We start from the raw sequence: 45,924 nt of genomic DNA, 5'->3' as shown, positions 1-45,924 counted from the left end.
CGTCGGCGACCCGGTTCAGCTCCGGCGAGGCGCCGAGCAGGTACACATCCTGCGGCGCGTCCGGGTGGGCGCGCAGGTTCGCCATCAATGCGGCCGTCGCATCCCCGCCCGCGGCGCCCGCCAGCGGCTGGGTGGCCAGCACCGTCGGCGGCGCCTCCGGATCGCCGTCGGCCGCACCCACCAGCGACAACGTCGCGGTCGCGTCGTCCATCACCAGTGCCGCCCCGGGGCGGCCGGCCGCGCGCATCAGGGCGGCCACCGCCTGCGATTCCGAGAGCACCGCGACGTTGTGCACGCCGGAATCTTCCAGCGCCCGCCGCAGTTGGTCGGCGGCGGGATGGTCGGTCCAGCACAGCCGGGTGCCGACCAGCCGGTGGTTCTCGTCGGCCAACAGCCGATTGGTGCCGACCACGGTCTCGGTCAGTGTCCCGATCGGATTGTCGGCGAGGTCGACGACGGATTGGTCGATCACGTCGGTCCCCTGCGCGCCCGACCCGACAAGCGCCAAGCGGGCGACGGGGCCGGTGACCGCAACCCCCAAAACGACGTCCATCCCGGTCTCCTTCGGCTGGCTACCCCACCACCAGCTATGTCCCGGCATCACTACACTTGCGATACCGTTGGCACTATCAGTCATTCAGGCGAAGGCTTCGCCTACTAGCGCAGCGTAACCAGCTTTTCGAACGACAGGACGCCTCACCGCGGAATCATCTCCACCCGAGCAGCCGGTCTCAGCCACTGCCACGGCATCCGAACGGAGAATATGTTCGCAAGCGAGCAGTGCATTCGGCTCGGCAGGGTATGTCCCGGCCGACCGCCCGAAACTGCGCCAAGAATGTCGGTCCTTGAATCCTGGGGGGCATGGTGAGCCAGATCAGCGACGACACACCTACCGGTCCGATCCGCGGTGAGGCGCAGCAAGCGTCGGCGCCCCGGATCATCCGCGCGCGCGCCGGTGGCGGCACCGCGCCGGCGGCAGGCGCGACGAAGCGGTTCCGGCCGGTGGTCAGCGACCTGACCGCGGTGGCGCTGCTGGTCCTCGCGGTGTTCATGCCGTGGAATCTCTACTTCGGTATCGGAATCCCACACAGCGACCCGACCCTGTTCGCTGTGCTGGTCGCGGTGACGGTGCTGGCCGTCGTCGCGGTCGCCGTCGCCGGGTCCTGGCGGTCCACCGGTCTGCGATTCAACCCCGCGCGCGCCGCCCGGCTGCGCCTCGCGCTCAATGTTCCCTACCTGCTGCTGGTGCTCGCCTTCGTGGTGTTCGACGCGTACGAGACCGTCCGTTTCGGTGGCACGGTCAACGTGCCGGGCGGGGTGGGGCCGGGGGCCTGGGCCGGAATCGCCGGCTCGCTGTTGAGCGCCCAGGCAGTACCGACCGGCGCCCTGGCCGGACCGGTTCCGGCCGGCGACGAGTCCACCGGCTGGCACCGGTCGGCACGGGTGATCGGCTCCCTGTCGATGCTGGCGGCGGTGCTCAGCTTTGGTTTCAACCTGTACTGGCGGGTGCGGTACGCGCTGCAAACCACCGGCGGCACCGCGGAATTCGGCAAGCAGAACATCGCTGTGATCGCGACCGCGGTGGTGTACGGCGTGGTGGCGCTGGTCGCGGTGCTGGTCGCGTCCCGATGGCTGCTGCGCAGCGCCCGGGCCAGCCGGCTGACCACCGTCGCGCTGGGCGCCTCGACGCTGGTCGCCGGAACCCTGGTGTGGTTCCTGCCCGCCGGTCGTGACATCGACGCGTTCCACGGCATCGCGCAGAACACCTCCACCGCCGGTGTCGGGTTCGAGGGATACCTGGCGTGGGCGGCCGGCGCGGCGCTGTTCGCGCCGCGGGCGCTGTTCGGGCACCGCAACGCTTCGCCGACGGAAGAGTCCGCGTGGCGGGCCATGATTCGAAATGGCTTGCTGCTCATCGCCATTTGGTGCATCGGGTCGATGGCGATGAGGATCACCGACCTCGTGGTGGGCGTGATCTTGAACTACCCGTTCTCCCGGTACGACAGCATCGTGCTGGCCGCGTTCGATCTGGTCACCGCGGTCCTGACGATCTGGCTGCGCCGTAGGCTGGCCACCCTGTCGGCGAGAACGGTCACGTCGCTGTGCGGACTTGTCGCCACACTCAGCGTTGCCCGCGTCATCGTCGGCGTCGCGCTGGCGCCGCGGTTCGCGGACTCACCCAATTCGCCTGCGCTGCACCCGGTCTACGGCAACAACCTGGCCCAGCAGATCACCAGCACCTTCGACGTGACGCTGTGTGGCCTGGCGTTGGGCATTTTGGTGGCCGCCGTGGTCACCGGGCAGTTGAGCGGTCGGCGCCTGGCGCGCCGCGCCGCCCGCAGGCGCGCCGCCGCCGCGAATGCGGCGGCTCCGACCACCCGGGTGCCAGTGGGCCAGGGCGCTGGGCCGTCGGCTTCGGCGACCACCCGCATCCCCGCCGGCGCCCCCGGCGACGACCACGACCCGCCGACCACCGAGATCCCTCCGCAGGCCCACGGCCCCAGGATCTTCCGCGGCGACGACTCCGGAACGCGGCAGATAGCAGTGCAGAAGCCGCAAATCTACCGTCCCCCGCAGGAGTAGCGCTCACCGCAGCGGCGCGAACGCGAACTCGCGCAACCCGTCACCCGGTGCGACGGCCGCCCGGAAACCCAGCAGCTGCGCGGCCCGGGACGGGTCGGCGACGATGTGGCGCACGTCGCCGCTGCGGTACCGCCCGGTAATCACCGGGGCCAGCGAACCACCCCGCGCGTCGCACAGCGCGTCGGCCACCTGCAGAATCGAAATGGGTTGTCCCGAGCAGACATTGACCGCGACGAAACCCTCGCCCCGCTGCGTCGCCGCGACGTTGGCGGCCGCCACGTCGTCGACATGGACGAAGTCGCGCATCTGCCCGCCGTCCTCGAAAACCTCTGGCGGATCACCCTTTTCCAGCGCCGACCGGAAGATCGCCGCCACCCCGGAGTAGGGGGTATCGCGCGGCATGCCGGGGCCGTAGACATTGTGGTAGCGCAGCGCCACCACCGAGCCGCCGGTGGCCTCCGACCACGCCAGCGCGTAATGCTCCTGCGCGGTCTTGCTGGCGGCGTACAGGCTGCGCGGCCGTAGACAGGCGTCCTCGTCGACCAGACGCCAGCGCAATTCCTCCCCGCCGACCGGACAACGGTGCTCGAAGATTCCGACGTCCAGGTCCGCGCGCCGCCGCGGCAGCGGATCCACGTATCCGTGTTCTCGGCAGTGATAGCTGCCCTGCCCGTACACCACCATCGAGGACGCCAGCACCAGGCGCTGCACCCCGGCGGCGAACATCTGCGCCAACAAGACCGTGGTGGCCAGATCGTTGTGCCCGCCATAGGCGGGTGCATCGGCGGCGTCCACACCCGCACCCACCATCGCCGCCTGATGACACACCACGTCCACGCCGGCCATCAGCGGCGCCAGCGCGTCGGCGTCGCGCACATCGACGCGCTGACATCCCTGCGGCAGCACCGGATTCGGGCCGTGCGCGGCGGGCAGCAACGCGTCGACGGCGACGACCTCGTGTCCCGCAGCGCGCAGCGCAGCGCCCACCCGCGAACCGATGAAACCGGCGGCCCCGGTCAGTAGCACCCTCACGGCAACTCGATGGGCAAGGTGACTCCGGTGTGCGGCAGGCAGTGCGTACAGGTGCGGTCGGCGTCGACCAGGCCGATGGCTTGACGTACCAGTCTCTTGAACACCTCGATGTTCTTCTCGAATTCGGCGAACACGTCGACGGCCTTCACGCCCTCGCCGGCGCTCACACCGGCATCCAGATCGGTCACCAAAGCGATTGCCGCATAGCACATTTCAAGTTCTCGGGCGAGCACCGCCTCCGGGTAGCCGGTCATGTTCACCAGCGAGAACCCGGCGGAGGCGAACCACTGACTTTCCGCGCGAGTGGAAAAGCGCGGTCCCTGGATCACCACCATGGTGCCGCCGTCGACCACGTCGGGCAGGGCGGTCACCGCCTCGCGCAGCGTCGGGCAGTACGGGTCGGCGAAGTCGACGTGGATGCCGCCGGAGTCGAAATAGGTGTCGGCGCGGCCCCTGGTGCGGTCGACCAACTGATCGGGCACCACGACGGCGCCCGGACCGAGTTCGGGTTGGAGGCTGCCCACCGCGCACGGCGCGAGCACCCGCCGCACGCCGAGCTTGCGCAACGCCCACATGTTGGCCCGGTAGGGCACGGTGTGCGCGGAGAATTCGTGCTTGGCGCCGTGGCGCGGCAGAAAGGCCACCGCGTGGTCGCCGACGGTGCCGACGGTGACCGGGGCGCTGGGCGGCCCGTACGGGGTGTCGACGGTGATGTCGTCGGCGTCGGATCCGAAGAAGGTGTAGAAGCCGCTGCCGCCGATGACTCCGAGCATCCGACCATTGTGGTGCATGACCATGGGCTGATCGCGGGGCACGGGGATCGCGGGCCCGCATCCTGGCAGGATGTTCGTGTGGCCAACTTCGGGCAGTGGGTTTCGGGTGCGCGGCCGCGGACGTTGCCCAACGCGGTGGCGCCGGTTGTCGCGGGCACCGGCGCGGCGGCATGGCTGCACTCCGCAGTGTGGTGGAAGGCGCTGCTGGCCCTGGCCGTCGCGCTCGCGCTGACCATCGGCGTCAACTACGCCAACGACTACTCCGACGGCATCCGCGGCACCGACGACGACCGGGCCGGTCCGGTGCGGCTGGTCGGTTCGCGGCTGGCGGCGCCGCGCGCGGTGCTGGCCGCCGCGGTCACCAGTTTGACGATCGGCGCGCTTGCCGGGTTCGCGCTGGCGTTGTCCAGCGCGCCGTGGCTGATTGCGGTGGGCGCGGTCTGCATCGCCGGGGCGTGGCTGTACACCGGCGGGTCGAAACCCTACGGATACGCCGGTTTTGGCGAAATCGCGGTGTTTTTGTTCTTCGGGCTGGTCGCCGTGCTGGGCACCCAGTTCACCCAGGCACTGCGGGTGGACTGGGTAGGCCTGGTGCTCGCGGTGTCGATCGGGGCGCTGTCCTCGTCGGTACTGGTGGCCAACAACCTGCGGGACATCCCGACCGACGCACGGTCCGGAAAGATCACCCTGGCCGTGCGGCTGGGCGATGCCCGGACCCGGATCCTGTACCAGGCGCTGCTGGGCACTGCTGGAGTGCTGACCCTGGTGCTCATGCTGGCGACACCGTGGTGCGCCGTGGGATTGGTGGCGACGCCGTTGGCGTTGCGCGCCATGGCTCCGGTGCGATCGGGTGGTGGCGGCCGACAGTTGATCCCAGTTCTGCGCGACACCGGGCTGGCGATGGTGGTGTGGGCGATCGCGGTGGCGGCAGCGTTGTCCGTGGCTACCTAAGGGTGGCGTCCGCACTACCTAGAGTGAGGCAAAGGCTCCCGAGGGCCGATCGTTTTGGGATACTTTTGCGTCTCTCGGGCGACAGCGAAGGACCGCAATGAACCAGATTGCCGCGACCAGCGGGCCCACCAACATCGGGCTTCTCAGTGTCGGGTCATACCGGCCCGACCGGGTGGTGACCAACGACGAGCTCTGCCAGAACATCGACTCCTCCGACGAGTGGATCTTCTCGCGCACCGGAATCAAGACCCGCCGGTTCGCCAGGCGCGACGAATCCGTCACCTCCATGGCGACCGCGGCCGGGCTGGAGGCGATCGCCAAGGCCTCCCTCGAGCCATCCGACATCGATTGCGTCATCGTCGCCACCAGCACCCATTTCACCCAGACCCCGCCGTGCGCGCCGGCGGTCGCTACCGCGGTGGGCGCGGGCGGCGTGCCCGCGTTCGACGTCGGGGCCGGGTGCGCGGGCTTCGGCCACGCGCTGGGCGTGGCAGCCGACATGGTTCGCGGCGGGACGGCCGCCAAGGTGCTGGTGCTCGGCTCGGAGAAGCTGTCTTGCACCGTGGACATGCAGGACCGGAGCAACTGCTTCATCTTCGCCGACGGCGCGGCCGGGGTGGTGGTGGGCGAGACACCCGAGCAGGGCATCGGACCCACCGTCTGGGGGAGCGACGGCGCACACGCCAACGCCATTCGCCAGGACATCGAGTGGATCGACTTCCTGGAGAACCTCGCTGGTGAGCGCCCGTACCTGCGCCTCGAAGGCAGCGCGGTGTTCCGCTGGGCGGCATTCGAGATGGGCAAAGTCGGTCGCCAAGCCATGGACGCGGCCGGAGTTCGGCCCGACGAGATCGACGTGTTCCTGCCCCACCAGGCCAACAGCCGGATCAACGAGGTACTGGCCAGGAGCCTCGAGCTGCGGTCGGATGCGGTCCTGGCCAATGACATCGAACACACCGGTAACACGTCGGCCGCGTCTATCCCGCTGGCGATGGCCGAGCTGCTGAGCACCGGCGCGGCCAAGGCCGGCGACTTGGCTCTGCTGCTCGGCTACGGCGCCGGCCTGAGCTATGCCGCGCAGGTCGTGCGGCTACCGAACGGCTAGCCGCGTCCTGATTCTTGGCCGCCGCCCTGGTCGGGTGCGGCGTCGCCGTGCAGCCGGGCTTGCAGCAGTTCGCGTTCCCGGCGCCGTCTTTCCCCGGCAATCGCGAGCGCGGCGGTCGCGCGCCGGCGCAGCGGCGCGAACACCCAGATGCCCAGCGGCATCGCGATGATCAGCGCGAACAGCACGGCCACCACGATCGGGAACTGCGTAATGCCCGCCAGGCGAGCGATGCCGTAGATCACCCCGGTGAGCACCGCCGTCAGCATCAGCCGCGCCGCCACGTACACCGACACGTGGAGGGCGACGTGGTTACTGACGTGTTGCGGCGTGCTCTGGTCTGCGGCGTGGTTTCCCGCGCCCCCGATGCTGTCGTCGCTAGCTTCTTGTGACACAGGGTGAGCCTACGGCGCGGGTATATTCGCCCCAAGGAGGTGTTGAGTGCTCTACCTGCTGCTCGTCGTGATTTTGGGGACGCTGATCTATGTCGGCTGGCGTGCTGCGCGATCGCAGGCCCACCGGCCGAAGACACGCGTCATCGGGCCCGACGACGATCCAGATTTCCTGCGGCGGTTGGGACATGGCGACAACAACCCGCGCTAGCTCGATGGCGGCGGCCCGCTAGCTTGTAAGCCTCGTTAGCCGAGCACTCCCGGGTTGTGTTGGTCACCCGGGAACCCATCCGCCACGATGGCGGCCAGCTCGGTGAGAGCTTCGCGAGTCCCACGCCGCAGCCGGTCCAGATCGATTTCGGCACCCTCTTCGAGGTGCGGGTCGAACGGCACCAGCTGAACCGCGCGGCAGCGCCGGGAGAAGTGGTCGATCACCTTGCTCATGTCGACCTTGCCCGGGCGTGGCTTCACCCCGTTGATGACCGCGATCGAGTTGCGAACCAGGTCCTCGCGGCCGTGCGCGTCCAGCCAGTCCAGCGTCGCCGAGGCGCTGCGCGCGCCGTCGATGGATGCCGAGCTGACCACGATCAAAGCGTCGGCCTTGTCCAGCACCGACTTCATCACCGAATGCAGCAGGCCGGGCCCGCAATCGGTCAGCACCAGACCGTAGAACCGTTCGAGGATGTCCATGACCCGCTGGTAGTCCTCGGCGCTGAAGGCTTCCGAGATGGCCGGATCGGTTTCGGACGCCAGCACCTCCAGACCGCTGTGCCCCTTGGAGGTGTAGCGGCGCACATCGCTGTAGCGCTCGATGGTCCCGGCGTCGTGCAACAGCTGACGCACAGTCGCCGCCGTCTCCAGCGGGATCTTCTGGCTCAGCGTGCCGCGATCCGGGTTGGCGTCCACGGCCACCACCCGGTCCCCGCGGATCGAGGCGAAAGTGGCGCCCAGCGTCGCGGCGATCGTGGTCTTGCCCACACCACCCTTCAACGACAGGAACGCCACCCGGTAGGAGCCGCGCAGCGGCCGGTTCACCTGGGCGACCAGATTGTTGTAGCGGGCGGCCCGCGGGCTCTCGCCCAGGTTGATTAGCCCGCCGGACAGCTTGAACAGCAGCTTCCGCCATCCATCGGACGGCGGTGGCGCGACCGGCCGCAGCAACATGCCGGTGGACAGCTCCGGATACGGCGTGTGCGGCAGGTGCTCGGGACGCTGCGGGGCGCCGTGGGTCTCGGTGGGCGGCGCGTCGGGGCCGGCGTAGTAAGCGCCGTAGGCCGTGGGGTCGACGCGCGGGATGCCGGTGACCGGGGTGGAGTCCCACGGCGGCATCCCACCCGGGCGAGGAGCGGTGGGTGGTGCGGCCTGCTGGCGCTCAGGACCCGGGACGCGGCGCTCGGTGCGGAATCCGGCGAAGGCGCGAGTGGGGGCGTCATCACCCGACTCGCTCTGCGATTGGGCCGTCTTCTTCTGCTGGTCGGGCTCCGACGGGGTCTGTGGGGGTATCTGCGTGGTCGGTTGTTCGGGCGCCCCCACGCCCGACGTTGGATGCTCGCTCACGGCACTCCCCCTTGTTGTGCGTTATTCGGCGTGTTGTGCGTTATGCGGGCCGGTTCTTCACCGTCACCCGACGCCCGCATAAGAATGCAGGCCGACAGTGACCAGATTAACGAAGAACAAATTGAAGACCATGGCCACGAAGCCCGCGACATTGATCCAGGCGGCTTTGCGATCCCGCCATCCGGCCGTCGACCTGGCGTGTAGATAGGCGGCATAAATCACCCAGGCGACAAATGAGACGGTCTCTTTGGGATCCCAGCCCCAATATCTGCCCCATGCTTCTTCGGCCCAGATCGCCCCGAAAATCACCCCGAAACCGAACACCGGAAAAGCGAAGATCGTCGTCCGGTAGGCGATGCGGTCCAGGGTCTGCGCGTCGGGGAATCGCTGCACCAGCCGGCTCAGCGCGCTGTGCGAGCTTTGTTCGGGGTCTCCCAGCGGCGAAGTCCGCAGCAGGAACAGGATGCTGGCGATGCCGGCAACCAGGAACACCCCCGACCCCAGGCTGACCACCGACACATGGATGGGCAGCCAGTAGGACTGCAGTGCAGGCATCACCGGCGCGGCATTGGTGTAGAGCCAGCGGCCGGAAACCGTGAGCAGGATCAGCACCGGCAACAGTAGAAATACCCACAGCGGGCGGTACTGCGGGCGGCGCAGCACGACCGCGCCGGCAATCAACCCGCACAGGCAGGTCAGGTTGATGAACTCGTACATGTTGCCCCACGGCACCCGCAGGGTGGCCAGGCCCCGCAGCACCAGGCAGGCCAGCAGCAGTCCGATGCCCAGGTAGACCACGGCCAGCCCGGCCCGGCCGGCGCGCTCGTCGATGGGCCGTTGGGCCGACTCTTCCACCACGCCGGGGGTGGCGGAGTCGGCGCTGACCGAACCGGCCAGCACCCGGGCGCGCTGATCCGCGCGGCGTCCGCCGGCGTAGGCCAGCTCGAAGGCCAGCAACAGCAGGGCGATGACCAGCGCCACTACGGCCGAGGTGAACGCCCAGTCGGAGTAGCGCGCCAACTCGATATTGACGTGCACCGTATTCATTTGACGTCCACCTCAGAACTCCTTTTGGACGCTGCGGCTATGGCGTCGCCGTCCGACGCGGTGGGCGCCTCGGCGCGAGCGCCGCCGGAGTCGCCGAGCCCGGTCAACAGCCGCTCGGACAGTCGCTCGAACTCGTCGCCCCAACCGGAGTTGTCGGTGCGCGCCAGGCCACCCAGTTCGACGTTCACCGTACCGGGCGACGCGCCGGCGTCGGGCGTCAGACGGACCCACACCCGGCGGCGACGCACCAGCAGCGACACCACCAGACCGCCCATCATCGTGATGGCGAAGACGAGCACCCAGGTCTGGCCCGGGTCGTGCGAGACCTGCAGGTTGACGAACGGCACGGCGCCGTCGAAGCGGATCACGGTGCCGGCCGCCGGGCCCTGGTCGATCCGGACCGATTGCCCTGCGCGCAGGTTGACCCGCTTCTCCTTGGTCAATCGGTGCTGCTCGATCAGGCGGGGATCCAGGGTGAACAGCGATTGCGGCCGGCCGGTGTCCAGCCCGGTGTCGCCGCGGTAGATGTCGACGGCCACCGCCGGGGCGTCCAACGCCGGGAACCGCGACGACAGCAGGCTGCCCTCCAGCTGCTCGGTGGGCGCCAGCAGGCCCTGGATAGCGATCTGGTGGTTGCGGCGCTCCGCGGCGCTGGGATAGCTGCCGGCGGGCGGATCGATGCGCACCACGCCCGACGAGAGCAGGGTCTGCGGATTGTCGGGTCTCCACTGCACGGTGGCGCTGCGGATCTGCCCGTCCGGGAAGGTGACGCTGAAGGTGGGTGCGTAGCCGTGCCCCTGCAGGTACACCCGGTCACCGCCGAGCCGCAGCGGGTGGTTGACCTCAAGCTGGTAACGCCGCCAGTTGTTGGTGCTCAGGTCCGCTCCGGACTGGTAGTCGATGCTCGCGGCGAACGAGGTGGCCTGCCCCGAGGGCAGGTAGTGCGCCGTGAAGTCGTCGACCCGGATGCAGAGCGGGTGTAACGAGGTGCCGTCGACGGTATTGCCGGCCCGGAACGAGTCGAACGCAGCCGGCGAGGCCGAGCAGAAGCCGGGGCCGCCGTCGGCGATGACGATGACATTGCCCTCGTAACCGAAGAGCTTGCCGACGGCCACCGCGACCAGCAGGCCCAGCAATGAGAAGTGAAAGACGATGTTGCCGAACTCGCGCAGGTAGCCCCGCTCGGCGGACACCTCGACGGTCTCGGTGGCTTCGTCGTGGCGGATGGCGGTGCGCCAGCCGCGCAGCCGCCCGGCCAGCCTGTTGGCCAGGGTGTTCAGCTCTTCGGCGGCGGCCGGGATCCGGCGGCTGGTGTACTTGGGCAGCCGGGCCAGGTTGCGCGGGGCGGCCACCGGGGTGGACCGCAGGCTGCGGAAGTGCTCGATCATCCGCGGGGTAAGGCAGCCGACCAGCGACACGAACAGCAGCACGTAGATGGCGGTGAACCAGAAGCTGGAGAACACGTTGAAGGCCTGCAGCCGGTCCAGCCACGGACCGATTACCGGGTGGGCTTTCAGATAGTCGTCGACCTTGCCGGCGTTGAGGCTGCGCTGCGGCACCAGCGCCCCCGGGATGGCACCGAGTGCGAGCAGGAACAACAGCACCAGCGCGGTGCCCATCGAGGTCAGCGCGCGCCAGGTGTTGCGGCCCTTTTGAACGAGCCCTACGAGAAACCGCCTCAAATCGGCAACCTCACGTCGGACACGAACGCGTCGCGCAGCCAGGAGATGAACTCGTTCCACATCCCGGTGACCAGCAGCACCCCGACCGTGATCAGCAGCACGCCGCCGAGGATCTGGATGGCCCGGGTGTGCCGGCGCAGCCAGCCCAGCCCGCCGACCGCACCGGCCGAGCCGAAGGCCAGCAGTACGAACGGGATACCCAGGCCCAGGCAGTAGCCGATCACCAACACGATGCCGCGAGCCACGCTGGCGCCATCGGTGGCTGAGGCGACGGTGATCACGCCGGCCAGGGTGGGCCCCAGGCAGGGTGTCCAGCCCAAGGCGAACACCGCGCCCAGCACCGGCGCTCCAGCGACCGTCGTCAGCTGACGCGGACTGAACCGGGCCTGGCGCTGCAAGGCCGGGATGAGGCCTACGAACACCAGTCCCATCACGATGGTCAGCACTCCCCCGGCCCGTTGCAGCAGCAGTTGGTTGGTGATCAGGGCGGTCGTCATGCCGAGGACGGCGACGGTGCCCAGCACGAACACCGTGGTGAATCCGGCGACAAACAGCGCCGCCGACCCTGCCACCCGCCACCGGGCACCCGGCGGGGCTTTGACCGCGCCTTCGGGCGGCTGCTCGTCGACCCCGACGACCGCGGCCAGATATGAGAGGTAACCGGGCACCAGCGGCACCACGCACGGCGAGGCGAACGACACCAGGCCGGCCAGCAAGCAGGCACCGAGGGCCACCAGAAGCGGTCCGGCGGCGGCGATCTGGGTGAATCCGGTCATCGCTGTCCCGACGTTGGCGCAGCCTCAGCGGCCAGTCGCTGCACCACCGGCTGCAGGTCGGCCGCCAGTAGCTCCCGCAGGAAGACGGCCGCGACGCGGTGCTGACGGTCCAGAACCAGCGTGGACGGGATCACGGTGGTGGGGTATTTGCCGCCGAATGCGATCAGGGTCCGCATCGCCGGGTCGTAGATCGACGGGTACGTCACCTGCCGGTCGTTGACGAAGTCCAGCGCGGCCTGCCGGTTGGTGTCCCGGACGTCGATGCCGAGGAACGACGCTCCGGAACCGCGGGTCGCGTCATACACCTGCTGCAGCTGGGTGACCTCGGCCCGGCACGGCCCACACCACTGCCCCCAGATGTTGATCACCACGACCCGGCCGGCGAAGATCGGATCGTCCAGCGAAAGCGTGTGTGCGGGGTCGGCCAGGTCGGGGCCGGCCAGCGGTCCGGGGCGGCCACGGCTGGACGGCGGGTTGTAGTAGATGTCGGTCTTGCCGCCGGGTGAGACGAATTCGAAGGTGCCGCCCTGGGCGACGGCGTCGCGACCGGAGCAGCCGACGAGCAGGCCGGGAAGCAGAGCCGCCAGCACCGCCGCGGCCATCGCCTGTCGCCAGATGGTCATGATGGTCAAACGCCCGCCGGTTCGCAGTACTCGACGTCGACCAGCCGCTCGCCGTCGTAAACCAGGGTGGTCACCGACGCGAGCCCGCACTCCCGCCGCCGCGGGTCGTGCCACAGCCGCTTGCCGGTCAGGTGCAGCCGCAGCGTCCATACCGGCAGCTGGTGGCTGACGCACACCACCTCGTGGCCGGCGCCGCGGGCGCGGGCCTTCTGCACCGCCGTCTCCATTCGGGCCGCGATCTCGGTGTACGGCTCACCCCAGGACGGCCGCAACGGGTTGCGTAGTTGCCACCACACCCTCGGGTCCCGCCAGGCGCCGTCGCCGGGGCTGACCCGTTTGCCCTCGAAGAAGTTGGCCGACTCGATCAGGTCCGGGTCGGTGTCCACGACCAGGCCGTGCTTGGCGGCGATGGGCGCCGCGGTCTCCTGCGCGCGCTGCAGCGGTGAGGCGATCACCGCGACGATGTCGCGGTCGGCCAGCGCATCGGCCACCGCAGCGGCCTGCGCCCGGCCATTGTCGGAAAGGTGAAATCCGGGCAGCCGGCCGTAGAGGATGCCGCTCGGGTTGTACACCTCGCCGTGGCGGACGACGTGTACCCGGGTGTGCTCGGCCATCAGGGCTTCCCCTCCTCGGCGTGGGCGGCGGCCCTGGCCGCCGCGGGCAGGGCATCGGCGATCCGGTCGAACGCGCCGTCGTCCAGCGCGGTCGAGACGAACCACGCCTCGAAGGCACTGCACGGCGGGTACACACCGGCGTCCAGCAGCGCGTGGAAGAACGGCGGATAACGCCAGGTCTGGGTGGCGCGCGCGGACGCGAAGTCCGTCACCGGCGTCTCGGAGAAGAACACGCTCAGCATGTTGCCGGCGCGTGGAATCTGGTGTGCTACACCAGCATTCGTGAGCGCCTCGGAGAACAGTCCGGCCAGCCGATCGGCGTTCGCGTCCAGCGCGGAATAGGCCGCTGCATCGGCGTTGCGCAGGGTGGCCAGTCCGGCGGCCATCGCCACCGGGTTACCCGACAGCGTGCCGGCCTGATACACCGGCCCCAGCGGCGCCAGCCGTTCCATCACCTCGGCCCGGCCGCCGAACGCGGCGGCCGGCAGGCCGCCGCTCATCACCTTGCCGAAAGTGAACAGGTCGGCATCCACCGGATCGATTCCGTACCAACCACTTTGGCTGACCCGGAAGCCGGTCATCACCTCGTCGATGATCAGCAGCGCACCGTGCTCGGCGGTGATCGCGCGCAGCGCGGCGTTGTAGCCGGGAGCGGGTGGGACAACGCCCATGTTGCCGGGGCTGGCCTCGGTGATCACCGCCGCGATCTGGTCGCCGAACCGGGCGAAGGCCTGGCGGACAGCGTCGATGTCGTTGTAGGGCAACACGATTGTGTCGGCTGCCGTCGCACCGGTGACCCCGGGCGAGGACGGCAGGCCCAGCGTCGCCACCCCGGAGCCCGCGTCGGCGAGCAAGGCGTCGACGTGACCGTGGTAGCAGCCGGAGAACTTGATGACCTTGGCCCGGCCGGTGAAGCCGCGGGCCAGCCGCACCGCGCTCATGGTGGCCTCGGTTCCGGAGTTGACCAGCCGTATCCGTTCGACGGGTGCCACCCGCCCGATCATCTCGGCGGCCAATTCGGTCTCGGCCGGCGTGGGCGCCCCGAACGACAGGCCGGAGGCGGCGGCCTTGGCGACGGCCTCGACGACGGCCGGGTGCGCGTGGCCCAGGATCATCGGACCCCACGAGCAGACCAGGTCCACGTACTGGTTGCCGTCCGCGTCGGTCAGCCGGCACCCGCGTGCCTCGGTGATGAACGGCGGCGTCCCGCCCACCGCGGTGAACGCCCGGACCGGAGAGTTCACCCCGCCGGGAATGACGGCGCAGGCATCCTCGAACAGCCGGGCCGACGTCGCCGTAGCCCGGGAGGCGTGCGCGGTCGCCTGATCACTGCTTCCCATGAGGACTAGTGTCCCAGCCCCCGCGGGTCATTCCACTACAGGGTGTAGCAGCCGCGCCGGTCGGCGGGTCAGGCCTGTTGCCGATCGGCCTCCTGTGCCCCCTGGTAGTCACGGCGGGCGGCCTCACGTTCCTTTGCCGCGGCGCGCCGGTGAGCGGCGACATCACCGAGGCCCTCTTCCACCGCGCGTTCGTGGACTTCGGCGGCACGCTCGTGAGCGGCGGCAGCTTGATATTGGCGCCGCAACTCCCGGTCGCGGGCGTCCTGGTCGCGCACGTGGGCCTGCTCGGCGCGCTCGCCGGCACGCTGTGCGTCTGCCGCGGTGACCGGCTTGCGGGCGGCAAGTTCCTGCCCACGGTGCAGCAACTCCTCGGCACGCCTGGCCGCGTCCTTACCCGCTGTGTCGGCCATTACAAAACAGTAGACCCCCCGGCGACGAATCGACGGGTTGTTCTCGACCGGTGCCTGCGAGTTGGATAGCGGTATGCAACTCCCACAAGGACTTGCCCGGTTCAACCGTCACGTCACCAACCCGATTCAGCGACTGTGGGCCGGTTGGCTCCCGGCGTTCGGGATCGTCGAGCATGTGGGGCGGCGCTCGGGCAAGACGTACCGCACACCAGTGAACGTTTTCAACACCGATGCCGATGGCGACCCAGGGGTGGCGATCCTGCTTTCCTATGGTCCCGACCGGGATTGGTTGAAGAATCTCAAGGCGGCCGGCGGTGGCCGGCTGCGCACCAAGGGCAAGAGTTTCGGCATCGCCGACCCGCGCGTGGTCACCAAGGCCGAGGCCGCGGCGCACGTAACACCACGGGCACGACGGGTTTTCGCGAGGCTGCCGTTCGAGCAAGCGGTGTTGCTTACCCGAACGTCCTGACCGCCGGGTGATGCGGATCACGGCGATCGTCGAGCACGCGGACGGTCTGACGGCGGTCGGCGCGCCGCGATGTGCCGCGGAGCCGACTGGGCGCAGTCAGGGCGGGTATACCGCACCGGCATACGCCGCGACGAGAGGAAGCGAACGATGACCGAGACCGTCACCGACGCCGGCCGCGAACAGCGACTGGCCGAGCGCGTCGACCAGCTGTACGCCACCGATCCACAGTTTCGGGCCGCCGCGTCCTCACCGGAAGTCACCGACGCCGCGCATCGGTCCGGTTTGCGGCTGTCCGAGGTCGTCGACACCTATCTGCGCGGCTATGCCGACCGGCCCGCCCTGGGGCAGCGCGCCTGCGAGGTGGTGCGCGATCCGGCGACCGGCAGCGCTTCCACGACACTGCTCTCGGGATTCGACACCATCACCTACCGCGAGCTCGATGACCGGGTCGCGGCGCTGGCCGCCGCGTGGCAAGCCGGTCTGCCCGGCGGATTCAGCGCGGGCGATTTCGTCGGCGTCTTGGGTTTCACCAGCATCGATTACGTTGTGCATTACCTGGCGTGCATCAGGCTGGGTGCGGTATTCGTGCCGCTGCAGACCAGCTCCACGGTGGCCCAGCTCGCCCCGATCGTCGCCGAGACCGAACCGCGCGTCCTGGCTGTCAGCGTTGAATCCCTGGGCACCGCAGTCGACGTCGTCGTCAACGCACCCTCTGTCCAGCGCCTGGTGGTGTTCGACTACACCAGCGCCGACGACAATCAACGGGAGCGCTACGAACACGCCCGCGCGCGGCTCGGTGACGCCGGGCACCGGGCAGAGGTGGTGTCGCTTGCCACCGAGCTGGAGTCCGGCCGCCGACTTCCCGCACCTGCGGCGTACGTCCCGGCCGATGGTGAAACACCGCTCGCCACACTGATTTACACCTCGGGCAGCACCGGCGCGCCGAAGGGTGCCATGTACACCGCCGACATGATGACCCGCATCTGGCAGCGACCGCACAGCCCATCGGTGGACATCGGCCGGCTGATTCCGGCGATCCACCTGCAGTACATGCCGCTGTCCCACGTGTACGGCCTGGAGTGGCTGATCGCCACGCTGTCCTCCGGCGGGATCGGCTACTTCGCCGCCAAGAGTGACATGTCCACCCTGTTCGACGACATCGCCCTGGTCCGGCCCACTGCCCTGAACCTCGTTCCCCGGGTGTGCGACATGTTCTACCGGCGCTACCGCAAGGAACTCGACCAACGATCCGGCGGCGAGCTCTCCGCAGAACAACTCGACGAGGCGGTGAAAGCCGAACTGCGGCAAGACTTCATCGGCGGCCGGGTGATTTCGGCAATGTGCGGCAGCGCGCCGTTGTCCAAGCAGATGCACGACTTCATGGAGTCGCTGCTGGACATCCCGGTAGCCGACGGCTATGGAGCCACCGAGACCGGCGGCGGCATCATGCGCAGCGGCAGGATCAGGCGCCCACCGGTGACCGACTACAAACTCGTCGATGTCCCCGAACTGGGCTACTTCACCACCGACAAGCCGTACCCGCGCGGCGAGCTACACCTCAAAGCCAGCAACGTGATTCCCGGGTATTTCAAGCACCCCGAACTGTCGGCGAAGATCTTCGACGACGAGGGGTTCTACAAGACCGGCGACATCATGGCCGAGCTGGGACCCGACCACCTGATGTATCTAGACCGCAGCAACAACGTGATCAAACTCTCGCAAGGGGAATTCGTCGCGGTCTCACAGTTGGAGGCGACGTTCTCCACCAGCCCCTACATCCGGCAGATCTTTCTCTACGGCAGCAGCGAGCAGCCGTTCCTGCTCGCGGTGGTCGTGCCGAACGACGACGCGGTCGGCGACGGGGATGCCCATGCCCTGATCGCCGACTCCCTGCAACGGATCGCCACTGACGCGGGGCTACACCCGTATGAGATCCCTCGCGACTTCCTGCTGGAGAGACAACGTTTCACCCGGGACAACGGGTTGCTCTCCGGGGTCGGCAAGCTACTGCGTCCGGCCCTCAAGGCGCGCTACGGCGAACAACTGGACGCCATGTACGACGACATCGAGGCCAGCCAGGGCAACCAACTCGCGGACTTGCGCGCCGCCAGCCGCGAGCTGCCCACCATCGACACCGTCCGGCGAGCGGCCGCGGCCACCCTGGGCCTGCCGGCGGACACCGCGCTGCGTGCCGACGCGAAGTTCATTGAGCTGGGCGGTGATTCGCTGTCCGCGTTTTCCTTCGCCACGCTGCTGTCGGAGATCTTCAACATCGATGTGCCGGTGCAGACCATCGTCAGCCCCACCGCCAACCTGGACACCGTCGCCAATTTCGTTGACGGCGAACGCACCTCGGAATCGACACGGCCGACGTTCGCCTCGGTGCACGGACGCGGTGCCACGGTGGCACGCGCCGCGGACTTGACCCTGGACAATTTCATCGACGCCGATACGTTGGCCGCGGCGCCCCGACTCCCCGGCCCGTCCGGCACGGTCCGCACCGTGCTCCTGACCGGAGCCAACGGCTACCTCGGGCGCTTCTTGTGCCTGGATTGGCTGGAACGTCTGGCTCCGCACGGGGGCACGGTGATCTGCCTGGCCCGCGGCGCCGATCCGACCGCCGGACGTCAGCGCATCGAGGCCGCGATCGACAGCGGCGACGCCGAATTATCCGAGCGTTTCCGCCAATTGGCCGACAAGCAACTGAAGGTGCTCGTCGGCGATGTGGGGGCACCCAATCTCGGCCTGGACACCCCGACCTACCAGCGGCTCGCCGAGTCGGTCGACCTCATCGTGCATTCGGCCGCCCTGGTCAATCACGTGCTGCCCTACAGTCAGCTGTTCGGACCCAACGTGGTGGGCACCGCCGAGATCGTCAAGCTGGCAATCACCCAACGGCTCAAGCCGATCAACTACATCTCCACCGTGGCGGTGACCACGCTGCCGGACGGCAGCTTCATCGGCGAGGATGTCGATGTGCGCTCGGCCAGCCCGTCGCGGTCCCTCGACGAGTCGTATGCCAGCGGCTACGCCACCAGTAAGTGGGCGGGCGAGGTGCTGCTGCGCGAGGCCCACGACCTGTGCGGGGTGCCGGTGGCGGTGTTCCGGTCCGACATGATCTTGGCGCACAGCCACTTTGCCGGTCAGCTGAACGTGCCCGACATGTTCACGCGTCTGATCTTGAGTCTGGTGGCCACCGGTATCGCGCCGCGGTCGTTCTATCAGCTCGACGCTTCAGGCAACCCGCAGCGGGCCCATTACGACGGGTTGCCGGCCGACTTCACGGCGGAGGCCATCACCACGCTCGGCGCGCGCGCCCAGCACGGTTACCACACCTACAACGTGCTCAATACCCACGACGACGGCGTCTCTTTGGACACCTTCGTCGACTGGCTCATCGCCGACGGGCACAAGATCAGGCGCATCGACGACTACCAGCAGTGGCTGGCCGAATTCACCGCAGCGATGCAGGCGCTGCCCGATAACCAGCGGAAGAGCTCGCTGCTGCCGCTGATGAACGCATACGCTAAGCCCGGCCAGCCAACTCAGGGTACCGGCATGCCTGCTGAAAAGTTCCGCGCCGCAGTACAATCCGCCGGAATCGGCAGCGAAAAGGACGTACCGCACGTGACCGAGGCGCTGATCGACAAGTACGTCGCCGATTTGCAGCGGCTCGGCCTGCTCAGAACCAGCGCCGGTGCGCATGCGGGGTAAGCGAATCCGACCACCAGGTGAGTCGAAGATTCGCTAGCGCTGTTGCGAGGGCCGTAACCCCCCGACACGTCCGCGGGATCGGGCAACAACGTAGAGCGCTATCACCACGGCCCAGGACAACAGGCTGAGCCACAACTGACTGCGGGCGCTGCGATCGAACGCCATCTGCACCAGCACCGCGGTGATTCCGGTCAGCGTGAGAATCGACAACACCGGATACCACCACATCTTCACCGTCAGCCGCTCGGCGGATGTGCGGCGGCGCAGGATGATTTGCGACAGGGCGATGAGCCAGTAGACGAACAAGATGATGGCACCCGAGGAGTTCAGCAAGAAGAGGAACACGGTGTTGGGCGCCACCCGCGCCATGATGACGCACAGGAACCCGACCGTCGACGAACACAGGATCGCGATGTGCGGGACGCCGCGTCCGCTCAGTTTGACCAATTGCATTGGCGCCTCGCCCCGTTCGGCCAGCACGAACAGCATCCTCGACGCGGTGTAGAGCCCCGAGTTCAGGCAGGACAACACCGCGGTCAGCACTACCGCGTTCATCACCTGGTCCGCACCCGAAAGCCCCATGTGTTTGAGCGCGGCCACATACGGCGAGGCACCGAGTTCCACAGAGTCCCAGGGCAACAGCGCCACCAGCAGAAAGATCGAGCCTACGAAGAAGATCCCGATGCGGGCCACCACCGATCGGGTCGCCTTCTGGACGGCGCGCTCGGGGTCGCGACTCTCCGCGGCGCCGACGGTGACGATCTCGGCACCCACCATGGAGAAGATCACCACCACGATCGCGGCGAACACCGCACCCACGCCATGCGGAAAGAATCCGCCGTGCGATCCCAAATTGGCCAGACCTCCGTGATGCCCCGGAACCAACCCCAAGACATACGCCGTGCCCACGACGAGAAAGATCACGATGGTTGCGACTTTGATTCCGGCGAACCAGAATTCGAATTCACCGAAAGAGGACACCGAGAACAGATTGGTCGCCGTCATCAACACCATCAAGCCCAGCGACAGTAGCCATAGCGGCGCGTGGAACCAGTAGTTGAGCACCTTTCCGCCGGCGACCGCCTCGAAGCCCACCACAATCACCCAGAAGTACCAATACAGCCAGGCGACCGAGAATCCCGCCCAGCCACCCAGCGCCTTGGCCGCATAGTCGGCGAACGATCCAGTCGAGGGGTTCGCGGCCGCCATCTCACCCAGCATCCGCATCACCAGGACGATGAGCAGACCGCACAGCGCGTAGGTGAGGAAGGCGGCGGGGCCGGTGTTCTTGATCACCACACCGGACCCGACGAACAATCCGGCGCCGATCACGCCGCCGAGGGCGATCATGCTGAGCTGGCGCTGCGACAGTCCTTGGCGCAGTTGCGGACCGCCAGCCATGGCTAGCCACCTCCTGTGCCCTTCGCCGCGATGCCCCGCCACCCGGTATTGGTCACTAACCACAACACATCGGTGGTCGGGACACCAGCCCAGGGTCGGCGAGCCGCGATCGGTCCAGGTTTTCGGCGGGCCTAGAGATACAAGTCGCGATCGCGGATCAGCGCGGTGGCCACCACGCTAATCACCGCTGTCACAACCAGATACCCGCACGCCAGCCACGGCGCACCGCCCAGTGCCGCGATCAGCGCCGTCAAGATCATCGGGGTGATCCCGGAGGCGTAGACGCCGGAGAACTGGTAGACGAACGAGAGTCCGGTATAGCGCGTGTTCGTGGGATACAGCGCGGAGTACAGCGTGCCCTGCGCGCCGTAGAACAGCGCGTGCACGACGCCGAACACGATGATCATCGCCAGCCCGAACCACACCAGATTCTTGCTGCCGAACAAGGCGAACGCGGGAAACGCCGCCAGGCCGTAGCAGGCGATGCCGACCAGGTACACCCGTCGCGCACCGAAGCGGTCGGTCAACCGTCCCGAAATCGGCAGCAGCACAGCCATCACCAGAGCGGCGATGGTCACCACCACCAGCACCGACACCCGGTTCAGTCCCAGCGCGCCAGTGGCATAGCTGATGGCGAAAACGCCCCAGGTGTTGAACGCCGAGCCTTCCGCCCACCGTGACAGCAGCCCGAGCACAGTGTTGCGCCGCGAACGCGGCTCGCGGACGATGTCGCGGATCGGCACGGTCGATCCGGCCTGCAGGTCTTGCAATTCCCGGAACGCCGGTGTCTCGTCGACCCGCAACCGGACCACGATGCCGACCCCGACCAGCAGCAGGCTCAGCAGGAATCCGATGCGCCAGCCGTAGGAGAGACACCGCGCCGGTCCCAAGGCGATTTGCAGGAACGCGAATATGCCGGTGCCCAAGGCCAGTCCGAGCGCCAACCCGATTTGCGGAATCGCCCCGTAGCGGCCGCGCCGGTCGCCGGGGCTGTGTTCGACGGCCAGCAGCACCGCCCCGCCCCACTCGCCCCCGAGCGCGAAACCCTGCAGCACCCGCAGCACCAACAGCAGTACCGGCGCCCAGGCCCCGATTTGTGCGGCCGTCGGCAATACTCCGATCAGTGCCGTCGCTGCGCCCATGACGAGCATCGTCAACGCCAGGCTGCGCTTGCGGCCGATCCGGTCGCCGATGTGGCCGAACACCAGGCCGCCGATGGGCCGCATGACAAACCCGACGGCGAACGTCGCGAACGCCAAAAGTGTCCCCACCAAGGAACTTTCATTGGGAAAGAACACCTTGTTGAACACCAGCCCTGCCGCGGTGGCGTACAGGAAGAAGTCGTACCACTCGACCGTGGTACCCAACAGGCTGGCGGCGACGACAATGCGTAACCGCCGCCGCTGCTGCTCGGCGGATTCGTCGACCGCGACGGGCGCCGGGACGGCGAGTTCGGCGCCGGGTCCGGACGCGGGCAGGGTGGACGCCATGGCCCCTTAGTGCGCCGAGGCGACCGCGAACGGCGTCGCCGCCGCCGGGTGCGTTTGGCGGTTGGGGTGGCGCCACAGACCCATCCGCTCCAGAATCGGCAGCACGCCTTCGCCGAACCAGTAGGCCTCTTCCAGATGCGGATATCCCGACAAGATGAAGTGGCTGATGCCCAACTTGGCGTACTCGGCCAGCCGCTCGGCAACCTCGGCGTGCGAACCGACCAGCGCGGTGCCCGCTCCGCCACGAACCAGCCCCACCCCGGCCCACAGATTCGGCGCCACCAGCAATTTGCTGCTGTCGCCGCCGTGCAGGTCCAGCATGCGGCGCTGGCCCTCGGACTCACTGCGCGCCAGGCTGCCCTGCACCCGCTCGATGTCGGCCGGGTCGATCGCGGACAACAACCGGTCGGCCTCGGCCCATGCCTCGGCGGCCGTATCGCGGCTGATCACGTGGATCCGCAAGCCGTACTGCAGGATCCGGCCGGCATCCACGGCAAGTCCGCGGATCCAGTCCAGCTTCTTGGCCACCGCGGCCAGCGGTTCGCCCCAGGTGAGATAGACGTCGGAGTGGTTGGCCGCCACCGGGCCGGCGGAGGCCGAGGAGCCGCCGAAGAACACCGCCGGTATCGGGTCGGGCGGGTTGTTCAGTTGCGCGCCCTCGACCTGGATGTGTTCTCCCGCGAAAGTCACCGGCTCGTTCGAGGTCCACAGCTGCCGCACCACCTGCAAGAACTCGGCTGTGCGGGCATACCGCGCCTCCTTGTCCAGGAAGTCGCCGTAGGCGCGTTGCTCGTGCGGTTCACCGCCGGTGACGACATTGAGCAGCAGCCGCCCCTGGGAATGGCGCTGGAAGGTCCCGGCCATCTGGGCGGCCAGCGTGGGGCTCAACAGGCCGGGACGAAACGCAACCAGAAATTTCAGCGTCTCGGTCGATTCGACCAGCATCGCCGTCGTCAACCATGCGTCTTCACACCACAACCCCGTCGGGGTGAGGACGGCTTCGAAACCGTTGTCTTCGGCCGCCGTACAGATCTGATGCAGATACCGCAGTGTGGCGGGCCGGTCGCCGGACATCGGCGTGCCGTGCCCGCCCGCGACCAGGTTTCGCGAATCGCCGTAGGTCGGCAGAAACCAATGAAACGCGAGACTCAATTCACAATCCTCTTCCGCTTTCGTCCCTGTGCACAGAGGGTCCATCCTGCTCAAGTCGCCGCCCGCGGGCGAGGGTTGAAACCTGCGAGATTGCATCCCGGACCCACCGTCCGATCGGCGCGCTGACCACGGCGCGCCCGCCGTGAACGGCAACGTCGACACGCCGGATACGCGTCCAGCGCTGACCGCGTCTCCGCCTGTGCCAGAAGGCAATACGATCGCAATGATTCGGGTGGCGGCAACCGGCCGTATCGGCGCTACGATGACCACGGTCTGGCGCGATGTCGCAACTCGACGGCACAACCGGCGGCACAATTCGCCGCACCGGCGGCGTCTTCGCGCCTGCCAAGATCACCGCTTCGTGACCGAAGGGTCACGCCACATCACACAATGCTTCCAATACGGCGTGGCTCGGCGGGTAATACCCGGTCAGCGCGGCATCATTGCGATCATGTCTGACCTCACACGCCGAGCGGTGCTCCGGATGGGCGCCGGTGCCACCCTCGGAGCCGCCGGCGTGCTGACCTTCAGCTCCCTGCTGGCGTCGGCCCAGTCGCGCGCCGCAACGTTGTCGCAGGCCCCCGCGCCGTTCGAGCCGCCGACGGCCGGCAAGAGCCTGCCGACCAGGCTCACCGGGTCGTTCGTGTCGGCGGCGCGCGGGGGCATCAAGACCAACTACGTGATCGCCCTGCCCCCCGGCCAGACCGGGGCGCTGCGTCCGGTGATCGCCCTGCACGGCGTGGACGGTGACGCCAACCAGATGCTGGACATGGGGGTCCCGGACGGGCTGGCCCAGCTGGCCAAGGAGGGCAAACCGCCGTTCGCGGTGGTCGGCGTCGACGGCGGCAACACCTACTGGCACAAAAGGGCTTCCGGCGAGGACTCCGGTGCCATGGTGCTCGACGAACTGCTGCCGATGCTGTCCACGATGGGGTTCGACACCTCCCGGGTCGGTTTCATGGGATGGTCGATGGGCGGATACGGGGCGCTTCACCTGGGTGCCAAGCTGGGGCCGTCGCGAACCGCCGGCATTTGCGCGATCAGCCCGGCCCTGTACACCTCGTATGCGCTGAGCGCCCCCGGCGCGTTCGACAGCAACGACGATTTTGTGCAGAACAGCGTGCTGGGCCTGCCGGCGCTGAATTCGATTCCGCTGCGGGTGGACTGCGGCAACTTCGACCGGTTCTATTTCGCCACGAAGCAATTCACCTACCAGTTGAAGACTCCACCAGCGGGCAGCTTCTCCCTCGGTGGGCACGACATGGCCTACTGGCGCAGCCAGCTGCCCGCCGAACTGGCTTGGATGGCTACTTAGCCCACGCAGATGAGAGTTCGGGAGGAATCAGCCGCCAGCAGCCCACGCCAAGTGGAGCGGCAGACCTTCCGACAAGGATTCCGGCCCGACATCGAGGGACTGCGCGCCGTCGCGGTCATCGCCGTCGTGCTCTACCACGCCGGCATTCCCGCGGTGACCGGCGGCTATATCGGTGTGGACGTCTTCTTCGTCATCTCGGGCTTCCTGATCACCGGGCTGCTCTTCGGTGAGGCGAGCACCACGAACACCATTCGCTTGGGCCGGTTTTACGGTGCACGTGCCCGGCGGCTACTGCCGGCCGCGGCCATCGTCGGCGTCATCACCGCGGTCGGCGCGGCCCTGGTGCTGCCGCCACTGCAGGCGCGCAGCGTGTTCCTCGACGGCATCGCCAGCGCCCTGTACGTCGGCAATTACCGATTCGCCCTGCAGGGCACCGACTACCTGATCTCCGACGCGCCGTCGCCGTTCCAGCACTACTGGTCGCTGGGCGTGGAAGAGCAGTTCTACCTGGTGTGGCCGGTGCTGATCATCCTCATCGCGTGGTCGGCCCGACGTATTCCACTGCTGCGCGGCTCCGCGACCCGCGCGACCCCGTATGCGGTGGTCCTCGCCGTCGTCGCCATCGCGTCGTTGACGGCGGGTGCGTTGTCGACCCGCACCTCGCCGTCCTGGGCGTTCTTCTCGCTGCCCACCCGGGCCTGGGAACTCGCCGCCGGTGGTCTGGTCGCCCTGACGATCCAGCACTGGCGCCGGCTGACGCCCCGGACCGCGTCGATCGCCGGGTGGGGTGGTCTGGCGCTGATCCTGTTGACCTGCACCCAACTCAACGCCCACACCCCTTACCCCGGCACCGAGGCGCTGCTGCCCGTGCTGGGCACCGCGCTGATCATCGGTGGCGGCGCCGTCACCGGCGGATTGGGGCCCGGTCGCCTGCTGTGCCGCCCGGTGATGCGGGCGATCGGCCGGATCTCCTACTCGTGGTACCTGTGGCACTGGCCGGCCCTGCTGCTGATGCCGGCGCTGCTCGGCATGCCCGCTGGGCTGGCGGTCAGGCTGACCGCGACGGCCGTCTCCGCGGGACTCGCGGTCATCACCTTGCATCTGGTGGAGAACCCCGGCCGTTTCGCCGCGGCGCTGCGCCGGTCGGCCAAGGCCAGTCTGCTCGTCGCTGGCGGCGCCAGCGCCGCCACCGCCTGCGCATGCATGGTGCTGCTCAACGTGATACCGGCGCCGGCGGGCCATGGCCTGGCGGCGCGACGCGCCAACATCATTGCGTTGCCGCCCGCCAACGTCCCCGCCGTCAGTCCCCAGGAAACAGCGGTTCGTCAGGCGTTCGAGCAGGCGCAGGCGGCGCTCGCGGCGGCCGCCGAACTGCGAGCCGTTCCGTCGAACCTGGACCCGCCGCTGGCCAAGGCGCCCGCCGACAAGGCCGCCGTGTTCGTCAACGGCTGCGTGCGGTCCTGGCGCGACGTCGGACAAAGCGAATGCGCGACGGGCGACACCGCCTCGCCGACCACCGTCGCCCTGATCGGCGACTCGCACGCCGCCATGTGGAACCCGGCCTTCGAGCAGCTCGCCGACAATCGGCATTGGCGGTTGGAGACGCTGGCCAAGGTGACCTGCCCGCTGCAGGACCTGCACATCCTCAGCCCGTACCTGGGGCGCGATTACACCGAATGCGAACAATGGCGCGCCCAGATCATGGCCCGGATGAACGCCGAGCACCCGCGTCTGGTCGTGCTGGATATGAGCCGGCGCTATGGCGGGGACTTCGGCTTCACCTCCTACGACCCGGCATGGATCGACACCTTGGGACGCACCGTGGCACAGTTGCGCAGCGCGGGCGCGACCGTCCTGGTGCTGGGTCCCGCCCCCGATCCGCATGCCTCCGCGCCCGACTGCCTGTCCGCGCACCTCGACGACGCGAACGCTTGTGCGCCAACAAAATCCGTCGCATTGGACAGGGGCGGGATCACCGCCGAGCAGGCCGCGACGACCGGCAACGGCGGCCAGTACGCCGACCTGACCGACATGTTCTGCACCGCCGAGCGCTGCCCGATCATCGTCGGCAACACCCTGGTGTTCCGCGACGACAACCACGTAACAACCGAATACGCGCAATTGGTGGCTCCGCTGATCGGCGCGCTGGCCGAGCGTGCCCTGGCGAACGGGTGAACGCAATGAACTTCTCATGGCTGACCGACGTCAGATCAGTGAAGGGTTTTTGGAGGTTTTAAGACATGTCTCCGCTGTTGCTGGCCTGCATCGCAGTAGCCGCGCCCTTCGCCGGAATCGGTTTTCTCCACGTGCAAGATCGCTTGGAGCGGTGGGACTACGAGCGGCACGTGGACGACTGAGACCGCGCTTAGCAAAGGGACCGCGTAGGTAATTCCGCCTGACCGCGTCCTGGTTGTACGCGATTGTGCCGATGTTTTCGCCTCGGGGCACGCCCCATGCTGGCTAACATGATCGGAATTGATCCACCAGCGGACATGCCGCTGCTGACTTGGAGCGAGCAGATCGTGAGCGAGCTGCCCACCGGGACCGTGACGTTGCTGCTCGCCGACGTCGAAGGCTCCACGCGGTTGTGGGAAACCCAGTCCGACACCATGGCAGTCGCGCTGGAGCGGCTCAATCACAGCGTGAACGATCTGGTCGCGGACTACGGTGGCGTGCGGCCCGTCGAGCAGGGCGAGGGCGACAGCTTCGTGGCGGCGTTCGCCCGCGCCAGCGACGCCGTTGCCTGTGCGCTCCAGATCCAGCTAACCGTGCAGTCGCCGATCCGGATTCGCATCGGCGTGCACACCGGTGAAATCCAGTTGCGCGATGCCGGCAACTACGCCGGACCCACCATCAATCGGACCGCACGGCTGCGCGACCTCGCGCACGGCGGGCAGACCGTGCTTTCCGGAGCGACCGAACCATTGGTGATCGACCGGCTACCGGCCGATGCCTGGCTGACCGACCTGGGCGAGCATTCCCTGCGGGATCTACCGCGCCCGGAACGCGTCGTGCAGCTCAACCATCCGGACCTGCCCAATGACTTTCCGCCGTTGCGCACCGCGAATGACGTTGTGAATTCGCGTCTTCCGAGCCAACTGACCCGCTTCGTGGGACGGGCCGCCCAGATCAGTGACGTGGTAGCGATTTTGAAGGACAACAGGTTGGTCACCCTGACCGGTGCGGGGGGTGTCGGTAAGACACGTTTGGCGGTTCAGATCGCCGAGCAGGTTGCGGGCGAGTTCGCCGCCGGAGCATGGTTCGTCGACCTTGCTCCGCTCACCCACCCCCTGATGGTCCCGGTCTCCGTGGCGCGAACGTTGGGCCTACCCGATCAGCCGGGCCGGTCCATCATGGAGACGCTGTCCAGATTCGTGCACAACCGAAAGATGTTGCTGTTGCTCGACAATTGCGAGCACCTGCTGGACGCCAGCGCTGACCTGGTGATGGCTCTGCTGGAGGCCGGGCCGGATGTGACCGTGCTGGCGACCAGCCGGGAACCGATCGGCATCGCCGGAGAGCTCACCTGGCGGGTGCCCTCGCTGTCGGCCGACGGTGAAGCCGTCGAATTGTTCGGCGACCGTGCCCGCCGCACCAGACCGGATTTCCGCGTCACCGAAGAGAATTCGCCGGTGATCGCGGAGATCTGCCGGCGACTGGACGGCATGCCGCTGGCCATCGAGTTGGCAGCCGCACGGACCCGCACACTGTCGTTGACCCAGATCCTCGACGGGCTGCATCACAACTTTCGGCTACTCGCCGGGGGTGCGCGTACCGCGGTCCGCCGTCAGCAGACGCTGCGCGCGTCCATCGACTGGTCCCACGCCATGCTCACCGAGCCGGAGCGGATTCTGTTTCGCCGGTTGGCGGTGTTCATGGGCGGTTTCGACCTGGACGCCGCGCACGCCGTAGGCGCCGGCACCGAGGTGGAGCATTTTCAGCTCATCGATCTGCTGGGGCTGCTTGTCGACAAGTCGCTGGTGGTCACCGAGGAAATCAACGGCCTGATGCGCTATCGCCTGCTGGAGACCGTCCGCCAGTACGGTCTGGAAAAGCTGGCCGAGTCGGGCGAAGCCGAGGCGGTGCGGACCCGGCACCGCGACCACTACACCGCGGCCGCGGTGACCCTGAAATCGCAGATGCGCGGTGATGGCACACCGTTGGTCCCGTGGGCCGAGCTCGAGATGGACAACCTGCGGGCGGCGCACGCGTGGAGTTGTGACGCAGGCGAATTCGGACCGGCGTTGCAGGTCGTCTCGTCGCTACAGCGACTTTGGGTGACGCGCGGGCGATTTCGCGAAGGTGTGGCCGGGTTCGACGCGGTCTTCACCGACGAGCGATACCGCGACACCGACGTCGCACCCGAGGTCTGGATACGTGCGGTTGCCGACGCTGGTGTGCTGGCGGTGTGGTTCTCCGCCCCAACCAACCTGCAACGGGCGGAAGAAGCCCTCGCGGCGGCACGCGGATTGAACGACCAGGCACTGGTCGCGCACTGCCTGATGACCTGCGGCATCCTGACGATAAACACCCCCGAGCGGCCAGGTCCGTATTTCACCGAGGCGGCCGACCTGGCCCGCGCCGCGAGCGACGGCGTCACGCTGTACCACGTGCGGGCCTACCAATGCTTCATCGGCAATGTCGCCGGTGATCTCGTCGCCTCCCAGGCGGCCGGCGAGGAAGGGCGCGCCCTGGCCGACGGGCTGGGCGACAGCTTCATGTCGCGGTACAGCCGGGTGTTCCTCAGCGGCACGCTGGCGATGCAGGGCAAGTTCGCCGAGGCATTGCGGGTGTCGCGTGCCCTGGTCGACGAAGCGCGCGCCGCACAGGATCTCGCGATGGAAACGTTTGGTTTGATGACCCTGTCGCAGTCGCTGACTTTCACCGGCGATGCGCCTGCGGGCCGCACCGCGGCGCACACCGCCCTGGAGAACGGTGCTGCCATAGGTGGCTTCCACGAGGACACCGCCTACGTGGCGCTGGCCAACGCCGAATTGGCCCTCGGTAACGTCACCGCGGCCAAGGAAGCCTGTGACGCGGCCTGGCAATCAACCTCTTCGCTGAAGGAATTATTCATACGAAGCCTGGCGCCGATGGCCGAGGCGACCAGGTGCTGTGGTGACCTGGTGGCCGCCCGGAAATGGGCGGACGTCGCCGCTGCCGTGGTTCCTGGATGTCATCAAGTGATGGCGCTGACGGCACGGGCCGGAGTCGCCAATGCGCAAGGCGAGCCGCAGCAGGCCGAACGCGACCTGCACGACGCCATCGAAGTCGCCGGGCGCACCGGCGGATACATGTTCCTTCCCGACACACTCGAACGCCTCGCCGCACTGACTGCCGACACCAACCCCGAATACGCCGCGCGGCTGTTCGGTGCGGCCGAGGGCATGCGGCACCGCCACAGCGCGGCACGCTTCGCTGCATTTCAAGCCGGCTATGACGCTGCCGTGGAAAAGACACGAGAAGCATTGGGGCGAAATGCCTTTGAATCAGCCTGCTCGGCGGGCGCCGCACTGTCCACCGACGAGGCGATCGGTTACGCGCAGCGAGGTCGCGGTGCACGCGGACGCCCGGCCAGCGGATGGGAGTCACTCACGCCCACCGAGCTCGACGTCGTCCGGCTGGTCAGCGAAGGGTTGCCGAACAAGGACATCGCCGCGCGACTGTTCGTCTCGCCGCGCACCGTGCAGACGCACCTGACGCACATCTACGCCAAACTCGGTGTGTCATCGCGCGTTCAGCTCGTTCAGGAAGCGGCCCGGCACACCTGACTCAGGTCGACAACTGGGTACAGATGAGCGGCGCGATCTTGTCCGCCATGTATTGGTGCCCCGCGTCATTCGGGTGGACACCATCGGCACCGATCAGGTCGGGCCGGCCGACGAACCAATGCTCGGCGATCGGGTCGATGAACGTCGCCCCGGCCGCCCCGGCCGCCCCACCGAGAATGTCGCGAATCAGAAACATCGACGGCGGAACGTCGGCGGTGGGCCACGGCGGTCCGATCACCAGCAACCGCGCGGCGGGCGCCAACTGGCGCGCCAGATCCAAAGCAGCGTGCGTCTTTACGGTCAGCGTTGCCGGATCAACACCCTGATCGTTGCGGGAGCCGAAGAAGACCACCAGCGCGTCGTCGGGCTGGACCGCCCGGGCGGTCAGATCCTCGAAGATACTGCCGTGATCGCCGGGCGTGGCATAACCGGCTCTGCCCTCGGCCGCCACACTGCCCGAGATCCGCGAACCCCGCGAGCTGAGTACCTGCCAGGCGCGCGACGTCCACGATCGCGACCCCAGACCGCCTTCATTGGTGCCGGTGGTGTACGAATCTCCCACCACTGCTACGTGATTCAGCCGGAAGTCCAGCGTCAGCGTCTCGTAGGTACGCACCTGCGCCGGGTATGCGATGCCCACGCCGGCCAAAAAACTCAACCCAATGAGAAAAGTGGCCAGACGACTCACTCTCACCTCCACTGTCAAGGGCATCGTAGGGGTTCGCCCCGTCCTCATCGAGTATTCCCCGTGAGTCGCGGCAGGCCGCTGAGGCGACCATCACACCGCGCGAGCCGAAACCGCTTCCAGCGGACGGTCGATCGGATGCAGGTTAGTGTTTGATTCGCCGGGATCGCTTCGAGCGCTCACGGCTCGGACATCGACCATCTTGCGCATCCACCGGCGGGCGGGCTCTTCGACGCCGTGATACAACGCGGCCGAGGCGCCCAGGGCAATCGCGAGCAGGCCGATGACGTTCCATTTCCACGGGTTGTCCAGGGTTGGCAGCTCGAACTGCTCCACGGCCCATCCCCAGGCCGTGTGCACCAACTCGTGCACCATGTAGAGACAGAACGAAATTTTGCCGCCGTACACCATCACCCGGGTGGACAACACTGCGGGCAGGCTCCCGAGCCCGACGGCCAGCGTTATCACCAGCGGAATGAACAAGACGTCGACGACGCCACCGCTGTCGTTCTCCACCACACCCGATATCGGGTGCGCACCAAACCAATACAGCACGCCCACCATGGCGGCCAGCAAAAACAGCGAGACGTATCCCGCGACGCGACGGCCCCGGTCGGTCAGCCGCAGCCTGCGTATCGCGGCACAGGCCAGTGCGCCGGCGGTGAACTGCGTGACGATCCGCGGTAGCCAGCTCCACGGTGTGTAGAAATGGCCGCTGGCAAGCAACATCACCACCGGCGGCAACGATGCCGCGAATGCCAGCATCATCAGGCTGCGCGCCCGGGTGGCCTGCTTCATCCGTAACAGGACCAACACCATCAGGGCAAACAGGACGTACGCCAGCCACTCGGCACTGATCGACCAGGCCGGCCCGTCCCAACTCGAGTCATCGAAGAACGGCACGAACCACAACTGCACCAACAAGACTTGCCGCACATAGCTGATCGCGGTCAGCTCAGCGGCGTCCGGCGAGGGCACATGTCCGACGTGCAGGGTGAAAATCACCCACAAAGCGGCAAGGTGCAAGGTGACCAAATACACCGGCCACACCCGGGCCAACCGCAGCCACAGGAAATGCAGGGTCGCGCGGGTCGACCAGGACCGCCCCATGCGGTCGAGATAGTTGTACGTCAGCACGAACCCGCTGAGGATGAAGAAGAGGTCTACGCCCTGGGCACCGCAATTGAGCACCGGCGCAAGGGCGTCGCGGAAATCGGGCGACACGTCGCCGAGCATCGGCCGAAAGTGAAACAGCACCACCCAGAGCGCGGCGACGATTCGGAGTCCCGTCAGGGCCCTGATCTCGCCCTTGATCTCTCCGCCCCGCACGCTGCTCTTCCCGTCCGAATCCTGCTGTTTCGTTGTCCAGCTACTTGGGCTGAGCGGGAATCCTCGCCTTTTCACAAGCCCCCCGACTGGCAACCGGCAGCCTAGGCAGCCTAGCAGCGCAATCGCCGGTATGGGCGGACGGTTGTGGTGTGGCATGCGCCCTTCCAGCCGCTTAGCCGAACCGACACTCCGCTGGGCGTTTGCTCATCGTGGCGTCGCAACGCGGTCGCAATGCTTCTTAGCGAAGCGTTAGACGCGGCTTCCGGTCTCCTTAGGCTTGCGGCCTAACGTTCGAATCACCCTTTGGTGAGCGCTGAGGCGCCCCAGAGACGGCGCGAACGCGACGGAGAGTGAGGGGTCCTCATGACGATCGCAGGCAGTGCGACTGGCCGCGATAACTGCGTGTTCGACTGCGATGGCGCACAGGTCCGCGCGCACCATCGCCACCTGGCGACGGTCGTGCACATCCGCGGCGAGGTCCACGACCGGAATGTCGACCGCATCAGCGACCACATCGCTCGCTTCACGCTCGGGGAAAACCCTGTGGTACTCGACGTGGCCGATGTCACCGAATTTGCTGAGGCCGGCATCTCGCTGCTGTACGCATTCGATGCCGATTGTCGCTCCGCAGGCGTGGATTGGACCCTGGTCGCCAGCTCAGCGGTAACCGAGGTGCTCGATCACACCGGTCACGACGCCAGTTTTCCGCTGATGCGCTCGGTCCACGAGGCCCTGCAGGATCGGGCCGACGCCATCGCACTGCGCCGTCGGATGACCTTGCCGCTCGTCAAGAAGACGCCGTAGCGCCCGAGCGGACGCGCCGCAGCCGGGCGGCCCCGACGACCGCCAACACCCCGGCACTCGTCAGCAACACCAGCGTCAGCAGCAATAGCTGCGGGTCATACACCAGCGACGTGGTGGAGGGCTGCCCGTCCGCGATCGGCGCCACCGACACGGTGTGACGCGAATGCGACCAGCTCAGTCCCGAGCACACCAGCGCGGCGCAGGCCAGGCCGAGCTCGAACAGCGCGCGGTGGCGGGCATTCACTGCTCCGCGCCCGTCTCGTCGTCCCGATCCGCATCGACGACGTCGGATCGAGTGGGCTCCACCCGCTCCTGGACCAGTGGGGTCAGCGCCGCCCGCAGCTGACGATGGCGACGCGCCCACGCCTGGGCGGTGCGTTCGCCGGTGAGCTTGAGGCCGATGCCGACGCGGCCGCGCGGCACCCCGACCAACTCGCCGAGCGCCCGCGACGATTGCCACCGCGCCAGGTCTTTGCCGGACGCTTCGTGGTTCTCGGGCTCGGGATACACCTTCAGGATTTCGCGTACCAAGATTGTTTCGGTGCCTTGGCGCAGCGCATCTTCGGTGAGCTCGACCGAGACGTGGATCCTGGCCGCCTTCACCTGCAACCCCAGGAACGCCGACACCAGGACCAGGAAGGCCGCGGGCACCACCAGCGACACCGCCGCACCGCTCCAGATTTCGATCAGGATCATGGAAGCCGCCGCTGCCGGCCCGCACGCCACCCACCACCAGCTGGCGCCGGGTTCGTAGAACAACGGCTTGGGTTGTGTGTCGCTGCCGCTAGACCCTGATGTCAAAGCAAGCCCCATCTCACGAAAGCCACCCTGCCGCATCCGCGGCCCAATAGGTGAGAACGATATCGGCTCCGGCGCGCCGGATGCTGGTGAGCGACTCCAGCGCCGCAGCGCGCTCGTCGATCCAATTGTTAGCCGCCGCAGCGCAAATCATCGCGTACTCCCCCGACACTTGATATGCGGCGACGGGAACGCGCGAGACGTCCGCCGCGGCGGCGACCACGTCGAGATAACTCATCGCCGGCTTGATCATCACGATGTCTGCGCCCTCGTCGAGATCGAGTTCGATCTCGCGCAGCGCCTCCCGGCCGTTGCCCGCCTCCTGCTGATAGGTGCGCCGGTCTCCGGACAGGCTGGAACTGACGGCTTCCCGGAACGGGCCGTAGAACACCGAGGCGAACTTGGCGGCGTAAGCCAGAACCGCCACGTCGGTGAAGCCTGCGGCGTCCAAACCGTCGCGAATGGCGCCCACCTGACCATCCATCATGCCGCTCGGCCCGACCACATGAGCTCCCGATTCCGCTTGCGCCACAGCAAGTTCCACATAGCGGGCCACGGTGGCGTCGTTGTCGACGCGTCCCCGGTTGTCGAGCACGCCGCAGTGTCCGTGGTCGGTGAACTCGTCCAGGCAGGTGTCGGCCATCAGCACGGTGGCCTCGCCAAGGTCCTTGGCCAAGTCCCGCAGCGCGACGTTGAGGATGCCGTCGGGGTCGGTCCCTACCGACCCGATCGAGTCCTTGTCCGCATCGCGGGGGACGCCGAACAGCATCAGCCCGCCCACCCCTGCCGCGACGGCGCTGGCGGCCGCGCCGCGCAACGAGTCACGGGTGTGCTGCACCACGCCCGGCATGGAACTGATCGGCGTGGGTTCGTCGATACCGTCTGCGACGAACATTGGCAGCACCAAATGCCTTGGCTCCAAAGACGTTTGCGCCACCAAACGGCGCAGTGCAGGCGTCGAACGCAGCCGGCGCGGTCGCTGCCGGGGGAAGGCGCTCATGCTGGTTGACTGGCGACCCGCCGCACGCAACCCAGCGCGCTTGCGATCGCCACTACATCATGGTGGCGACCCGCCGCGCCCGGCTGCGCCGCGCTTGCGATCGCCACTACATCATGGTGGCGACCCGCCGCGCCCGGCTGCGCCGCGCTTGCGATCGCCACTAGCGCCTGCGGCTCTTTTTGCGCGGCGGTGGCAGCGCGCCCTCGGCGCGCAACCGCGCAGCGTGTTCGGCCAACGCATCGACCAGCGGACCAACCGCGGCGGTCTCCGGCTGGACATCCACCCGCAGACCGAATTCCGCTGCGGTCTCAGCAGTCTTGGGACCGATGCAGGCGATGATGGTCCGGGCGTGCGGCTTGCCGGCGATACCGACCAGGTTTCGCACCGTGGAGCTGGACGTGAAGCAGACCGCGTCGAAGCCGCCGGTCTTGATCATCTCCCGCGTTTCGGCCGGCGGCGGGGCAGCCCTCACCGTCCGGTACGCGGTGACATCCTCGATCTCCCAACCACGTTCACGCAGCCCCTCGGCCAGCGTCTCGGTGGCGATGTCGGCCCGCGGCAACAGAACCCGGTTGACCGGGTCGAAAATGCTGTCGTAGGGCGGGAAGTCGTCCAGCAGACCCAGCGAGGACTGCTCCCCGGCCGGCACCAGTTCGGGGCTGATCCCGAACGCCCGCACCCGGTCGGCGGTCGACTCGCCCACACAGGCGATCTTCACCCCGGAGAACGCGCGCGCGTCCAGACCGAACTCGCCGAACTTCTCCCACACCGCACGCACCGCGTTGGTGGAGGTGAACACCACCCACTGGAACCGGCCGTCGACCAATCCCTTGACGGCCCGCTCCATCTGAGCGGGGCTGCGCGGCGGCTCGACGGCAATGGTCGGCACCTCGATCGGCAACGCACCGTAGGACGTCAGGCGCTCGCTCATCTCGCCGGCCTGGTCCTTGGTGCGCGGCACCAACACGGTCCAGCCGTACAGCGCGCGGCTCTCCCACCAGTTCAACTTCGCCCGGCTGGCCACCGTCTTGCCGATGGTCACCACCAGCGGGCCGGTCAACGGCCCGGCGGGGTCGGTGCCGCCCAGCACCGCCGAGTCGGTCAGGCCGTGCAGCGTGGTCTCGATCGACCGCTGCTGGCAGGTGGTGCCGTGCGCGGTCACCACACACGGGGTGTTCTCGGCGAGCTCATGCTCGATCAGCGTGCGCGCGGCCTCGGCCAGGTGCGACGACGTGGCCTGCAGGATCAGCGGACCGGGTGCGGCGGCCAGCGCCTCCCAGTCCACGTCGGCGCGCACATCGGCCACCGTGTGTGAAGAGCCCAGCGGCAGCCCCGCATAGGTCGGGACGGCATCACTCGGCGACAGCCCGGGCACGATCTCGATGTGCAGGTGGCTGCGCGCAATGGCATTGACCTCGGTGATGACCGCGTCGACCGTCAGCGGGTCACCGGCCACCAGTCGCACCACGTCGGCGCCCGTCCGGGCTTCGGCGGTCAGTGTCTTGGCCACCTCGGCGGGATCGCCCAGCGCCGGGCGGATGTCAGGACCACCGGATATCACCGCAGGCTGGGCCTTGCCCTGGTCGGCACCCGCGTCACCGTTGGTGGCGGCCGGGTCGGCCGGGGCCGGGCCGGAAACCGGTGGCAGGTCTTTGCCGATCAGGGCCAGCACCGGCTCAGGCACGTCAGGGTCGGTGAACACCAGGGCGGCGTTCGCCAGCACCGTGGCGGCCCGGGTCGTCAGCAATCCCGGGTCACCCGGGCCTGAGCCCACGTACGTGATGCGGCCGGGTGTCGGCTTACGCCCTCGCGTCGTCATTGTCGCTCCCAGGTAACTCGCATTTAATTTCCTCGCGCCGGGTCTTGCCGCGCTCCGCTCATCAGTTCCCGGGCGCCCAGCTCGAACAGCTCCGCGGCGACCGAAAGCCCAAGCTCTCGTGCCCGACCGGGACTCCCGATGCCAGATGCGCGGATCACGTCGGACCCGTCCAGCGCCGCCACGCAACCGCGCAGCGACAGCTCTTCGAAGACCCGGCCTTCCTCATCGATGGACTCGACCACTTCGGCGATCGCGCCCACCGGTGCGGAGCAACCGGCCTCCAGTTCGGCCAACAGGGCTCGCTCGGCGGTGACCGACGCACGGGTGTCGGCGTCGTCCAGTTCCGCCAGCACTGCCACTAGCCGGCTATCACCGGCGCGGCATTCGACGGCGAGCGCGCCCTGAGCCGGTGCTGGCAACATCTGCACCGGCTCTAGCGTCTCGGTGATGGCGTCGAGGCGACCGATCCGGGCCAGTCCCGCCCGGGCTACCACGATCGCGTCGAGATCACCACTGCTTACCCTGTTCAACCTGGTATCTAGGTTGCCTCGTAGGGGGCGAATTTCCAAACCGAGACCCAATGCTCTAAGCTGCGCGGCCCGCCGCGGTGAGGAGGTACCCACCAGCGAACCGGCCGGCAACTCCGCGAGCACCAATCCATCCCGGGCCACCACCGCATCACGCGGGTCATTGCGCAGCGGTATGGCCGCCACAGCAAACCGCGGATCGTCGGCGGTCGGGAGGTCCTTATGGGAGTGCACCGCGGCGTCGACACGACCCTCGTCCATCGCCTCGCGCAGTGCCGTGGTGAAGACGCCGACCCCGAGGGAATCGATGGGTGCCGACGACCGGTCCCCCGCGGTGGTGATGGTCACCAGCTCCGCCGGGTGTCCCAATGCGATCAGAGCGTCTCTGACGACCCCCGCCTGGGTGGTGGCCAACAGGCTGCCCCGGGTGCCTATCCGGATCACGTTCGCCAATCGCCTACTCGGCGGTTTGTTTGGGGTTGTCCGCGTCGAATCCGTTTGCGATGACTGGCAATTCACCTGCAGCCACGGCATCGACGGCGGTCTGGTCAAGTTCGAAGAGTTCGCGCAACGCCTCGGCGTAGCTGTCACCGCCGGGCGCGCTGGCCAGCTGTTTGATCCGCACAGTCGGCGCGTGCAGCAATTTGTCCACCACCCGGCGCACGGTGCGGGCCACCTCTTCGCGCTGGGCGCTCTCGAGTCCGGGCAGGCGGTTGTCCAGGCGCAGCAACTCCGCTTCGACCACGTCGGCGGCGCGCTGGCGCAGCGCCGTCACGGTCGGGGTGACCTCGGCCATCCGCTGTCCGGCCAGGTAGGCAGCAACTTCGGTGGCCACGATGGTGCGGGCGGCGTCAACGTCGGCGGCCGTGGCGTGGGCCGAAGGCTCATGCTGGACGCGGTCCACATCGACGACCCAGACACCGGGCAGTCCGGCTACCGCCGGATCGACGTCGCGGGGCATGCCCAGGTCGCAGATCACCAGAGGGTTCGTCGCTTCGTCGCGGTGCGCGGCGGCCAGGGCGTGGTGCACATCGGCCAGCGAGATCACCGGGCTCACCGCCCCGGTGCAGCTCACCACGACGTCGGCACCCGCCACGGTGTCGGCCAGGCGCTCCAAGGGCAGCGCGTCGGCCTGCACACCGCAGTCGCGGATCTTGCGGGCCAGCCGCTGGGCCCGTGACAACGACCGGTTGAGAACGTGCACGCGCTGGATGCCGGCGCGAGACAGATGCGCGGCGGCCAGGGCGCCCATCGCTCCGGCGCCGACCAGGACGGCCGTCTTACCGGACAGCCCGCCCAGGCGACGGTCGGCCATGTCGAGGGCGACCGACACCACAGACGCGCCGGCGGCGTCGATCGCGGTTTCGGAATGCACCCGCTTGCCCACCGACAGGGCCCGCTGGGCCAACTCGTGCAGGATGCGGCCGACGGTGCGATTGGTCTCGGCGCTGGCATAAGCCCGACGGACCTGGCCAAGCACCTGCTGCTCACCGATCACCGCGGAGTCCAGGCCGCTGGCGACCGCGAACAGGTGCTCGACGGCGGCCTCGCTGTAGCGCACGTACGCGTACTTGGTGAGGTCGGCCATCGACATCCCGGACTGTTCCGACAACACCTGCCCGATCACGGCCAACCCGCCGTGGAACGCATCCACCACCGCGTAGACCTCGACCCGGTTGCATGTGGACAGCACCATCGCCTCGGTCACCAGTGGCGACTGCAACACCCGGTCGACGATCTTGCCCTGATCGGCCTCGTCAATGCTGAGTTGTTCCAGGACGGAGACCGGCGCACTGCGGTGCGAAACCCCGAAGAGCAAGACGCTCACGGCAGCATCACCTGGCCAGCTCCCTTGCTTCCTCCAGTAACTGAACTGCTGTCCACGGTAAACGTTTATCAGCTGGGCTACCAAATATTCGCCCCACGGTCGCCGCTGCGCAGCAGCGGAAGGGTCAGCGCCCGAGATCGGCCCGCAGCCGGGGCTCGTCGATATCCCAGTAGCTGTGTTCGCGGCCGTCGAGCAGGACCACGGGCAGCCGGTCGCCGAACTCGGCGCGCAGCGCCGGGTTGCCCGCCGCGGCGGCGGCATCGACGTCGGTCAACGACAAGTCGAAATCCCATTCACCGGCCAGTTCGGCCAACCGGGCATGTACCCGCTCACAGATGGTGCACCCGTCGCGGGTCAACAGCTCCACCTGCGGCCGACCGGTCGCTTGAGTCATGGCCACCAGTGTGGCATTGGTGACTTGTGGGGCCATTTACCAGGCGTTATGTTCCGATAATGGCCGACGAAACGCTGCGCGCCGATCCCGTCGTGGTGCAGGGCTTTGCCGCATCGCTGGGTGGTGCGGCCGAGCAGCTTTCGGCTCAGCTGTCCCAGCTCGACGATCAAGTGGGCCAGATGTTGGGCGGTTGGCAGGGTGTGTCGGGGACCGCATACGGATCGGCGTGGGAGTTGTGGCACAGGGGTGCCCGCGAGGTAGAGCTCGGGTTGTCCATGCTGGCCCGGCTGGTGGGCCAAGCCGGGGAGGCCTATCAGAGCAATGAGGCCGCGTCTGCCGAGGCGGAGCGGGCGGTGCGTGGTGGTTGAGGCGTTTCGGGTGGATCCGCAGGCGTTGGCCGACGCGGTGCAGCGGATGTCAGCGTTTCAGCGCTACGCCGAAGACGTGATCGCCGAAATCGATTCTCGCGTAACGCGTTTGCACACATCATGGACGGGTGATGCCGCAGCGGCGCATGCCGAGGCACATCAGCATTGGGTGCGCGGCGAGGCGATGATGCGCGCAGCGCTGGTGCAACTGGAGAAGGTGGCCACGACCGCGCACGGCAACTACACCGGCGCCATGTCGACGAATCTGAGTATGTGGTCGTGAGCGAATGGCGCCGCTGGCGTATGACGGCGGCGGACTCATCGACCGGCCCGGGACACGCCAACGCCCCCAGCCCATCTGCCGGATAGGGTTGGAGATCGGGCACCCGCTGGGTCGCCAGGCAACACAGCGATCTAGGAGGTTTGGCGATGACTTCCTCTGACCCGGCCAACGCAGACCCCACGGGCTACGTTGACCTGGAGTCGCTGGCCGCGGACGCCAGTGCGGCCCGCGCGATCGAGGGCATGCAGGAAGCCGCAGCCTCGGAGGATCGTCCGCAGCCCCCGATCGATCTGACCGCCGCCGCCTTCTTCGACGTGGACAACACGCTCGTACAGGGCTCGTCGGCCGTGCATTTCGGCCGCGGGCTGGCCACCCGCAACTACTTCACCTATCGCGACGTGATCGGATTCATCTACGCGCAGGCCAAATTTCAGATCCTCGGCACAGAGAACAGTGACGACGTCGCCGCCGGCCGGCGCAAGGCACTCGCCTTCATCGAGGGCCGCTCGGTCGAACAACTGGTCACGCTGGGCGAGGAGATCTACGACGAAATCATCGCCGACAAGATCTGGCCCGGCACCCGCGAGCTCACCCAGATGCATCTGGACGCCGGCCAGCAGGTGTGGCTGATCACCGCAACGCCGTACGAACTCGCCGCGACCATCGCGCGCCGGCTCGGTCTGACCGGCGCGCTGGGCACGGTCGCCGAATCGGTTGACGGCGTGTTCACCGGCCGGCTGGTCGGCGACATCTTGCACGGCACCGGCAAGGCGCACGCCGTGCGGTCGTTGGCCATTCGCGAGGGGCTCAACCTGAAACGCTGCACCGCCTACTCCGACAGCTTCAACGACGTGCCGATGCTGTCGCTGGTCGGCACCGCCGTCGCCATCAATCCCGATGCCCGGCTACGCACCCTGGCACGGCAGCGTGGCTGGGAGATTCGCGATTTCCGCACCGCTCGCAAGGCGGCCCGGATCGGGGTGCCGTCGGCGTTGGCCCTGGGCGCAGCCGGTGGTGCGCTGGCCGCGCTGGCCTCTCGACGGCAATCACGCTGATAAGCTGCGCCGCTGAGACACAATCGAGCGGAGGGCAACGCGCCATGACAGTCCCCAAGGAAGCCGAAGGACTTATCGGCAGCCATTACCGCGCACCGGATTACTTCGAGGTCGGTCGCGAAAAGATCCGTGAGTTCGCGCTCGCGATCAAGGACGACCACCCAGCGCACTTCGACGAGCGTGAATCCGAAAATGCCGGGTATTCCGACATGGTGGCGCCGCTGACGTTCCTCGCGATCGCCGGTCGCCGTGTTCAGCTGGAGATCTTCACCAAGTTCAGCATCCCGATCAACATCGCCCGGGTTATCCACCGCGACCAGAAGTTCAAGTTCCACCGGCCGATCCTGGCGCACGATAGGCTGTACTTCGACACTTACCTCGACTCGGTGATCGAGTCCCATGGCACCGTGCTGGCGGAGATCCGCAGCGAAGTGACCGATGCCGATGGAAAGCCGATCGTGACAAGTGTCGTCACGATGTTGGGAGAGTCTTCAAATCAAGAGGACGTCGAAGCCACCGCCGCAGCAGTTGCATCCATATCTGCAGGAAAGTCCACATCCGCAGCAAAGTTAGGGGCGTTGTAAATGTCTGGACAGGGGGAAGCGGGAAGCACGCAGCTCAAGCCGCCGGTCGAGAAAGTCCGGTCGCATTACGACAAGTCGAATGAATTCTTCAAGTTGTGGCTTGACCCATCGATGACCTACAGCTGCGGCTACTTCGACGAAAACCCGGACCCGCAGAATCTGACCAAGACGCTCGAGGAGGCGCAGTACGCCAAGCGCAAGCTTGCCCTGGACAAGCTGAACCTCGAGCCTGGTATGACGCTGCTGGACATCGGCAGCGGATGGGGCTCGACGATGCGGCACGCCGTGCAGGAATACGACGTCAACGTCATCGGCCTGACGCTCAGCGAGAACCAGCACGCCCACTGCGTGGCGGAGTTCGAAAAGATGGACAGCCCCCGCCGCAAGGAGGTGCGGATCCAGGGCTGGGAGGAATTCCCCGGCGACGTTCCGATCGACCGCATCGTGTCGCTGGGCGCGTTCGAGCACTTCGCCGACGGGGCCGGTGACGCCGGCTACGAGCGCTACGCCACTTTCTTCAAGAAGTACTACGACCTGCTGCCCGACGACGGCCGGATGCTGCTGCACTCGATCGTGGTCCCCAGCCGCGAAGAGGGCAACGCGATGGGCTTGAAGGTGAACATGACCCTGCTGCGGTTCATCAGCTTCATCCTGAAGGAGATCTACCCGGGCGGAAAGTTGCCCCAGGTGGACCTGGTCGACAAGTACGCGACTGACGCGGGTTTCAAGATCGAGCGCCACCACTTCATCGGCAAGAACTACGTCCCGACGCTGACCGCCTGGGGAGATGCCCTCGAGGCGCACAAAGAACAGGCGATCGAGCTCAAGGGGCAGGAGACCTACGACATCTACTTGAAGTACTTGCGGGGCTGCTCGGACCTGTTCCGGGACGGCTACACCAACGTCTGCCAGTTCACCATGGTCAAGTAGTCGGCTTCTCAAAGGTCAACGCCATCGCGGCATTCCGCGGTGGCGTTTCCTTTTGCGCGGCTCAGCCGATTTGCGCGGCTCAGCCGAAGAAGATGTTGCGGCGGCCGGCGAGCAGCCGATACAGCGTCTGCTGGATGGTTTCGCGCACCTGGTCAGTCAGCTCGAAGGTGACCATCGGGTCGTCGGCGTCGGACGCGGCGTAGTCGTCGGTGTAGATCGGTTCACCGAATGCGATGTGCCATTTCGACGGCAGCGGGACCAGCCCCACCGGCCCGGCCAGCGGAAACAGCGGCGTGACCGGGAAATAGGGCAGCCCGAACAGCCGGGCCAGCAGCTTGATGTCGGTCAGCATCGGATAGATCTCTTCGGACCCGATGATCGAGCAGGGAATGATCGGCGCCTTGGTCCGCAACGCCGCCGTGACGAATCCGCCGCGGCCGAACCGCTGCAGCCGGTAGCGGTCCTCGAAGCGCTTGCCCAGCCCCTTATAGCCCTCCGGGAACACGGCGGTGAGCTCGCCGGCGGCGAGCAACCGGTGCGCGTCCGTCGTGCAGGCCATGGTGTGGCCGGCCTTGCGGGCCGCCTCGCCCACCACCGGCAAATCGAACACCATGTCGGCGGCGAGCAACCGCAGTTCGCGATGCGCGGGGTGCTCGTCGTGGACGGCCACCGACAGCATCAGCCCGTCGAACGGCAACACACCGGCGTGGTTGGCCACCACCAGCGCGGCACCGTCGGCCGGCAGGTTCTCGATCCCGCTCACCTCGACCCGGAACCAGGACCGGAAGAACACCCGCAGCAACGGCCGGACGATCGCGCTGTTGAAGTGCGGGTCGAAGCCGAACTCGTCGACGCTGTAATCACCGGTCAGTCGCTGGCGCAGGAATCCGGCAACCGAGGCGACGCGCTGCGCCAGATCATTGAGCGGTACATCGGTGGACGAAACTCCGGCGGCGCGACGGTGCTGGTCGATTTCGCGAACCACCGCGGCAATCTGCTCGGCCGATGCACGACCGTTCGGATCGGACAGTAAAGAAGGATGCTGGCGAGTTGACTCTGCTCTTTGATCGGCTCTCCGACGCGCCGCTACCCGACCCCGATTAGTGTGCAGTGGAATGACATTGGCTCTGGTTTCACCCGCCACGATACCTACCTGACCCCACCCCACGGAATTGGATTTCGGCTACCCCAGCGCTGCGCTAGAGATATGGCGCGACCTTCCCAGGAGCGTACCCGATGTGGGTCGATAATGGGAGTCAAGCTTCGGCCCCGAACATAGTCGTCAAAGGCTTCCGCGGTGGACCATTTCGGCTGGTAGCCGAGCTCTGAACGCATCCGGCTGGTGTCCATGACGCGGCCGTAACTCAAATAATCAAACTGATCACGACTGATCTCGTTGTAGTGGTTCGCACGGCGCAACGAATCCAGCGCCCAGACACCGAAACCCGGTACAGGCAAAGGAATTCGGCCCGCCCGCCGGATCGCTTGCGACAGCATGATGATGCCGTCGGCGCCGATGTTGAACGTGCCCGCCTTGCCGGCCATCGCCGCGCGCTCCAGCGCACCCAGCGCATCCTGCTCGTGCAGCAATTGCAGTCGCGCGTCGCGGCCGAACATGGTCGGCACCAAAGGTCCGGCCAGATAACGCGACAGCGTGGTGTCCATCGCCGGGCCGATCAGGTTGGCCAACCGCAGGATCGTCACGGCGATGTCGGGCCGGCGCCGTCCCAATCCGCGCGCGTAGGCCTCGATATCGAGACTGTCCTTGGCGAAACCGTCGCGGAACGGCCGTCGGCTGGTGCTGTCCTCGGTGAACACCACCGGATCGTGTGCACTCGAGCCGTACACCTCGGACGTCGACTTGAGCACCACCCGGCGCACCGACGGCGCCTTCTGACAGGCCGCGAACAACTGCATCGCGCCCATCACGTTGATCTCTTTCAACGCCGCCCTGCCACCGGAGCGCGGTGCATACGACGCGGCCGCCGCGTGCACCACCGTGTCCACATCGCCGTTGCGAATCACCTTGGCTATGAAGGGATTTCGGATGTCCGCCCGGACAAACTCGGCGCGTCCCATCCGGCGCAGCATGTCCTTGCTCGGGGCTATCGCGTCCACCGCGATGACACCTTTGATCATCGGGTTCTGCGCGAGCCGAGCGGTCAGGTATCCGCCCAGAAACCGGCAGGCGCCGGTGACCAGCACGATCTTGGGGTAATGCACGGCCGCCTCGCCAGGCCCGGTGTTTTCCCCATTCGACGGATCCACCCGAACAGCCTAGCGGGCAGGCGGGATGGCGGCACTACGCCGCGGACGGGTTACTTGCCGAGTTTTCTGCGCTGCACTCGGGTGCGACGCAGCAGCTTGCGGTGCTTCTTCTTCGACATACGCTTGCGCCGCTTCTTGATTACTGAACCCATGGACTCCGCATTCTGACCGTGACCTGCTTCAAAGATTGGACCCGGACACTTTACCCGGCAGAACGCACCGAACACCAAACCGGCGTCGACCGTTAGCCGGGTAACCGCGAAGCCTGGGTGCCGCCCGCGAGCGGCACCGTTTCACGTCAGCCGGCGTCGAAGTAGGAGGTCTCCAGCATGTCGTGGACGGCCTTGGCGTGCACCCGGAAGGACCGGCCCACCCGGACCGCGGGTAGCTCGCCGTTGTGCACCAATCGGTACACCGTCATCTTGGACACCCGCATCAACGCCGCCACCTCGGCGACGGTGAGAAACTGCGTCCTGCCCTGATCAACGGAACTGGCGTCCCGTGGCTTACCTGCAGCATCTCGCGCTGATGGCCCGTTACTAGACGTCATCGCAACCCAATCGTGTCAGGCACGCGCATGCCAGCGGCTTCCCCTCCGCTGGCACCGACACGCGCTTACAAGAGGAGAATAGCGGGACTAATGGGGTTACTGGTACTGGTGGGGGACAATCAGTTCAAAAAACTTGGATTACTCTGATGTAATTCTTAGCTGCTCAGAGCGCATTTTGGCGGCCTGAACGGCGGCGTCGACGGCCGCTCGCAGGCCCCCTCGCTCCAGCGCGCGCAGACCGGCCGCGGTGGTCCCACCGGGCGACGTCACCGTCGCCCGCAGCTGGGTTGCCGTGGTGTCCACCCGCGACCCCGGCGCCTCGTCCTCACCGAGGCGCCGATCGGCGTCCATCCGCTCCAGCAACATCGCCGCCGAACCGGCCATGGTCTGCGCGGTCAGATCGGTGGCCACCTCGCGGCTCAGCCCCGCCGCGACGCCGGCGTCGATAAGGGCTTCGACCAACAGGAAGAAATAGGCCGGGCCGGAACCCGAGAGCGCGGTCACCGCA

The 45,924-nt window shown here is 67.4% G+C and carries 43 protein-coding genes and 1 pseudogene; 15 read left to right on the top strand and 29 right to left on the bottom strand.

The genetic code is table 11. The features are described from left to right. A pseudogene (locus A5625_RS09870) lies at nucleotides 1-553 on the bottom strand (hypothetical protein); the annotation flags it as partial. A gap of 308 nt (nucleotides 554-861) precedes the next feature. Here A5625_RS09870 and A5625_RS09865 point away from each other — a divergent pair. Then, on the top strand, nucleotides 862-2,583 hold the full coding sequence (locus tag A5625_RS09865; RefSeq protein ID WP_066992219.1) for a hypothetical protein: 1,722 nt from the start codon (nucleotides 862-864) through the stop codon (nucleotides 2,581-2,583). A 3-nt stretch (nucleotides 2,584-2,586) separates the two neighbouring features. On the opposite strand, the gene A5625_RS09860 is transcribed toward A5625_RS09865, so the two are convergent. After that, nucleotides 2,587-3,615 carry an NAD-dependent epimerase/dehydratase family protein gene (locus A5625_RS09860; protein WP_066992216.1) on the bottom strand — a complete coding sequence of 343 codons (1,029 nt, stop codon included), beginning with the start codon at nucleotides 3,613-3,615 and terminating at the stop codon, nucleotides 2,587-2,589. After that, complete coding sequence (locus A5625_RS09855) at nucleotides 3,612-4,388, bottom strand: S-methyl-5'-thioadenosine phosphorylase (RefSeq protein WP_232003571.1); 777 nt, start codon at nucleotides 4,386-4,388, stop codon at nucleotides 3,612-3,614. The genes A5625_RS09860 and A5625_RS09855 overlap by 4 nt, the downstream gene beginning before the upstream one ends. Before the next feature lie 78 nt (nucleotides 4,389-4,466). On the opposite strand from A5625_RS09855, the gene A5625_RS09850 reads away from it, so the two are divergent. Both A5625_RS09850 and A5625_RS09845 read left to right on the top strand, forming a co-directional pair. Next, nucleotides 4,467-5,339 (top strand): 1,4-dihydroxy-2-naphthoate polyprenyltransferase, encoded by an 873-nt coding sequence (locus A5625_RS09850; RefSeq protein ID WP_066992255.1) that lies wholly within the window; start codon nucleotides 4,467-4,469, stop codon nucleotides 5,337-5,339. Nucleotides 5,340-5,436: 97 nt separating this feature from the next. After that, nucleotides 5,437-6,444, top strand: coding sequence for a beta-ketoacyl-ACP synthase III (locus tag A5625_RS09845; RefSeq protein ID WP_066992214.1), 1,008 nt, complete (start codon nucleotides 5,437-5,439; stop codon nucleotides 6,442-6,444). Here the strand turns inward: A5625_RS09845 and A5625_RS09840 are convergent. Then, nucleotides 6,441-6,836, bottom strand: a complete 396-nt coding sequence (locus tag A5625_RS09840; RefSeq protein ID WP_082984351.1) for a DUF4229 domain-containing protein — start codon at nucleotides 6,834-6,836, stop codon at nucleotides 6,441-6,443. The genes A5625_RS09845 and A5625_RS09840 overlap by 4 nt on opposite strands. A gap of 46 nt (nucleotides 6,837-6,882) precedes the next feature. Between A5625_RS09840 and A5625_RS29045 the strand changes: the two genes are divergently transcribed. Continuing rightward, on the top strand, nucleotides 6,883-7,044 hold the full coding sequence (locus A5625_RS29045; RefSeq protein ID WP_085977768.1) for a hypothetical protein: 162 nt from the start codon (nucleotides 6,883-6,885) through the stop codon (nucleotides 7,042-7,044). A 35-nt stretch (nucleotides 7,045-7,079) separates the two neighbouring features. Here A5625_RS29045 and A5625_RS09835 read toward each other — a convergent pair whose 3' ends face one another. The 8 genes from A5625_RS09835 to A5625_RS09800 all read right to left on the bottom strand — a co-directional run bounded on the left by A5625_RS09835 (nucleotide 7,080) and on the right by A5625_RS09800 (nucleotide 14,882). Continuing rightward, nucleotides 7,080-8,390, bottom strand: a complete 1,311-nt coding sequence (locus A5625_RS09835) for a MinD/ParA family protein (protein WP_066992211.1) — start codon at nucleotides 8,388-8,390, stop codon at nucleotides 7,080-7,082. A 63-nt stretch (nucleotides 8,391-8,453) separates the two neighbouring features. Next, entirely contained in the window at nucleotides 8,454-9,437 is a 984-nt protein-coding gene (ccsB, locus tag A5625_RS09830; RefSeq protein WP_066992208.1) for a c-type cytochrome biogenesis protein CcsB, read from the bottom strand. Then, entirely contained in the window at nucleotides 9,434-11,056 is a 1,623-nt protein-coding gene (locus tag A5625_RS09825) for a cytochrome c biogenesis protein ResB (protein WP_066992205.1), read from the bottom strand. The genes ccsB and A5625_RS09825 overlap by 4 nt, the downstream gene beginning before the upstream one ends. A 59-nt stretch (nucleotides 11,057-11,115) precedes the next feature. Then, nucleotides 11,116-11,895: a cytochrome c biogenesis CcdA family protein gene (locus A5625_RS09820; RefSeq protein ID WP_066992202.1), complete on the bottom strand. Its 780-nt coding sequence runs from the start codon at nucleotides 11,893-11,895 to the stop codon at nucleotides 11,116-11,118. Then, a complete protein-coding gene (locus A5625_RS09815; protein WP_066992246.1) occupies nucleotides 11,892-12,497 on the bottom strand; it encodes a TlpA disulfide reductase family protein in 606 nt (201 codons plus the stop codon). Before A5625_RS09815 ends, A5625_RS09820 begins: the two co-directional genes overlap by 4 nt. A gap of 26 nt (nucleotides 12,498-12,523) precedes the next feature. Continuing rightward, the gene (locus A5625_RS09810) at nucleotides 12,524-13,132 is read right to left on the bottom strand and encodes a histidine phosphatase family protein (protein WP_066992199.1); all 609 of its coding nucleotides are present in this window, start codon (nucleotides 13,130-13,132) and stop codon (nucleotides 12,524-12,526) included. Beyond that, the gene (hemL, locus tag A5625_RS09805) at nucleotides 13,132-14,472 is read right to left on the bottom strand and encodes a glutamate-1-semialdehyde 2,1-aminomutase (protein ID WP_066992197.1); all 1,341 of its coding nucleotides are present in this window, start codon (nucleotides 14,470-14,472) and stop codon (nucleotides 13,132-13,134) included. Before hemL ends, A5625_RS09810 begins: the two co-directional genes overlap by 1 nt. Before the next feature lie 68 nt (nucleotides 14,473-14,540). After that, nucleotides 14,541-14,882: a hypothetical protein gene (locus A5625_RS09800; RefSeq protein WP_066992194.1), complete on the bottom strand. Its 342-nt coding sequence runs from the start codon at nucleotides 14,880-14,882 to the stop codon at nucleotides 14,541-14,543. Nucleotides 14,883-14,955: 73 nt separating this feature from the next. Here A5625_RS09800 and A5625_RS09795 point away from each other — a divergent pair, with 73 nt between their 5' ends. Together A5625_RS09795 and car are read left to right on the top strand one after the other, a co-directional pair. Continuing rightward, the gene (locus A5625_RS09795) at nucleotides 14,956-15,351 is read left to right on the top strand and encodes a nitroreductase family deazaflavin-dependent oxidoreductase (RefSeq protein WP_066992243.1); all 396 of its coding nucleotides are present in this window, start codon (nucleotides 14,956-14,958) and stop codon (nucleotides 15,349-15,351) included. Nucleotides 15,352-15,498: 147 nt separating this feature from the next. Continuing rightward, a complete protein-coding gene (car, locus tag A5625_RS09790) occupies nucleotides 15,499-19,065 on the top strand; it encodes a carboxylic acid reductase (protein ID WP_066992191.1) in 3,567 nt (1,188 codons plus the stop codon). 33 nt (nucleotides 19,066-19,098) lie between these two features. Here the strand turns inward: car and A5625_RS09785 are convergent, their stop codons facing one another. The 3 genes from A5625_RS09785 to A5625_RS09775 form a co-directional block, all read right to left on the bottom strand. Beyond that, nucleotides 19,099-20,466 (bottom strand): amino acid permease, encoded by a 1,368-nt coding sequence (locus tag A5625_RS09785; RefSeq protein WP_066992188.1) that lies wholly within the window; start codon nucleotides 20,464-20,466, stop codon nucleotides 19,099-19,101. 131 nt (nucleotides 20,467-20,597) lie between these two features. Further along, entirely contained in the window at nucleotides 20,598-21,956 is a 1,359-nt protein-coding gene (locus A5625_RS09780) for an MFS transporter (RefSeq protein WP_066992185.1), read from the bottom strand. Nucleotides 21,957-21,962: 6 nt separating this feature from the next. Then, a complete protein-coding gene (locus A5625_RS09775; RefSeq protein WP_066992240.1) occupies nucleotides 21,963-23,108 on the bottom strand; it encodes an LLM class flavin-dependent oxidoreductase in 1,146 nt (381 codons plus the stop codon). 442 nt (nucleotides 23,109-23,550) lie between these two features. Here A5625_RS09775 and A5625_RS09770 point away from each other — a divergent pair, with 442 nt between their 5' ends. The 3 genes from A5625_RS09770 to A5625_RS09760 all read left to right on the top strand — a co-directional run bounded on the left by A5625_RS09770 (nucleotide 23,551) and on the right by A5625_RS09760 (nucleotide 30,194). Then, nucleotides 23,551-24,423 carry an esterase family protein gene (locus tag A5625_RS09770; protein WP_197516039.1) on the top strand — a complete coding sequence of 291 codons (873 nt, stop codon included), beginning with the start codon at nucleotides 23,551-23,553 and terminating at the stop codon, nucleotides 24,421-24,423. Between the two features lie 51 nt (nucleotides 24,424-24,474). Next, nucleotides 24,475-26,598, top strand: a complete 2,124-nt coding sequence (locus tag A5625_RS09765; RefSeq protein WP_082984350.1) for an acyltransferase family protein — start codon at nucleotides 24,475-24,477, stop codon at nucleotides 26,596-26,598. 278 nt (nucleotides 26,599-26,876) lie between these two features. Beyond that, on the top strand, nucleotides 26,877-30,194 hold the full coding sequence (locus A5625_RS09760) for a LuxR C-terminal-related transcriptional regulator (RefSeq protein WP_082984349.1): 3,318 nt from the start codon (nucleotides 26,877-26,879) through the stop codon (nucleotides 30,192-30,194). A gap of 1 nt (nucleotide 30,195) precedes the next feature. On the opposite strand, the gene A5625_RS09755 is transcribed toward A5625_RS09760, so the two are convergent. Together A5625_RS09755 and A5625_RS09750 are read right to left on the bottom strand one after the other, a co-directional pair. Further along, nucleotides 30,196-30,882, bottom strand: coding sequence for a GDSL lipase (locus tag A5625_RS09755; RefSeq protein WP_066992175.1), 687 nt, complete (start codon nucleotides 30,880-30,882; stop codon nucleotides 30,196-30,198). A 90-nt stretch (nucleotides 30,883-30,972) separates the two neighbouring features. Then, the gene (locus A5625_RS09750; RefSeq protein WP_066992172.1) at nucleotides 30,973-32,208 is read right to left on the bottom strand and encodes an acyltransferase; all 1,236 of its coding nucleotides are present in this window, start codon (nucleotides 32,206-32,208) and stop codon (nucleotides 30,973-30,975) included. Nucleotides 32,209-32,571: 363 nt separating this feature from the next. Between A5625_RS09750 and A5625_RS09745 the strand changes: the two genes are divergently transcribed. After that, entirely contained in the window at nucleotides 32,572-33,012 is a 441-nt protein-coding gene (locus A5625_RS09745; protein WP_066992169.1) for an STAS domain-containing protein, read from the top strand. On the opposite strand, the gene A5625_RS09740 is transcribed toward A5625_RS09745, so the two are convergent. From A5625_RS09740 to A5625_RS09705, 7 genes are all read right to left on the bottom strand, one after another. Beyond that, nucleotides 32,996-33,256, bottom strand: a complete 261-nt coding sequence (locus A5625_RS09740; protein WP_066992166.1) for a hypothetical protein — start codon at nucleotides 33,254-33,256, stop codon at nucleotides 32,996-32,998. The two genes, A5625_RS09745 and A5625_RS09740, sit on opposite strands and share 17 nt — an antisense overlap. Further along, a complete protein-coding gene (locus A5625_RS09735) occupies nucleotides 33,253-33,825 on the bottom strand; it encodes a DUF3093 family protein (RefSeq protein WP_066992232.1) in 573 nt (190 codons plus the stop codon). Before A5625_RS09735 ends, A5625_RS09740 begins: the two co-directional genes overlap by 4 nt. Nucleotide 33,826: 1 nt before the next feature. Next, complete coding sequence (gene hemB, locus A5625_RS09730) at nucleotides 33,827-34,810, bottom strand: porphobilinogen synthase (protein WP_082984347.1); 984 nt, start codon at nucleotides 34,808-34,810, stop codon at nucleotides 33,827-33,829. Between the two features lie 160 nt (nucleotides 34,811-34,970). After that, complete coding sequence (locus A5625_RS09720) at nucleotides 34,971-36,629, bottom strand: uroporphyrinogen-III synthase (RefSeq protein ID WP_066992160.1); 1,659 nt, start codon at nucleotides 36,627-36,629, stop codon at nucleotides 34,971-34,973. Nucleotides 36,630-36,652: 23 nt separating this feature from the next. Further along, complete coding sequence (gene hemC / locus A5625_RS09715; protein WP_066992229.1) at nucleotides 36,653-37,600, bottom strand: hydroxymethylbilane synthase; 948 nt, start codon at nucleotides 37,598-37,600, stop codon at nucleotides 36,653-36,655. Between the two features lie 13 nt (nucleotides 37,601-37,613). Further along, entirely contained in the window at nucleotides 37,614-38,984 is a 1,371-nt protein-coding gene (locus A5625_RS09710; protein ID WP_066992157.1) for a glutamyl-tRNA reductase, read from the bottom strand. 124 nt (nucleotides 38,985-39,108) lie between these two features. Then, complete coding sequence (locus A5625_RS09705; protein ID WP_066992226.1) at nucleotides 39,109-39,378, bottom strand: glutaredoxin family protein; 270 nt, start codon at nucleotides 39,376-39,378, stop codon at nucleotides 39,109-39,111. A gap of 59 nt (nucleotides 39,379-39,437) precedes the next feature. Here A5625_RS09705 and A5625_RS09700 point away from each other — a divergent pair, with 59 nt between their 5' ends. The 5 genes from A5625_RS09700 to A5625_RS09680 all read left to right on the top strand — a co-directional run bounded on the left by A5625_RS09700 (nucleotide 39,438) and on the right by A5625_RS09680 (nucleotide 42,598). Beyond that, the gene (locus A5625_RS09700) at nucleotides 39,438-39,746 is read left to right on the top strand and encodes a WXG100 family type VII secretion target (RefSeq protein ID WP_066992154.1); all 309 of its coding nucleotides are present in this window, start codon (nucleotides 39,438-39,440) and stop codon (nucleotides 39,744-39,746) included. Then, nucleotides 39,739-40,029, top strand: coding sequence for a WXG100 family type VII secretion target (locus A5625_RS09695; RefSeq protein ID WP_066992222.1), 291 nt, complete (start codon nucleotides 39,739-39,741; stop codon nucleotides 40,027-40,029). Before A5625_RS09700 ends, A5625_RS09695 begins: the two co-directional genes overlap by 8 nt. 146 nt (nucleotides 40,030-40,175) lie before the next feature. Further along, nucleotides 40,176-41,084: an HAD family phosphatase gene (locus A5625_RS09690; protein WP_066992151.1), complete on the top strand. Its 909-nt coding sequence runs from the start codon at nucleotides 40,176-40,178 to the stop codon at nucleotides 41,082-41,084. A 44-nt stretch (nucleotides 41,085-41,128) separates the two neighbouring features. Then, complete coding sequence (locus tag A5625_RS09685; protein ID WP_066992148.1) at nucleotides 41,129-41,668, top strand: MaoC family dehydratase N-terminal domain-containing protein; 540 nt, start codon at nucleotides 41,129-41,131, stop codon at nucleotides 41,666-41,668. After that, nucleotides 41,669-42,598, top strand: a complete 930-nt coding sequence (locus tag A5625_RS09680) for a cyclopropane mycolic acid synthase family methyltransferase (protein WP_066992145.1) — start codon at nucleotides 41,669-41,671, stop codon at nucleotides 42,596-42,598. Nucleotides 42,599-42,677: 79 nt separating this feature from the next. Here the strand turns inward: A5625_RS09680 and A5625_RS09675 are convergent, their stop codons facing one another. The 5 genes from A5625_RS09675 to A5625_RS09660 form a co-directional block, all read right to left on the bottom strand. Further along, nucleotides 42,678-43,766 carry a lysophospholipid acyltransferase family protein gene (locus tag A5625_RS09675; RefSeq protein WP_197516038.1) on the bottom strand — a complete coding sequence of 363 codons (1,089 nt, stop codon included), beginning with the start codon at nucleotides 43,764-43,766 and terminating at the stop codon, nucleotides 42,678-42,680. Then, a complete protein-coding gene (locus tag A5625_RS09670) occupies nucleotides 43,748-44,866 on the bottom strand; it encodes an SDR family oxidoreductase (protein ID WP_066992139.1) in 1,119 nt (372 codons plus the stop codon). The genes A5625_RS09675 and A5625_RS09670 overlap by 19 nt, the downstream gene beginning before the upstream one ends. Before the next feature lie 50 nt (nucleotides 44,867-44,916). Further along, a complete protein-coding gene (locus A5625_RS28265; protein WP_003402602.1) occupies nucleotides 44,917-45,018 on the bottom strand; it encodes a 30S ribosomal protein bS22 in 102 nt (33 codons plus the stop codon). 146 nt (nucleotides 45,019-45,164) lie between these two features. After that, nucleotides 45,165-45,416, bottom strand: coding sequence for a cell division/environmental response transcriptional regulator (locus tag A5625_RS09665; protein WP_066992137.1), 252 nt, complete (start codon nucleotides 45,414-45,416; stop codon nucleotides 45,165-45,167). Nucleotides 45,417-45,554: 138 nt separating this feature from the next. Next, nucleotides 45,555-45,924, bottom strand: a 370-nt coding sequence (locus A5625_RS09660; protein ID WP_304441887.1) for a pyrroline-5-carboxylate reductase, incomplete at its 5' end; no start/stop codon positions are given.

This window comes from Mycobacterium sp. 1465703.0 (assembly GCF_001672975.1).
Taxonomy (GTDB): Bacteria; Actinomycetota; Actinomycetes; order Mycobacteriales; family Mycobacteriaceae; genus Mycobacterium.
The sequence above is the reverse complement of the archived record's forward strand: the minus strand, read 5'-3'. Positions and strand labels throughout refer to the sequence as shown.

Coding starts and splice junctions, on each gene's coding strand:
- A5625_RS09865 (WP_066992219.1), top strand. CDS start 862: ATGGTGAGCCAGATCAGCGACGACACACCTACCGGTCCGATCCGCGGT.
- A5625_RS09855 (WP_232003571.1), bottom strand. CDS start 4,388: ATGCTCGGAGTCATCGGCGGCAGCGGCTTCTACACCTTCTTCGGATCC.
- A5625_RS09845 (WP_066992214.1), top strand. CDS start 5,437: ATGAACCAGATTGCCGCGACCAGCGGGCCCACCAACATCGGGCTTCTC.
- ccsB (WP_066992208.1), bottom strand. CDS start 9,437: ATGAATACGGTGCACGTCAATATCGAGTTGGCGCGCTACTCCGACTGG.
- A5625_RS09825 (WP_066992205.1), bottom strand. CDS start 11,056: ATGGGCACCGCGCTGGTGCTGTTGTTCCTGCTCGCACTCGGTGCCATC.
- A5625_RS09820 (WP_066992202.1), bottom strand. CDS start 11,895: ATGACCGGATTCACCCAGATCGCCGCCGCCGGACCGCTTCTGGTGGCC.
- A5625_RS09815 (WP_066992246.1), bottom strand. CDS start 12,497: ATGGCCGCGGCGGTGCTGGCGGCTCTGCTTCCCGGCCTGCTCGTCGGC.
- A5625_RS09810 (WP_066992199.1), bottom strand. CDS start 13,132: ATGGCCGAGCACACCCGGGTACACGTCGTCCGCCACGGCGAGGTGTAC.
- hemL (WP_066992197.1), bottom strand. CDS start 14,472: ATGGGAAGCAGTGATCAGGCGACCGCGCACGCCTCCCGGGCTACGGCG.
- A5625_RS09800 (WP_066992194.1), bottom strand. CDS start 14,882: ATGGCCGACACAGCGGGTAAGGACGCGGCCAGGCGTGCCGAGGAGTTG.
- A5625_RS09795 (WP_066992243.1), top strand. CDS start 14,956: ATGCAACTCCCACAAGGACTTGCCCGGTTCAACCGTCACGTCACCAAC.
- car (WP_066992191.1), top strand. CDS start 15,499: ATGACCGAGACCGTCACCGACGCCGGCCGCGAACAGCGACTGGCCGAG.
- A5625_RS09785 (WP_066992188.1), bottom strand. CDS start 20,466: ATGGCTGGCGGTCCGCAACTGCGCCAAGGACTGTCGCAGCGCCAGCTC.
- A5625_RS09780 (WP_066992185.1), bottom strand. CDS start 21,956: ATGGCGTCCACCCTGCCCGCGTCCGGACCCGGCGCCGAACTCGCCGTC.
- A5625_RS09760 (WP_082984349.1), top strand. CDS start 26,877: ATGCTGGCTAACATGATCGGAATTGATCCACCAGCGGACATGCCGCTG.
- A5625_RS09745 (WP_066992169.1), top strand. CDS start 32,572: ATGACGATCGCAGGCAGTGCGACTGGCCGCGATAACTGCGTGTTCGAC.
- A5625_RS09735 (WP_066992232.1), bottom strand. CDS start 33,825: ATGGGGCTTGCTTTGACATCAGGGTCTAGCGGCAGCGACACACAACCC.
- hemB (WP_082984347.1), bottom strand. CDS start 34,810: ATGAGCGCCTTCCCCCGGCAGCGACCGCGCCGGCTGCGTTCGACGCCT.
- A5625_RS09720 (WP_066992160.1), bottom strand. CDS start 36,629: ATGACGACGCGAGGGCGTAAGCCGACACCCGGCCGCATCACGTACGTG.
- A5625_RS09705 (WP_066992226.1), bottom strand. CDS start 39,378: ATGACTCAAGCGACCGGTCGGCCGCAGGTGGAGCTGTTGACCCGCGAC.
- A5625_RS09700 (WP_066992154.1), top strand. CDS start 39,438: ATGGCCGACGAAACGCTGCGCGCCGATCCCGTCGTGGTGCAGGGCTTT.
- A5625_RS09690 (WP_066992151.1), top strand. CDS start 40,176: ATGACTTCCTCTGACCCGGCCAACGCAGACCCCACGGGCTACGTTGAC.
- A5625_RS09685 (WP_066992148.1), top strand. CDS start 41,129: ATGACAGTCCCCAAGGAAGCCGAAGGACTTATCGGCAGCCATTACCGC.
- A5625_RS09680 (WP_066992145.1), top strand. CDS start 41,669: ATGTCTGGACAGGGGGAAGCGGGAAGCACGCAGCTCAAGCCGCCGGTC.
- A5625_RS28265 (WP_003402602.1), bottom strand. CDS start 45,018: ATGGGTTCAGTAATCAAGAAGCGGCGCAAGCGTATGTCGAAGAAGAAG.
- A5625_RS09665 (WP_066992137.1), bottom strand. CDS start 45,416: ATGACGTCTAGTAACGGGCCATCAGCGCGAGATGCTGCAGGTAAGCCA.